The 51,975-nt window shown below is 61.7% G+C and carries 33 protein-coding genes and 1 pseudogene; 17 read left to right on the forward strand and 17 right to left on the reverse strand.

The features are described from left to right. The first annotated feature begins 212 nt into the window (after window positions 1–212). A complete protein-coding gene (locus tag HK28_RS07530; protein ID WP_233140416.1) occupies window positions 213–1,094 on the forward strand; it encodes a GyrI-like domain-containing protein in 882 nt (293 codons plus the stop codon). A 258-nt stretch (window positions 1,095–1,352) separates the two neighbouring features. Continuing rightward, entirely contained in the window at window positions 1,353–1,883 is a 531-nt protein-coding gene (locus HK28_RS07535; protein WP_086644016.1) for a DUF2501 domain-containing protein, read from the forward strand. Window positions 1,884–2,332: 449 nt separating this feature from the next. On the opposite strand, the gene HK28_RS13975 is transcribed toward HK28_RS07535, so the two are convergent. The 3 genes from HK28_RS13975 to HK28_RS14275 form a co-directional block, all read right to left on the reverse strand. Continuing rightward, window positions 2,333–2,506 carry a hypothetical protein gene (locus HK28_RS13975; RefSeq protein ID WP_158093418.1) on the reverse strand — a complete coding sequence of 58 codons (174 nt, stop codon included), beginning with the start codon at window positions 2,504–2,506 and terminating at the stop codon, window positions 2,333–2,335. 34 nt (window positions 2,507–2,540) lie between these two features. Continuing rightward, window positions 2,541–4,826: a ComEC/Rec2 family competence protein gene (locus HK28_RS07540; protein ID WP_233140417.1), complete on the reverse strand. Its 2,286-nt coding sequence runs from the start codon at window positions 4,824–4,826 to the stop codon at window positions 2,541–2,543. An 87-nt stretch (window positions 4,827–4,913) separates the two neighbouring features. Continuing rightward, window positions 4,914–5,357 carry a hypothetical protein gene (locus tag HK28_RS14275; RefSeq protein ID WP_233140418.1) on the reverse strand — a complete coding sequence of 148 codons (444 nt, stop codon included), beginning with the start codon at window positions 5,355–5,357 and terminating at the stop codon, window positions 4,914–4,916. 167 nt (window positions 5,358–5,524) lie between these two features. Here HK28_RS14275 and radA point away from each other — a divergent pair, with 167 nt between their 5' ends. Beyond that, window positions 5,525–6,925 carry a DNA repair protein RadA gene (gene radA / locus HK28_RS07550; protein WP_086643991.1) on the forward strand — a complete coding sequence of 467 codons (1,401 nt, stop codon included), beginning with the start codon at window positions 5,525–5,527 and terminating at the stop codon, window positions 6,923–6,925. A 470-nt stretch (window positions 6,926–7,395) separates the two neighbouring features. Here the strand turns inward: radA and HK28_RS07555 are convergent, their stop codons facing one another. Beyond that, window positions 7,396–8,307, reverse strand: a complete 912-nt coding sequence (locus HK28_RS07555; protein ID WP_086643992.1) for a bile acid:sodium symporter family protein — start codon at window positions 8,305–8,307, stop codon at window positions 7,396–7,398. Between the two features lie 51 nt (window positions 8,308–8,358). Continuing rightward, window positions 8,359–8,976 (reverse strand): glutathione S-transferase family protein, encoded by a 618-nt coding sequence (locus HK28_RS07560; protein ID WP_086644018.1) that lies wholly within the window; start codon window positions 8,974–8,976, stop codon window positions 8,359–8,361. 690 nt (window positions 8,977–9,666) lie between these two features. On the opposite strand from HK28_RS07560, the gene HK28_RS07565 reads away from it, so the two are divergent. Further along, entirely contained in the window at window positions 9,667–11,163 is a 1,497-nt protein-coding gene (locus tag HK28_RS07565; protein WP_158093419.1) for a diguanylate cyclase domain-containing protein, read from the forward strand. Between the two features lie 38 nt (window positions 11,164–11,201). Here the strand turns inward: HK28_RS07565 and metH are convergent, their stop codons facing one another. Beyond that, window positions 11,202–14,720 carry a methionine synthase gene (gene metH, locus HK28_RS07570; RefSeq protein ID WP_086643994.1) on the reverse strand — a complete coding sequence of 1,173 codons (3,519 nt, stop codon included), beginning with the start codon at window positions 14,718–14,720 and terminating at the stop codon, window positions 11,202–11,204. A gap of 162 nt (window positions 14,721–14,882) precedes the next feature. Here metH and HK28_RS07575 point away from each other — a divergent pair, with 162 nt between their 5' ends. From HK28_RS07575 to HK28_RS07605, 7 genes are all read left to right on the forward strand, one after another. Continuing rightward, window positions 14,883–15,317, forward strand: coding sequence for a hypothetical protein (locus HK28_RS07575; RefSeq protein WP_086643995.1), 435 nt, complete (start codon window positions 14,883–14,885; stop codon window positions 15,315–15,317). A 340-nt stretch (window positions 15,318–15,657) separates the two neighbouring features. Beyond that, complete coding sequence (locus tag HK28_RS07580; protein WP_086644019.1) at window positions 15,658–17,817, forward strand: peptidase domain-containing ABC transporter; 2,160 nt, start codon at window positions 15,658–15,660, stop codon at window positions 17,815–17,817. A 3-nt stretch (window positions 17,818–17,820) separates the two neighbouring features. Continuing rightward, window positions 17,821–19,269, forward strand: a complete 1,449-nt coding sequence (locus HK28_RS07585; RefSeq protein WP_086643996.1) for an HlyD family type I secretion periplasmic adaptor subunit — start codon at window positions 17,821–17,823, stop codon at window positions 19,267–19,269. 173 nt (window positions 19,270–19,442) lie between these two features. Next, window positions 19,443–21,299 carry a tetratricopeptide repeat protein gene (locus HK28_RS07590; protein WP_086643997.1) on the forward strand — a complete coding sequence of 619 codons (1,857 nt, stop codon included), beginning with the start codon at window positions 19,443–19,445 and terminating at the stop codon, window positions 21,297–21,299. A gap of 15 nt (window positions 21,300–21,314) precedes the next feature. Then, on the forward strand, window positions 21,315–24,629 hold the full coding sequence (locus HK28_RS07595; protein ID WP_086643998.1) for a glycosyltransferase: 3,315 nt from the start codon (window positions 21,315–21,317) through the stop codon (window positions 24,627–24,629). Between the two features lie 42 nt (window positions 24,630–24,671). Further along, a complete protein-coding gene (locus tag HK28_RS07600) occupies window positions 24,672–25,886 on the forward strand; it encodes a hypothetical protein (RefSeq protein WP_086643999.1) in 1,215 nt (404 codons plus the stop codon). A gap of 152 nt (window positions 25,887–26,038) precedes the next feature. Further along, on the forward strand, window positions 26,039–27,412 hold the full coding sequence (locus tag HK28_RS07605) for a glycosyltransferase family 4 protein (RefSeq protein WP_086644000.1): 1,374 nt from the start codon (window positions 26,039–26,041) through the stop codon (window positions 27,410–27,412). Between the two features lie 223 nt (window positions 27,413–27,635). Here the strand turns inward: HK28_RS07605 and HK28_RS07610 are convergent, their stop codons facing one another. Genes HK28_RS07610 through HK28_RS07620 form a run of 3 tightly spaced genes read right to left on the reverse strand, consistent with a single transcriptional unit; the run spans window position 27,636 to window position 29,714 of the window. Next, window positions 27,636–28,211, reverse strand: a complete 576-nt coding sequence (locus HK28_RS07610) for a carboxymuconolactone decarboxylase family protein (RefSeq protein WP_086644001.1) — start codon at window positions 28,209–28,211, stop codon at window positions 27,636–27,638. 56 nt (window positions 28,212–28,267) lie between these two features. Beyond that, window positions 28,268–28,984, reverse strand: a complete 717-nt coding sequence (locus HK28_RS07615; RefSeq protein WP_086644002.1) for an SDR family oxidoreductase — start codon at window positions 28,982–28,984, stop codon at window positions 28,268–28,270. A gap of 55 nt (window positions 28,985–29,039) precedes the next feature. Beyond that, entirely contained in the window at window positions 29,040–29,714 is a 675-nt protein-coding gene (locus HK28_RS07620) for a peroxiredoxin-like family protein (RefSeq protein ID WP_086644003.1), read from the reverse strand. 696 nt (window positions 29,715–30,410) lie between these two features. Here HK28_RS07620 and HK28_RS07625 point away from each other — a divergent pair. Further along, window positions 30,411–32,210 carry a tetratricopeptide repeat protein gene (locus HK28_RS07625; protein WP_086644004.1) on the forward strand — a complete coding sequence of 600 codons (1,800 nt, stop codon included), beginning with the start codon at window positions 30,411–30,413 and terminating at the stop codon, window positions 32,208–32,210. 43 nt (window positions 32,211–32,253) lie between these two features. On the opposite strand, the gene HK28_RS07630 is transcribed toward HK28_RS07625, so the two are convergent. From HK28_RS07630 to HK28_RS07645, 4 genes are all read right to left on the reverse strand, one after another. Beyond that, window positions 32,254–33,225, reverse strand: coding sequence for a mitochondrial fission ELM1 family protein (locus HK28_RS07630; protein ID WP_086644005.1), 972 nt, complete (start codon window positions 33,223–33,225; stop codon window positions 32,254–32,256). A 133-nt stretch (window positions 33,226–33,358) separates the two neighbouring features. Continuing rightward, on the reverse strand, window positions 33,359–33,742 hold the full coding sequence (locus tag HK28_RS07635) for a hypothetical protein (RefSeq protein ID WP_086644006.1): 384 nt from the start codon (window positions 33,740–33,742) through the stop codon (window positions 33,359–33,361). 147 nt (window positions 33,743–33,889) lie between these two features. Continuing rightward, window positions 33,890–34,363: a thioredoxin-dependent thiol peroxidase gene (bcp, locus tag HK28_RS07640; RefSeq protein WP_086644007.1), complete on the reverse strand. Its 474-nt coding sequence runs from the start codon at window positions 34,361–34,363 to the stop codon at window positions 33,890–33,892. Window positions 34,364–34,421: 58 nt separating this feature from the next. Further along, entirely contained in the window at window positions 34,422–37,586 is a 3,165-nt protein-coding gene (locus tag HK28_RS07645; protein WP_086644008.1) for a bifunctional [glutamine synthetase] adenylyltransferase/[glutamine synthetase]-adenylyl-L-tyrosine phosphorylase, read from the reverse strand. A 38-nt stretch (window positions 37,587–37,624) separates the two neighbouring features. Here HK28_RS07645 and HK28_RS07650 point away from each other — a divergent pair, with 38 nt between their 5' ends. The 5 genes and pseudogenes from HK28_RS07650 to HK28_RS14285 all read left to right on the forward strand — a co-directional run bounded on the left by HK28_RS07650 (window position 37,625) and on the right by HK28_RS14285 (window position 46,420). Continuing rightward, window positions 37,625–41,134, forward strand: a complete 3,510-nt coding sequence (locus HK28_RS07650; protein WP_143217360.1) for an AsmA-like C-terminal region-containing protein — start codon at window positions 37,625–37,627, stop codon at window positions 41,132–41,134. A 138-nt stretch (window positions 41,135–41,272) separates the two neighbouring features. Then, complete coding sequence (locus tag HK28_RS07655) at window positions 41,273–42,283, forward strand: GTP-binding protein (protein ID WP_086644020.1); 1,011 nt, start codon at window positions 41,273–41,275, stop codon at window positions 42,281–42,283. Between the two features lie 173 nt (window positions 42,284–42,456). Beyond that, the gene (locus HK28_RS07660; RefSeq protein WP_086644010.1) at window positions 42,457–43,521 is read left to right on the forward strand and encodes a WD40 repeat domain-containing protein; all 1,065 of its coding nucleotides are present in this window, start codon (window positions 42,457–42,459) and stop codon (window positions 43,519–43,521) included. 773 nt (window positions 43,522–44,294) lie between these two features. Then, window positions 44,295–44,747 (forward strand): annotated as a pseudogene (locus tag HK28_RS14280) (TonB-dependent receptor plug domain-containing protein); the annotation flags it as partial. Window positions 44,748–45,439: 692 nt separating this feature from the next. After that, window positions 45,440–46,420 (forward strand): TonB-dependent siderophore receptor, encoded by a 981-nt coding sequence (locus tag HK28_RS14285; protein ID WP_233140419.1) that lies wholly within the window; start codon window positions 45,440–45,442, stop codon window positions 46,418–46,420. A gap of 168 nt (window positions 46,421–46,588) precedes the next feature. Here the strand turns inward: HK28_RS14285 and HK28_RS07670 are convergent, their stop codons facing one another. The 4 genes from HK28_RS07670 to HK28_RS07685 all read right to left on the reverse strand — a co-directional run bounded on the left by HK28_RS07670 (window position 46,589) and on the right by HK28_RS07685 (window position 51,620). Then, entirely contained in the window at window positions 46,589–47,161 is a 573-nt protein-coding gene (locus tag HK28_RS07670; protein WP_086644011.1) for a YceI family protein, read from the reverse strand. Next, window positions 47,158–47,778: a cytochrome b gene (locus HK28_RS07675; protein ID WP_086644012.1), complete on the reverse strand. Its 621-nt coding sequence runs from the start codon at window positions 47,776–47,778 to the stop codon at window positions 47,158–47,160. Before HK28_RS07675 ends, HK28_RS07670 begins: the two co-directional genes overlap by 4 nt. A gap of 5 nt (window positions 47,779–47,783) precedes the next feature. After that, window positions 47,784–48,401, reverse strand: coding sequence for a YceI family protein (locus HK28_RS07680; RefSeq protein ID WP_086644013.1), 618 nt, complete (start codon window positions 48,399–48,401; stop codon window positions 47,784–47,786). A gap of 771 nt (window positions 48,402–49,172) precedes the next feature. Continuing rightward, window positions 49,173–51,620: a helicase-related protein gene (locus HK28_RS07685; protein ID WP_086644014.1), complete on the reverse strand. Its 2,448-nt coding sequence runs from the start codon at window positions 51,618–51,620 to the stop codon at window positions 49,173–49,175. Between the last annotated feature and the right edge of the window lie 355 nt (window positions 51,621–51,975).

Below are 51,975 nucleotides of genomic sequence, written 5' to 3' on the forward strand. Positions count from 1 at the left end.
GCGTTGGGCGTTGGGCGTTGGGCGTTGGGCGTTGGGCGTTGGGCGTTGAGGTGTCGCGAATGACCGGGGGCGTCAAGCGCCAACGAAGTTCATCCCATATAAGATTTTGGAGCGAGAGGCTCGTCGGACCGAAAGCCGGTCATGCTTATAGCAATATCTGCCGAGCGGATGGAACGCGGGCCTGCTTAACTGCCTTCGCCACGGAGGACCCCATGACCGAAGCCGCTCGCGGACAGTATCAGACAAGGATGCGGCGCGTGCTCGACCACATCGACCGTCATCTGGACGACGATCTGAGCCTTGATGCGCTGAGCGCTGTCGCCGCTTTCTCGAAACACCACTTCCACCGCCAGTTCGCGGCGACCTTCGGCCTCTCCACCCATCGCTACGTCCAACTCGCCCGAATGCGGCGGGCTTCGCACCATCTGGCGTTTCATACCGCGGCGAGCGTCACAGAAATCGCACTGGACGCCGGATATCAGACCCCGGATGCTTTCGCTCGCGCTTTCAGGCAGCGATTCAGCCAGTCGCCCACCGATTTTCGAAAAGCTCCGGACTGGAAAACGTGGCGTGCGGCCTTTGACCCATTCATCGACGCAAGGAGCCAGAATATGGCGAATTACACTCTGAGCGACGTCGTTATCCGCGATTTTCCTTCCACTGCAGTCGCCGTCATGACCCATCTGGGCGATCCCCACGGCATTCCCGACACGATCAGGCGGTTCGTCACGTGGCGCCGATCCGTGGGATTGGGAAAGGCGATGAGCGACACTTTTACGATATTCTATTGCGACCCTCAAAGAACGCCACCGAACCAGTTTCGCCTCGGCTTATGCGCCGCAACGACCGGGCCGATCCCGTCCAACGATGATCGTGTGACGTCGGCTCTGATTCCTGGAGGGCGTTGCGCCGTCTTGCGCGTCATCGGGAGCAGCGACGACCTAGAGAATCCGGCGACTTTTCTCTACCGGGACTGGCTACCCGGCAGTGGAGAAGAATTGCGCGACTTTCCCCTGTTTTGCCAACGCGTCACGTTTTATCCCGATGCGCCAGAAAATGAGACCGTGACGGACGTGTTCCTCCCTCTCGTTTGAAGGGTGGCGATTGGATGACGGGGTAATCAGGTCGCTATTCTCACGCGACACCAGTATTGCCTCTCCTGAAGACTACACGGCCACTGTAGTGAACTCCGCACATCGTCCGTGCAACGAACGCTCAGTCGGAAGAATTGAAACGATTTCGAAAAGAACTCCAGCTGTATCTTGCCGTTTCAGAAGCACGACGCCCCGCCGAGATCGCGGCCTTGCGCCGCATTCGTGCAGTGGTTCGATCGGATTTTGAAAGGCTTTCTTATGCTGAAGACTCAGTACATCGCCCTCGGCGCCGTCTGCGGACTCGCGTTTTCCGCCGTCGGAGCCGCACACGCGCAGAGCGCAGCTGCGCAGCTTCCAGCGGGCACAGTCCTCTCCACGCAGCCTGCGGGCAGCGTGCCCGTGACGGCTCCTACCGACCCTGCTTCCAATCTGGCGACGAAAGGAACGCAGATCGTGAAGGGGGTCACCGGCAGCACAACCAGCGCAACGCCTGGGGCTCTGGATGAAAACGGCCTCCCGTCCCTGTCTTCCGCGAGCACTGGCAACGTGACCGGTTTGCTCTCCTATTGCATCAGCAAAAAACTGGTGAACAGCACGACCGCACGCAGCACGGCGCGCAACCTTGCGAAGCGTGACGACGTAAAGAACGACCAGGGGTACTCGATCGGTGGCCAAGGTCTGCTGCAGAATGGTTCCAGCACGCCGTTCGACATCTCCACGCTCAACAAGTCGAAGCGCGTGGAGCTGTGCAGCGATCTGGTGAAGAAGGGCCAATCGCTCTCTGACTGACGCCTCCCGCCGGGGTAAAAGTCGCGCTCGCTGGCGCCAGGCCGCGCAAGAACGTGATGCAGCCGACTTAGACGCCCCAGCGTTCAACTCAGAAAAAGGTGACAACAGGGGGCGGTCTCGCAGAATGACCGCTCCCTGTTGTAACGCTATCAGGACATTTTATCAGCCAATGTCGTTCCGGGTGAGCATAACAAAAAAAGATATTGTTCGTTTTAGGGACGAAAATTGCGTTGAAACTCAAAACGATTTTTCCGAACCAGATGTGGATATACAGCCTCCGTCATGATGCTTTTGTGAAGCAAGTTTCCCGCGATGCGGCGAACCGCATGCCCCCAAACGTTTTTTCCGAAAACTTTATCCGCAGACAATGACTCAGGAACAGGCTTCATCTCGCTGTGATAGCAAGCTGTTCAATCTGAAAAAATTGATCCACCCGTCACGATGCAGTTCTACGCAATTCGCGCCGCCACGCCGAAATCCCGATGACGAGCGCCCCATCCCTGCAAACCGAGCGCCATGTCGCCGCTGTAAAAATTCCGTTCGCACTTCTCAAACAACGCAAAGCCGCCATACGCCTTCATCGCCACTACGCTACCAGACGTAGTCGCTCGCGAATTTGCCACCCTGCGTTCCCATCCCGCAGCAAGCCCAAACCCGCTATTCCTCCTCCGCCATCGGCAAATTCGGCGTCCCGTGCCCTCCGGGGCGCATCGTCCATAACCGCCGCCCGGTCCACGCAGAATCCGAAAGAACGCGCATATGCGCTCCCTCCAGCCACACGGCCTGCGCCCCCTCCCGCCAAACCGTGAAACGGTCGATGGCGCGCACGCCGGGACAGGATGCGCGCGCAGGGCTGACCGTGACGAACAGATCCATGCCGACGCACAGCGACGCAGGCAATGTGACGGCGCCATCGCTGTTGTCCTCAACGCGTAGCAGGACCGAGCGCCCGCCCCGTGTGAAAACGCAGACGCCCGACGCGCCGTCCTCTCCGCATGTCGCCGCTCCATCCTGCGTTTGCCCTCCTGCCTGCGGCAGGTCGCCCAGAGGCAGCGCGAAAGCCTGTTTCCACGCTTCGCGTTCGACCCACGCGTCTCGCGAACGGCCTGCGACATAAAGTCTGCCGCCGTCGCGCACGCCAATCACACCGCCATCCGCCGCCACAACGATGTCGGGTGGCACGACCAGAAAAGGCGACAGACACCCGACCAGCATCGGCGCCAGCCCCAACAGGCGCCAGCGGCGCGACCAAAGACACAGCCAGCACAACCCCAGCAGAAATGCGGCGAGCCCCCACGCAGGCGTCAGTGGCGTCGCAATACGTGCGGCGGGCCACGCTGCGACCATACGAGCGAACCAGAGAATGACCGAGAGTCCCTCTCCCATAAAATGCAACGGCGCCGCCTCCAGATGCAGCGGCATGATTACGACCGCGATCAATCCGGCAGGCATTACCCACAGTGCTGTCAGCGGCACGGCGATCAGGTTCGCCAAAACGAAAAATGGCTGAATTTCACCGAAATGCGCCACCGACACCGGCAAAGTCGTCAATCCGGCCAGCAAACTGGTCAGGCCGAGCATCACGACGTGAACGAGCAGACGCCGTCCCAATCCACCATCGCCGTACAACCGCAGAAGCGGTTTGCGGAGTGTTTCATATCCCGCGATCAGAGCCATGACCGCCGCAATCGACATCTGAAACGGCGCGTTCAACAGCTCAGCAGGACCGGTAAGCAAAAGCACCGCCGCCGCCGTGGCCAAGCCGCGCATTGAGGCGGCGCGCCTGCCGGTCAGAAGCGCCAGCACGACCAAACCCGCCATCACGAGACTGCGCAGCGCAGGCAAATGCATTCCTGTGAGAGCAACGTAAATCGCGCCGCCAAGCAATCCCGCTACTGCGGCGATCTCTTTGCATGGCAGACGGAGCGCGGCCCACTCCCACAAAGCCAGACCGGTTCGGACCGCCGCCATGATCAGACCGATAACGATTCCAAGATGAAGCCCCGCCACCGCCAAAAGATGCGCAAGCCCCGACGCAGCGAACGCCCCCCGATCAGCGGCGGGTATAGCGCTGGAAAGCCCCACAAGCACCGTCGCCGCGATTGCGCCTCGCGCGTCTGGCAGCACGGCACGTATCCGAGCGGCGATGATCTCTCGCACGGTTTCCAGGGACGACGCCGCCGAAACGCCCTCACCAGAGAGAGACAACCGCCCGATGGCCGCGTCCGTCGTTTTGCGGTCCATCGCGCCGCCGCCTGCGGTCACCGTATGCGCTGCGCGGCTCTCTACGGACGGGTCATCTGAAAACCCTGTGTCCTCTGCAACGCCTTTCTCCACCGGACCCAGGGCTCGCCCTCCCCCTGCAAGGCCGGAGAACCAGGCCTCCCGCTGCTGATCGCGCATACCAGGAAGCGCCGGAAACGGCGGCGGACGCAAAAGCGCCCGCACCCTTATCTGATCTCCGGGAGCGAGGACCGCCACGTCGTCGCCCCGCAATCGTATCCGTAACGAGCGCCGCAAGGGGAGCATCCCTTCATCTTGCGGAGTCTCGAACAGCGCGCGCCCAAGCGTAACTCGGCGTAGAGACGGGTCGGCTGAATCTCCAGAACGCGGGGCCAGCGTGTCCACAGCGTCCACTCGCCCGGTCACATAAACTGCCCGGCGAGGCAATTCCGGCACAGGCGGCTGGCGATGCGCACTTGACCATGCCGCGAGAAAACCGATCGAAATCGACAGCGCCGCCGCCCCCGGCAACCGCGCCTCCAGCCGCCTCCAACCCGCCGCAAGCAGCGCGACGCCCATTGCCGCCGCCACCAGAGCCGCCCAAGGCGTAGGCTCCTCGCGCGGCCCCAAATAGAGCAACACCCCAATGGCCATGCCAACGGGAAGCCAGAGCGGCAACCTGTGTCGTTCCGAGAGGAGAAAAAGAAAAAGGCGGCTCAACGACGCCGCCTCACTTGCAGTAGAGCGGCGCCTCGAGCGCCACATCGCACTTTTTTTTAGAACGGCACAGCGGCAGGCTACGAGGACTCAGGAGAGTGGCCGCCCCTCCGCCGCCCCAAAAAACACGTAGTGCATGAAGGGATCGTTTTCATACCCGGCGAGGTCCGGGTTGGCGGCGATGTACGCCTTGCCGTTGAAAGCCGCGTTCGGCTGACGCCCTTCCCGAAATCCACTCTCCCTGTAGTGGGACGCCGGGTCGACCCCCGCCTGATTTACGTCGGGATAAGCATCAAGGTACCACTGCGCATCGAAATACAGGGCCTCACGCACTGCAGGGACACGAGCGGCAACCTCAACAGCCACCACTTCTTCAATTGTCTTCGCCCTGACTGGCGAGGATTTCCGTTTCGAAAACGCACTAATCTTCTTCGCAGGCGCTGCAACGACACGAGCTTTCGGCGTCGAGCGCGTGGGAGTTGCTTTGACTGCAGCGGCCTTGCCGGAAGACGTGCTCGCTTTAACTCGGATCACGCCTCAATCTCCCTGATAGTTTCCTGAACATCCGCGCCCGAATATCCTAGAGACTGATCGGAAATACAATGCCACAAAACCGCATCGCGCCCTAAAAATTTGCCTCGCGACGATGATCGACTAACAAAAGGGACTGCCGCCGCTTTTGGCCCAGAGGATGTATCTTTTTGTCCAAACGACCCACCCAACGTTTCGTCTGCCAGTCATGCGGCGCCGTCTATCCAAAGTGGTCAGGCAGGTGCGACGCCTGTGGCGAGTGGAACACCATCGTCGAGGAGACGGTGGAGCCCACCGCTGCCGCATCCAGAAGACGCGCCACAAAAACCGGGATCAGCCTTGAGGGGCTGACGGGCTCCGCATCGCCGCCTCCAAGACGGGCGACGGGCATCGACGAACTGGACCGGGTTCTGGGCGGCGGTCTTGTCGCCGCGTCCGTCGTGCTCGTCGGAGGCGATCCCGGCATCGGCAAATCGACTCTGCTGTTACAAACGGCGTGCCGCCTCGCGCTCGGCGGACAACGCGTCATCTACATCTCGGGCGAAGAAGCAATCGACCAGATCCGCATGCGCGCGCAACGGCTGGAGCTTGAGGCGCCCGCCCTGCAACTTGCCGCCTCCATCAACGTGTCGGACATCGTCTCAACACTCGAAAATGAATCGGACGTCGCGCTTGTCGTCATAGATTCGATTCAGACGATGTGGCTGGACACCGTCGACAGCGCGCCCGGCTCGGTCGCGCAGGTCCGCGCCTGTTCGTTCGAACTGATACGCCTCGCCAAAAAGCGTGGCTTCAGCCTTGTGCTCGTCGGCCACGTCACGAAGGACGGCGCGCTGGCGGGACCACGCGTGATGGAGCACATGGTCGACGCAGTCATGTATTTCGAAGGCGACCGCGGGCATCAGTTCCGCATCCTGCGCGCAGCCAAGAACCGTTTTGGCGCCACGGACGAAATCGGCGTGTTCGCGATGACGGATCGAGGGCTGGTTGAAGTTCCCAACCCCTCTGCCCTGTTTCTTGCCGAACGACGCGGTAATATCGCAGGCTCCGCTGTTTTCGCCGGACTGGAGGGCACGCGTCCCGTATTGCTGGAGGTTCAGGCTCTGCTCTCGCCAAAGGCTGGCGACAACGCCCCACGCCGGGCAGTGATCGGCTGGGATACGGGACGTCTCGCCATGCTGCTCGCGGTGCTTGAGACTCGATGCGGGCTCAAACTTTCGACAATGGACGTTTACCTCAACTTCGCGGGCGGTCTGCGCGTCACGGAACCTGCCGCTGATCTCGCGGTCGCCGCCGCGTTGATATCTGCAGCGACCGGGCAGCCAACGAGCGCCGGGTCGGTTTATTTCGGCGAGGTCGGCCTGTCAGGTGAAATCCGGCAGGTGCCGCAGGCTGACGCAAGACTGAAGGAAGCCCAGAAACTCGGGTTTGAACTGGCGGTGCTGCCTCGTCGCGTCGCGCGCGCCACGAGCGCGCGCGCCCGGCCGCCTGCAGGTCTTACGCTGAACGAACTCGGGCATTTGTCGGATTTGGTGGCTGAAATGGGGGCGAATGGAGCGGAGGCGGAGTAAGCGGGCTTTCGCCGACAATAATTCGCGACGGTATAAGCCGCGGTTGCATCAAAATCCTTAGAGCTGACGTCGGCCAGATGGTGATTTCAGATCGGCTCGGGCAACGCGGTGTATCAGTAGACGACGAGGAAAATACCTTCGACAGCCACGGCGATTGGAAACGATGCGGTTTCAAAACATAATTTAAAAAATCGGTCTATCGAAAAATTCAATCTCTTTGAGACGCCACTTAATAGTTTAGATCTATCGCAAGTGGAAAACATAATGCTCTGCAAGCGCTCTCCAATTGGGCATTCACAAGCAGAAAAAATTACAAAATCCATCTTTAATGCAAACACGCGCAATAAAAATCAAACGAGATGACGGCTACGACAAGGCGACCTTCAGTTTCTCTTCACCTTTTCCTTCGACAAAAAATTGCATTTCTCGCGAAACATCTATCATCGGCGGGTAAATATCCTCTGGAGTAGTCACTTACGCAGTTTCGGCGGCCGCCCTGACCAGAACGACGCCAACAACGACCCCGAAATATTGTGCCAGATTGAAAATACCGCGCCCGGCAACGCCGCGAGCGGAGAAAAATACAAGCGCCCCAGCGTCGCCGCCAGCCCGGAATTCTGCATCCCGACTTCCAGCGCCAGTGTTCGACAGACTGATTCGTCGAAGCCCAACAACCGCCCGCCCCAATAGCCGCCCAGAAGGCCAATGGCGTTGTGCGCGATCACGCCGACCAGAATGATCGGTCCCACAGACACAAGGGCAGGCCGCGTCAACGCAACGATGCAAGCGATGATAATCAGGATCGACGCCATCGCCACCAGCGGCAACGCAGGCTCGACGACACGCACGAGTTTCGGAGCCGCACGGTTCAGCACCAGCCCAAGCATGATCGGCGCAGCGACTATCGTCACGATGCTGCGGAACAAGCCCCAGCTATCCACAGCCACGTCGGCGGAGACATACAGCCGCGTCAATAGAGGCGTGGCGACAATTCCGACGAGCGTGGAAGCTGTGCTGATGCTGACAGAAAGCGCGACATCGCCCTTTGACAGATAGATCATCACATTCGACGCAGTGCCGCTGGCGACGCAACCGACAAGCACCATTCCCGCAGCCAACGCAGGCGGCATCGAGAGAATGTGCGCGATCCCCCACGCCGCCAAGGGCATGACGAGGTAATGCAGCCCCACGCCTGCCAGAACCGGCCACGGGCGGCGGGCGACGCGTGCAAAATCGGCAGGCGTCAGCGTCACCCCCATGGCGAACATGATGAACGCAAGCAGCGGCGTCACCGCCGGCGCCATCACAACGAAGGGACCTGACCACGTAATGGCGGCAAACGAAACCAGACAGGCCCAGACCGGAAAAAGACGCGTCAGCATCGACCGACGCCCATGGCGTTCATTGACTGCAACAGGCGCACCCCCAATCCCTCAGACAGGCGGCCAGGCGCGGAACGCTGGCGTTTGTTCGGCGCGGGCGGCAAGGCGCGCAACCGCTGGAAAAGACGCCGCCTGCACATACTCCGCTGCGACGTCCTGCGTAAAGCGCCAGGCGACGCCAACCGTGACGTCCGCCTGAGTGAAGCGTTCGCCCAGCGCCCAGCCCTCTCCCGCAGACCTCAGAGCTTTATCAAGGCCCGCATACGCCGCGAGCAACTGTCGCGTCACCCGATCGAGCCACGGCCTTGAACGCTCGGTTTCGGCGCGCAGATGCACCTCGTAGACGATCTGCACCGTCTTCTCGCAGGCCGCGAGGGCCAGACCCATCAGGTGAAGGCAACGGAGCCGTTCGGGCGCCGTGACAGGCAGCAGGCGTCGCTCCTCCGTTACAAGCGCCTCTCCATAATCAAGGATCAGCGACGATTCCATCAGCGTCGTTCCATCGTCGAGGATGAGCGTCGGCGCCTTCACGACCGGATTGATCTGACTGAATGCGTCGAAAGTCCGAATAACGGACACGGCTTCATGGTCAAACGATAGCCCCATCAGTTCGAACGAAATCGCCACCCGGCGCACGAACGGCGAGTCCAGCATACCGACAAGACGCATAAAAAGGCTCCGCTCCTGAAACGCCGCGATCCTTCCATTTTTGGGCGCCGCTGCAAAGTCCGGCGCCGGGATCACAGACACGCCTGCGGCGACTGAGAGTGGAGCGCACCGCATGCCTTCACTAAAGCGGAAGCGCTTCGGTTCGTGTCCACAAGAGCTGCTCTCAGCGAACCAAATCCTCACACCAGCACTCTCATGCGGGGCGACGTGAAGCTCGCCTTCGATGACGTTGTAGCACGCCACAGTTCTCTCAGAGCCGCCATCCAGGACGAGTAACGCGACGCGCGGCCGAGCCGAAGCGCTTAGCACGTAGTATTTAAGGAAATTTTCGTAATACGTCGGCGCGCATATCGAATTCCTGACGTAACGTCACACAAGCGCCATCTCGCGTATCAATGATGACAATATTTGTTTATTTCGAAATAATTCTAAATAATTTCACATACCCTCGACGCCGCGATAACAAGAAAATTTTCTCAACGTTGAGCTTATCGAAATTTCTATTCAAAAAAACAACCATTCAGTAATATACAAAGTAAATCAATCCCACACCACGTCGCCAAAGAGGTCCCCCGTCTAACGAATTTTAAATTTCGAAATCAAATCGAATCATGCGAATTTCTAATATCCTTTGAACCAATGTGCGTTATAAACGCGGCCGCCATTATGGCCGCCCGGAGACATCATTCCTTGGTCTGGAAACCCTGCCGACCAGCCGAAGCCAGACGCGGAGTTCGTGCAGGTGTTTTGCTGGTCATCATGTTCGCGGCCAGCGCCATCGTCACACGCTTTCTGTGCACTGACGACTCCGGCTATTCATCATTCTGGCCCGCCAACGCCGCGATGCTGGCCGCGATGCTGACGCTGCCCGCGCGACAAGCGGCCGCCGTTACCGTCGCGTGCGCCGCGATCAACTATTTCATCAACACTTACAGCGCTTACACCCCAGGCGAAGCTCTCCTGACCTGCCTGCTCAACATCGCCCAACCCATCGCAGCCGCGCCATTGACCCGCCGTTTTTGCGGAGCACGGACCGATCTGACGCACCCCCGACGCTTCGCGGCGTTCGCCGGGGTAGCCCTGTTTACCTCCGGGCTTGAGGCCGGTATCGGCGTCACGATCGAAACCTTGTTCCTGGATGATCCGGCAGCGCCTTTCGCCGAGTGGGCGCAGTGGACCTTCTGCGATGCTCTGGGCCTCACTCTCGCCACGTCGCCGCTGCTGCAACTGGCGCGTTCGTGCTCATCGAGGGGCGCTGCTTACCGGATGACGACCAACGCCTTGACGGGGCTGCTGCCATGTCTGGCGCTGACTATCCTCAGTTTTGTCTGGGCGCACTCACCCCTGTTCCTGTTTCTTTATCCGGCGCTCGCATGGCTGGCGTTTCGCGCCAGTCCCGCCGCAGTGCTGACCTCGATTTTTTTCGTCGCAATTCTGGCCTCTGCGTTCACCGCCCATGGCTTCGGCCCCATCGCCCGGCTGTCCCCGGATGGGCGCCTCATGCGGGAAGACATGCTTCAGCCATTCCTGTTCTCGCTCTTGCTGGCTGCAGTCCCTGTCAATAACGCCGTAAAGAGAATTCGTGAAAATACTCGTCGACTTTTGAGAATGAAGGAGCACCTTGAGTACATCGCGTCGCACGACGCCCTAACATCCACGATGAACCGAAAAACGTTCGAAACCGCCCTCAGACTGATGGTGACGAGCCGTATCCACGGCGTCCTTCTGTTCATCGACGTTGATAACTTCAAGGCCGTGAACGACAACCTTGGTCATCACGCTGGCGACGAGTTTCTCAGAGCGTTTTGCTCCAGAATTTCAAGGCTCACGCGAGACCGGCAAGGACGCGCCGGGCGCTTCGGAGGCGACGAATTCGCCCTGGTCGTGCCCGGAGAATTCTCCACGCAGCAACTCGACGCATTTTGCGAAACCATCTGCCAGGCGCTTCGGGAACCTTACAACATCGCTGGGGCCCTGCACGTCGTGACGGCGAGCATCGGCGCGGTGACGATGAGACCCGGAGGGCATTCGGCCGAGGTGTTGATGCGCAAGGCCGACACCGCCCTTTACACGACCAAGGCGTCCGGCCGGGACGGTTATACGCTGTTCGAGAAAATGATCGCGGCCGGGGAAGCGCCACCAGCCCTACAATACAGACGCGCGAGTGACCGGAACATCACCGCCTGAACGATCGCAGTCGTTTCCAGCCAGACGCGCAAAAATCCTCAAATCGTAAAATACTTCGCTTTTGGATTGAGGATCACCAACGCTGATGTCGATTGCTCAGGATGGAGTTGATACCCATCCGACAAAGAGACCCCGATGCGATCGGCGTTCAGCAGCTTGAGGATCGGCTCCTGATCCTCAAGTCTCGGGCAGGCCGGATATCCGAAAGAGTACCGCGACCCGCGATACCCCTGCCCCAGCAAAGCATCCATCTCACGCGCATCTTCGCCTGAGAACCCAAGTTCTGCGCGAATGCGTTTGTGCGTGTACTCCGCCATCGCCTCGGCGATCTCGACCGAAAGACCGTGCAGATACAGATAGTCCTGATAACGGTTTTTCTCGAACCAGTCGCGCGCCATATCGGACGCCTTCTGACCGACGGTCACGACCTGAAGGCCGATCACATCGCGCTCAGCATCGTCCACGTCGCGCACGAAATCGGCGATGCATTCACCGTCCGCGCGAGGCTGCCGCGGCATCAGGAATCGCGCGACTTCCGTCGCTCCGTCCTCCTCAAACAGGATCAGATCATTGCCTTGCCCGGCAGCTTTCCAATACCCGTAGGACGCGCGCGGACGAAGAATGTCGTCAGCCTCCGCCAAAGCCAACATCCGGCGAAGCACCGGGCGCAGTTCCTGCCGCGCCCACCCCAGAAACTCCTCCAAAGATCGGCCCTGTTTTCGGAACCCCCATTGGAACTGATACAGCGACCGTTCATTCAGGAACGGCAGAACCGCGTTCGTCTCGGCCTCGATAACCCGCGCGCCCCAGAACGGCGGCGTCACAACCGGTTCGCCCCGCGTTATGCCATGCCGGCGCTCCTGCGCCGCAGCAACGTCAACCGGGCCGAACCCGCGGGTCTCTGCGCTTTCCGGCGTTCGCTCGGTCCGGCGCGTGGACTTGCCCTCGCGTCGACGCGCAATCGCGGCGAGGTAATCGTCGAATTTGTCCTGCGCGATGTGATCCATCAGCGCCAGTCCGTCGAATGCGTCCCGCGCGTAGGCCACGCGCCCGCTCGTCCCGTAGGCGGCGACGCAATCTTCCTCGACATAGTTGCGCGTCAGCGCCGCGCCGCCGAGAATCACCGGAAGATCGAGGCCCTGACGGGATATCTCTTCGAGATTTTCCCTCATGATGACAGTCGATTTCACTAGAAGCCCGGACATGCCTATGGCGTTCGCACGCTCGGCGCGCGCTGATTCGATCATGTCGGCCACAGGCACCTTGATGCCCAGATTGATCACCCGGTACCCGTTGTTCGTCAGGATAATATCGACAAGGTTCTTGCCGATGTCATGCACGTCGCCCTTCACCGTCGCCAGCACGATGGTCCCGCGCGCTTGCCCCTCTAGCCGCTCCATATGCGGCTCCAGATAGGCGACCGCCGCTTTCATCGTCTCTGCAGACTGCAGCACGAACGGAAGCTGCATCTTGCCGGAGCCGAACAGCTCTCCGACCACTTTCATGCCGTCGAGCAGGACGGTGTTGATGATGTCCAGCGGCGGCATCTCGCGCATCGCCTCGGCCAGATCGTCCTCCAGGCCTTTGCGGTCGCCATCCACAATGCGGTCGCGAAGACGCTCCGGCGCGGTCTCCGCACGCTGCTTCTTGACGGCGTCCGCCGCTTTGCGTCCCGCGAATAGCTCCAGCAGGCGCTGAAGCGGGTCGTACCCCTCGGAGCGACGGTCGAATATCAGGTCTTCGGCGACCCGCACTTCTTCTTCCGCGATCATATGCAGCGGTCGGATTTTGGACACGTGCACGATCGCGCCAGTCATCCCCGCACGAACCGCGTGATCGAGGAACACGGAGTTCAGAACCGCGCGCGCCGCCGGATTCAGACCAAACGAAATGTTCGACAAACCCAGCACGATCTGGATGTCCGGAAACCGCTCGCGGATCAGACGGATGCCTTCCAGCGTCCACTGACCCAGTTTGCGATCGTCCTCCACACCCGTGGCGATGGTGAAGGTCAGCGGATCTATCAACAGGTCCGACTGCGGCAGACCGTATTTGTCGCACGCGAATTCGACGAGCCGCGTCGCGATACGCAGCTTGTCCTCCGGCGTCTTCGCCATACCCACTTCGTCGATGGTCAGCGCGACCACGGCGGCGCCGAATTTCTTGGCAAGCTTCATGCGCTCATGCGCAATGTGCTCGCCGTCCTCGAAGTTGATCGAGTTGATGATCGGCTTGCCGCCATGCAGCTTCAGCGCCGCCTCGATGACCGGCGTTTCGGTGGAATCGATCACAAGCGGTGCGTTCACCGACGACGTGAAACGCCGGATGACCTCGTTCATCTCCGCCTGCTCGTCACGCCCTACGAAGGCGGTGCAAACGTCGAGAGAGTTGGAGCCCTCCGCGACCTGCTCACGGCCGATCGCGACGCAGCCGTCCCAGTCGTGCGCTTCCTGAAGCTCGCGCCACTTCTTCGACCCGTTGGCGTTGCAGCGCTCGCCAATCGAAAAATACGCATTCTCCTGACGCAACGGCGTCTGGCTGTAGAGGCTGGCGACGGATGGCGTCCAGATCGGCTTACGCGGCGTGGGTGCGGGCCGATGACGTCCGGTTCCCTCAGCCCGGCGCCGGAGCATGGCGTCCAGTCCCGCGATGTGCGGCGTCGATGTGCCGCAGCATCCGCCAACGATGTTGAGGCCGTCCTCGACGACGAACCGTTCAACCCAGCTCGCCATCTCGTCTGGACCGAGGGGATAATGCGTCTTCCCGTCGACCAGTTCCGGCAGACCGGCGTTCGGCTGCACCGACAGCATGCCCGGCCAGTTCTGCGACAGCCATTTGACGTGTTCCGCCATCTCCTGCGGGCCGGTGGCGCAGTTAAGCCCGACCAGATCAACATCCAGGCTGTGGATGACAGTCGCCGCGGCGGCGATGTCGGGACCGACCAGCAGGGTCCCGGTCGTCTCGACCGTCACCTGCACGAAGATTGGCGTATCCGCGCCAAGCTCCGCCCGCGCAATCTTCATGCCGTTGACCGCCGCCTTGATCTGCAACGTGTCCTGACAGGTTTCGATCAGAACGGCGTCTACGCCACCCTCGATCAGCCCGCGTCCCTGCTCGGCAAGGCCGGCTTCCAGCGTGTCGTAATCGATATTGCCCAGCGAGGGCAGCTTGGTGCCCGGCCCGACGGAACCGATCACGTAACGATGACGATCATCGTCAAAGCTGTCCGCCGCCTCGCGCGCGAGCGTCGCGGCGATACGGTTGATCTCTCTCGCGCGGTCCTGCAATCCGAATTCGGCCAGCGTTATGGGCGAGCCACCAAAACTGTTGGTCTCGACCATGTCAGCGCCAGCTTCGTAGTATCCGCGATGAATCTCGCGAATCAGCTCCGGGCGAGACAGGTTCAAGATCTCGGTGCAGTTCTCCTGCCCCCAGTAGTCGCGCTCGGTGTCGAGATCGAGGACCTGCACGCGCGACCCCATGCCGCCATCACAAAGCAGCACCTGCTCGCGAAGGGCGTCCATCAGGCGGGGGCGTGGGGGTTTTGCCGCTGTCATTGGTCTCTATATAATACAGCCACGACGGTGTCGTCGCTTGGACGAAAGCGCGGGCGGCCCCGAACGGGCGGCCCGACGCCGGGGAGGCGGTTATCACAGAGGCCATCGACGCTGTCCAGAAAGAACGGCTCGGCGGGACGGAAGCACCGAAGGCGGCGCACCATGACTGAGTCTGATCGCAGATTGCCGCTGGATGTGATCGACGCCAACGACGTGGCGCAGATAGCGACCGGCCTACGCCGAGACATTGCTCTGGTCCACACAGCCGCCGAGACGCTGACAGGCGCAGGGACGGACTGGGCGGCGGCGCGACCATTGGGCGCAGTCGGGAGCAACCTTCGCTTCGCGGCGACCGACACGCATGGTGACGTTTCTGCTAACCAGCACGCCCCTGCATGCGTCTGTTGCAGCCCGCGGCGCGAAGCGACCAGAACGCTGCTCGCGCTGATCCAGGATCGCGCGCGAGGGCGTTGTGGTTTTTTTCGCCGCGTCGTCGTTGCTGTGCCAAATGACGCAGTCGAAACCGTCGCAAATGCTCTTCGCGCCGAGTCCGCTTTGCCGACGTTATTCGCGATTCGAACAGAGTCACGACCGTGAATGCGACGATATTCACGCCTCTGTGACGCACCGGCTGCGGGCACGACTGTCTCTTTACGCAATCTAAGTATCGAAACGTTATTGTTCATAACCTGCGCGCTTCGAAGCTGCGCCATCATAATATAAAGCGAGGCGAGTTCACGCTTTGTGTGGTAGAGGCAGTTGGTCCTCCGTTACGACGCGAAGGGCGAAGAGCAGTTTATGAGGACACTCCGTGGATCCAGTCGATCATGACTCCGGCGCATCAGACCGTGACCCCGCAGGTTCTGACGCTGGCGGCCACGCGGAGACCGGTCGCGAAGAACGACATCCCCCCGCATTCATTCGCCTCCGCGCCGTAATTGCCGCCGCCCATTTCCATGGGCTGGAACTGGACGTCCGCGATTTTGCGGCTGAACCAGGAGAGGCCAGCCCGTCGCCCGCTACGTTATGCCGTTGGCTCAACGAGCAGGGAGCCGTCGCCAAAGGCATGCGGCTGAAGTGGCGTTATCTGATCAAGATGACCAACTCGCCGCCCATCGTGCTTCTGTTCCGCGACGGATCCGCAGCGCTCATGATCAACGCGAGCGCCGATCAGGGCGTCGTCTGGCTGCGCGACCCGCTGCGTGGCGAAGGCGACCTGCCGGTTCCCGTCGACGAATTACGCCTGTCGCAAATCTGGACAGGCGACGCCTTGCTGATCAAGCGACGGCGCGATCAAAGCGAAGCCGACGCGCCGATCAACGCCTCGTGGCTGGCCAAGATGGTCCTGCGCGAAAAAAAATCGCTTCGCGACATCGCCATTGCGTCGATGACGCTCAGCATTCTCCAGATTTTCCCGCCGCTGATCGTCATGCAGGTTATCGACCGCGTGGTGAACAACCGCTCCATGGCGACGCTGGTGTCGATCACGGCGATTGTTCTGGTCCTGTCGTTCTACGAAGTTCTGTTGTCTTACGGACGCCGCGAACTGACGCTGGTTCTCACGACGCGCATCGATACAAGATTGTCCCTGCACCTGTTCAGCCGCCTGCTTGCTCTTCCGCTTGAATATTTCGAAAGACAACAAGCTGGCAACGTGATCGGGCGCGTTATGGCCATATATAAAGTCCGCGACTTTATGACCGGCAAGCTGATGAGCACATTCCTCGACATGTTTACGCTTGTCGTCATCCTGCCGTTTCTTTTCTACCTCAGTTCGACGCTGGCCTGGATGACCGTAGCCGCAGCCGGCTTGGTCGGCCTTCTGGTGGTGGTGTTCATGGGTCCCATCTCGCGGATCTACCAACATGTTGTGCGTTCGGAGATGGAGCGGTCGTCCGTAATGTATGAGACAGTGGCCGGCATCCGCACAATCAAAACATTGGCGCTGGAACCATCGCGCAAGCAGGAATGGGACGAAAAGACCGCCGACGTTGTGCGCTGGAAACTTGCCGCAGGGAGGATGTCGAACTGGCCCGCAACCCTGTCCATGCCGTTAGACATGTTTATCAACCGCGGCATCATTTTGGTCGGCGCCTACCTCATTCTCACAGGCTCCAGCACTGTCGGCGTCGGCGCGCTTGTCGCGTTCATGATGCTGGGTGGACGTGTCGCGTCGCCGCTGGTCGGTCTTGCGAAGCTTCTCGAAGACCTGAACGAAGTACGCACGTCGCTTGGCGAGGCCGGGTCAGTGCTGAATCAACCGACCGAAACCAAGGCTCTCACCACTGGCATGCGGCCTCGGATAAAGGGCGCATTGTCATTCGTGGACGTGAATTTCAGCTATCCCGGCTCTACCGGAAAAGCGCTCGACGACGTAAATTTCGAAGTCCCCGCTGGCACCATGCTTGGTTTGGTAGGGCGCTCCGGCTCCGGAAAATCCACGATCACCCGCCTTCTGCAAGGCGTGAGCCGTTCGTATAACGGCTACCTCAAGCTCGACGGCGTCGATCTGCGCGAGATCAATCTGACCCATCTTCGCCGCTCCTTCGGCGTTGTGCTGCAAGACAATTTTCTGTTCCGCGGCACCATCCGCGAGAATATAACGGCCGGGCGGCCTGGCCTGACTATTGACGACGTCGTCCGCGCAGCTCGTCTGGCCGGCGCGGAAGAATTCATTGAGCGTATGCCTGCAGGCTACGAGACGTGGATCGAGGAAGGGTCGACCAACATCTCGGGCGGCCAGCGTCAGCGGCTTGCGATCGCGCGTGCGGTTATCTGCGACCCCAAGCTGCTCATCCTCGACGAGGCCACCTCGGCTCTCGATCCGGAAAGCGAGGCGTTGGTGAACGCCAACCTCGAACGCATCGGCGAGGGGCGCACTATGGTGATCGTCTCTCACCGTCTGTCCTCGCTTGTGAACTGCGACCAGATTCTGGTCATGGATCGCGGGCAGGTGATGGATATAGGGCCGCACGAGGTGCTGCTTGAGCGGTGCGCCATCTATCGCACGCTGTGGATGCAACAGAATCGCCACACGACCGGAAAACAGGGAGCGGATCGGACAGGACCCGCCCCGCTCATCGCCGAGGGAGACTGAAACATGTCCTCGCACGATATCGCCAAGACAGATCAGGACGGGACCCAGTCGCGCGACTTTCTGCCCCAGGTCAACGATCCTTATGCTCCCGGCGATCTGCCAGCAGCTCTGCTCGAATTCCACTCACCCAGCGCTGCGCTGGTCAACCTGCCGCCGACCGCGTCGGCTCAGTACCTAACCTGGATCATCGGCGCCCTCACCCTTTCTACCGTGCTGGTCATGGCCATCTTCCCGCTAGACCGGGTGGTGTCGTCACCAGGTCGTATTGCCTCAACGCAGCGCACGCTCGTGGTGCAGCCTTTGGAAACCTCCATCATTCGCAGTATCGAGGTACATGAAGGAGATTTTGTTCACAAAGGACAGGTTCTCGCCCGTCTTGACCCGACCATCAGCGACGCCGACATTCAGAATCTGCTCATCCAGACGCAAAGTTATAGCGCAGAAGTCGACCGGTTAACTGCCGAGTCACAAGGACGAACCTACGCGGTCGATCCGTCCAACCCATCCTCGACGCAGCAAGAAGCGACCTTCCTGCGCCGTAAGGCTGAGTTCGACGCCAAGACCCATGACTATGACGAACAGATCGCATCCGAAACCAGCGAACTGCAGGGATATGTCGCCAGTTCGGCGATGTACGCCGCACGAGCGAAGGTTGCGGCCGACGTGCATAACATGCGGGCGCGGCTGCAGGCCGATCAGGTCGGCAGCCGCCTGTCTACCCTCGGGGCGCAGAACGACCTGATGGAGATCGAGCGCTCCCAGATTTCTGCCCAGCAGCAGGCAGCGAGCACCCGGGGCAAGTTGAACGCGCTCGCCTCCGAGCGGGACGCCTATGTCGAAAACTGGAAAGCGTCCGTCTATCACGACCTCAGCGACGCGCAGCGTCACTTCGCGACCGCGCAGAGCGACTACGAAAAAGCCAAGCTGCGCAAGAATCTGACCACTTTGAAAAGCGGCGAGGACGCAATCGTTCTCACCATCGCCAAACTCTCTATCGGTTCGATCATGACCACCGGAACGGAGTTGATGACTCTGGTGCCGGTCGGAAGCGGGCTGGAGGTCGAAGCGACGCTGCGCGGTTCGGACGCCGGATTTGTCAGGCTGGGCGATAAGGCCCTGTTGAAATTCACGACCTTTCCCTACGCCCAGTATGGCGGAGCCGAAGCGACCGTTCGGGAAATCAGCGCGGATTCATTCTCGGCGCAGGACAAGCCATCGTCGAACGCCGGCGCCTCAGCCGCCGCACCGCCTGACCCTACCGGCTCGAGCCAGTCGTTCTACCGCGTAAGGCTACGGATCGACCGGTACACTCTGCACGGCGTGCCGACATTCTTCCACCCGCAACCTGGTATGCCCGTCACGGCCGACATTCAGGTCGGCAAGAGGACGATCATGCAGTTCCTGCTCAACAGCATCATGCCGCTGGTCTCCGACGGCATGCGCGAGCCCTGATCTTGTCGCGCCCCTCACCGGCCAACGCCCGGCGGGAGCGGCTGCGGCGCAATCCGCTGCGGGCTGCCCGCAACGCAGGACTCAAGGATCGCACCGTTTACGGTTTGGTTCGTCATCGCCTATGATTGCGGCGTTACCATCATCGTCTTCCGCCCCAACCCGGGAGGGCACGCTTGGGTTTTGTTGAGCGCCTTTTTGCCCGCCGCTCCAATAAAGCGCGGCTGGCTTATGGCCTTCGTCTTCTTGAAGACGGAGAGGCTGTCGACGGCGTGGCGGAGATCTCCGCCGTCGCGAGAGCGGGCGTTCCGGAAGCGCAGTTTCGGCTGGGACGAGCCTATCTCGAAGGCGTAGGCGCGACACGCGATCTGGTGGAGGGCGCTCGGTGGATGCGCCGCGCCTCCGAGGCCGGGTGGCTCGAGGCTCAGCTCATACTCGCGAATCTGTATCTGGCTGGGCTCCCGGACGCCGTAGAGACGGATGATTTCGGCCTCTCGGACGTATCGCGCGCCACCACCCGTAAGCCCGACTACGTCAAGGCGGCCCATTGGGCGCGGGAGGCCGCTGAAGCAGGCTCGACAGACGCGCAGGCGCTCTATGGCTATGTGCTGAGCACAGGTCCGGAGGGCTTACGCGATGTAGAAGCCGGACTCGACTGGTATCGCCGCGCGGCTGAAAACAATAGTCCGCAAGCCCACCTGGGTCTCGGCCTTGCCGGCATGCAAACTGCCGGAACGCCCGATGAACTTGCCGAGGTGATCGGCCATCTGCGTAAAGCCGCCGAAGCCGGACTTGGTTCCGCCCTGTATCTTATGGGCGTCTTCTCAGAACGCGGTTCCGGCGTGTCTCAAAATCTCGAGGCTGCCGCCGTTTATATGGAGAAAGCCGCCGAGCAGAATATCCGCTCGGCTCAGGCGCGCTTCGGCCTCATGCTGATCGCGGGTCAGGGCGTGAAGAAGAACCTGGCGCGCGGCGAAACGTGGCTGCGTCGTGCGGCTCTGGCGGGAGATATCGAAGCAGCCGCCCTGCTCGGTGATATGTACGCAAGAGGCGGCGAACTTCCGCCGAATTATCTTGAGGCGGCGAACTGGTACCATATGGCCGCGGCCGCGGGACATGCCGCGGCGGCTCGAGCGCTCGGACTATTGCATCTGACCGGCGCCGGCGTCCCGCGCGATCAGGAAGAAGCAGCCCGATGGTTCCGGATCGCCTCGGAGAGTGGCGACCAATCAAGCAGCGCTGACCTTGGCAATCTCATCCTGTCCGGTGTGGGTACGGAAGATGATCGTCTCGCAATGCGGGCGCGTTACGAGCAGGCCGCGTTGAATGGTGATCTTGTCGCCGCTTTCAATTTTGGCGTCTGCCTCGCGGAAGGCGTAGGGGCCGAACGAAACGATCGTGAAGCCGCAACGTGGATGCGCAAAGCAGCAGAAGGCGTCGTCAACGCACAATACTGGTACGGTCGCATGCTCCTTGAAGGACGGGGCGGCGTCACCGATCCGGTCGAAGGACGCGAATGGCTGCGCAAAGCTGCTGAAGCCGGTATGGTCGACGCAGAAGTCGCCTACGCACAGGTGCTTCTCGAAGGCCGGGGCGGACCGAGCGATCACGCCGCAGCCGCGCAGATGTTCGAACGCGCTGCCAAACGGCAGAACGTGCATTCGATGTTCGCACTCGGCGCAATTCTGGGCGGTGGTCACAACGTGCCGGAAGATCGGACGACGGCATATGAATGGTTCAGGAAAGCAGCCGAGCGAGGCCACCCGACCGCGCAACTTATGATGGGCCGCTATCTGGCTTTTGGCCTCGCCGGACGCTCAAACATCGCGGAAGCCCGCCGTTGGTATCGCAAGGCTGAAGCGCAGGGCGTCGTGCAGGCGAGCGCGGAACTGTCGCGCCTCGCCAATCTCTCGAACGCCAATTCCGCAACGCACGACAATGCGGCGGAGAAAGATTCGGCTGAGCAGGGCAGCGAAACCACGCCAGAGGGATCGGATGCTGCGTCGACCGGTCCCGCCCGCGTTCTGGGCTAAGCCCCCGCCGTCCTCTTGCCAAAATCGCCGCGCGCTCGCGCTTCCCGCCCTTTCGAACGGTCGAGCCAATCGACCGGCAGTCCCGACCCTGACCAAAGCGGCACAGTTGGCCTGATCAGCGCCGAGGATCGCGAAACATGGACGCGCTGGGCCAACGAGCAGGCGCAAGATTCGTTTCGACGCGGCGAGTCCAGCTGGCGTGCGGGGGATTACTTCACCGCGTTGAGTTGGCTCGAACGTGCGCACCGAATGGCGCCAGACAGTCCGAACGTCGCCTTTCTGCTCGCTGCCGCCCGACAAGCCAACGGATTGCCGGACGGCGCCGTCGACCTGCTGCGACGTCTGCTGGAAAAATTCGACTTCCGGGAAGGCTGGTCTCTCCTCAGCACAATATTGCTTGCCGCGGGGCGACCTGAGGACGCTGCGACGTCCCTATCCCGCGGGCTCTCGTCGCACGCCTGCGACGATCAGATGGCCTCTCTCGCCAATCGGGTAGCCAACGCGACCGCATCCATCGGCTGGTGCGGCCTGAACAGCGACGGTTCCATCCGATTGGGAGGAGACGCGCGCTCATACCTTGAGTCATCGCCCCCTCGAGGCTCGCGCGGGCGGACCAGAGGGACGACCGCCTCTCTGGAACGGCTGGCCGTGCGTATTGACGGCGAACCCGCACAGATAACGTCGCAAGGCGGCAAGATCACTCTTCGAAGTGCTTCCGAGAGCGTCATCTCCGCGCGCAAAATCACTGTTTATCTCGATGGGGCCCCGCTTCTAGGCTCGCCCCTCCGCCCCTCCGCCATCAACCGTGTTGAAGGACTGGTCCGGAGCGGCCCCGACGGCCTTCAGGGGTGGGCGTGGCTGCCGCACGATCTTGACAGACCACCAACGTTGAGCCTTCTGGACGCACGAAACGACAGGCTTCTATCGGTCTTCAGCCCGGACGTTTTTTCGACGGACGTCAGTTCGGACATCCCTCTGGCCCGATATCGGGAAATCCTGATTCCCTGGGACCAATGCCCCGACCATCCAGTTCGTGTGACGGGTCCCGATGGTCGAGATCTGGCGGGAAGCCCGCTCGATCCGGGTCTTGAACGCCGAGCCGCACGATGGGCGGCCAGGCAAGCGGCGCTCTGGAGTCCAGAAAAAGACGGAGTGACCGCCGATCTTCCCCCGCCTTTCCTGCCGATCCCGGTCGAAATGCGCCCCGCGGCGCAACGCCTGAAGCCCGCCCCTCTTCTGTCGGACAAGCCTCCGGCGGGGGAAACTCTCATCGTCGTCCCCGTTTACGGCGACGCCAAACGCACGAGAGCCTGCCTCGACAGTCTCATCGCCACGCTGCCCACGGCTCAGGGGAAAAATGCCGCCGTCCGCGTCGCGATCATCGAGGACGCATCCCCGGACGCGGAACTCGTCGCGATGTTGAATGAATTCGTCGCAGACCCACGTGTGACGGTCCTGCATAATTCGATCAATCTGGGCTTTCCGGGAAGCGCCAATGTCGGGTTGCGTCTGGCCCTGACACAACGCCCTGCCGGGCGCAGGCGCGCCACGGTCGGAGGCGGCGCCGACGTCGTTCTGCTCAACAGCGACACGCTAGTCACGGACGGGTGGCTTGAGGAACTGCGTCGCGTCGCACATTCGGCGCCGGACATTGGAACAGTGACGCCGCTTTCCAACGACGCGACGATCCTGTCCTACCCTACGCTTGCAGGCAGCCGTTCGCCGACCCTCGTCCAGACACGCTGGATGGCCGGACTGGCGCGGCAAGCGAACGGCGGCGACGCGGTCGATCTGCCCACGGCGCATGGTTTCTGCATGCTCATCCGCCACGACTGTCTGGCGGCGACAGGGCTGCTCCGCGCCGACCTGTTTGCACAGGGTTACGGCGAGGAAAACGATTTCTCGCTGAGAGCGCGCGCGCTCGGCTGGCGCAACGTCGCCGCCCCCGGTGCCTATGTCGCCCATGTCGGATCGGCGTCGTTCGGCGCGACGCGCGACGCTCTCCTACGCCGGAACCTCGCTTTGCTGAACCGGCTGCATCCGGGATACGAGGCGCTGGTTCGCACCCATGTCGCGCAGGATCCACTTTTCGGTGTCCGCCGCCGGATCGACTTACTGCGCTGGCGGCGGGGCTGGCGGACTGAATTTCCGCACCACAGAAAAAGGGACAGCGACGCGTCGCATCGCGCAGTCGTGTTCATCACCCACGATCATGGCGGAGGCGTCGAAAGGGTCGTCTCACAGCGGGCCCGGCGCATGCTGCGACAGGGCGTTCGGCCGATGATTGTCAAACCCGTCGAAGGCGGTTGTCGAGTCGAAGGGGTTTCCCCTGACGCTGAGGACCGACATCGCGCTCTGGATCCCGAAGCCGGGGTTTATCCAAATTTGCGGTTCCGTCTGCCGGAAGAGTGGACGAGCCTCCTGAATCTACTCGGCGGCGGCGAGATCGACCATGTCGAATGGCATCACGGCAGCGGTCATCACCCGCAGATGGAAACCCTGGCGGCTTCGATCGGGGCGCCCCAGGATGTGTTCGTGCATGATTATATCTGGTTTTGCCCCAGAATTTCTCTACTTGGACAAAACGGTCGTTACTGCGGCGAACCAGATGTCGCGGAATGCGAAAGCTGCGTGGCGCGTCTCGGCCGCAAAACGCCGGGCGACGAGACCGTGGCGGAGTATGTCTCCCACTCCTCCAAGCGCCTGTCGGCAGCGCGGCGTGTGTCGGCGCCCTCCGGTGACGCCGCCCAGCGAATGCTGCGCCACTTTCCCGCCCTGAAGATCGACGTCGATCCCCCCGAGGACGATGACGCAGAAGAACCCGCAGTGGCACACTCGCCGTCAGCTGTGGTCGGGTTGCCTCGCACCAGTCGCGCGCGGGTCTGTATCGTCGGCGCTATTGGTCGCGAAAAAGGATACGACGTAATTCTGGCGGCGGCGGAAGACGCGCGCCGACGGAACCTGCCTATCGAATACGTGATTGTCGGGCATACGCCGGACGATACGAAATTGATCGAGACGGGCCATGTCTACGTGACCGGCGCCTACGAGGACTCCGAAGCCGCCGCACTCGTTCGCGCGCAAAACGCCGATTACGCCTTCATACCCTCGATCTGGCCGGAAACCTGGTGTCTGGCGCTCGGCGTCGCATGGCGAGCGGGCCTCGACGTCGCGGCTTTCGATCTTGGCGCTGTGGCGGACCGGATACGTGCGAAGAAAAGGGGAAGTATTCTTCCTCTCGGTGTATCGGCCAATCGACTTAACGTGATATTGACCTCACTGTGTCAGCGTCGGAATGAGACTCTGACGGGTATTCGTCAGACTCCGTAGTTACCGACGGCGTCCCAGTGCAACCAGCAGAATGAGTTCTCAATGTCCCAGAGCGGCCAGACACCACCGCAAAACCGTATCACCGACCTCAAGGTGTCGGGACATCTCATGACTTTGGACCAGGGACTGTTCTGCGTGTTTCACGCCCCTGCGCAACAGCCTCCCGGCGCCAGCGGTCTGCCCGGCGTGCGCCTGACCGTCGGCCCGCTGGCGAACGACGACGTCGCCATCGCCACATTCGATTCCACCGGCTGGCTCGGCGGAGTCAACAACGGCGCGTTGGTGCGCGTAAGCCGCGGACCGGCGCAGGTTCTTGTCACCATCTATCAGGATCAAAACACGGTTCACGAGGCGCCGCGCCTTCAGGTGCTGCGCCTGAGCGACGCAGGCGTGCCTGCGTCGCCCGTAGCAGCGCGTGTGGAAGCCGCTCAGCCGCATGCGTCCTCCATAGCCGCGCCGACGCCGATCCAGACGACGCCTGCGCCCAAAGGCCAGGCCCCCGAAGTTGCAGCACACATCCAGCGACGCGGCGACGTCAGCGCACGACTTGGCGAGTGGATGGGCAAGCCCGGCAGCCGGTCCTGGATCGAAGGTTTCGGCATTTCCCCCGACCATACGATTACCCCCGCAGACATCGAATATCAGGCTGTTCTTGGCAAAGGCTGGCTCTCCCCTTGGGCGCAGGGCGGTCAATACTGCGGCAGCCGGGGAATGGCCCTGCCAATTCTGGGACTGAAAGTCAGACTCAAGGGCGAAGCGGCGGAAGCTTACTCCTGCCTTCTGGAAGCCAGCTTTACCGACGGCACCAAGATCGGCCCGATCGACGGCGCCATCGCCGCCGAAGCGGAAAGCCTCGCGCCGCTCGAAGCTTTCCGGATCGCCATCGCCCCGCGCGACGATCAAGACGACGTTGAAATTATCGACGAACTTGAAGACGAACTCGAAGAGGACCTGGCCCTGCTGGAATCTGCGACAACCGCCCCCAGCCGAGCCCAGACGCGCCAACGTCCCGGACGCCCGCAGAGCGAAACAGCCAAGCCCGCACGCGCCGTGGCCACCTCGGCCACACGCGTAGCGCCGCCGAGCAGTGCGAAAAAGAAGACGATAACCACTACAAATGCGGCTGCTCCGATGCTCACGCCCAAGCAACCCAAAACAGCGCCCGTCAAAGCGACCGTCGCCGTTAAAACAACCAAAAAGTCTCCCCCGGCGCAGCCCGCAACGTCTGCGCCACGCGGGCGCAAGCCGCGACGCTGAGCATGACGCTGCTGGCGCACGTCGGGAGCAATCCCACGACGCGGCGCCCGTGACGACGTGACGATCTTCGCCTTTAGCGGCCATGGCCGCCAAAGGGGGCATGACCGGTACGGTCGGACAAGCGCACGGCTTCCGAGAACTGGACCTTCGATTTGAAATTCCTTTTTGTACATCAAAATTTTCCGGGACAGTTCCTGCATCTTGTCCGTCACCTCGTTCGTTCCGGAAAACACGAAGTCGTTTTCATCAGCGAAGGAAATGAAAACGTCATCGGCGGTGTGCGTCGGGTGATCTATCGAATGCCCCGCACTCCATCCAACCAGACCCATCCGGGAGCGCGGGAATTCGACGCCGGTCTGACCCGTGCGGAAGCAGTTGCAAAAGCCGCCCTGACTTTACGTGATCTGGGCTTCGCCCCTGACATCATTATCGGTCATCACGGTTGGGGCGAACTGCTCAACATGAGCGACGTTTTCCCAAGCGCGCCCATATTGGGCTACTTTGAGTTCTTTTATCACACCGACAAATTCGATGTCGGCTTCGATCCGGAATTTCCTCTGACCCCGGACATGCCCGCCAAAATCCGCGCAAAGAACGCGATAAATCTGCAGGCGTTGAATAATCCGGGTTGGGGGCAAACGCCAACGGCGTTCCAGCATTCAACCTACCCTGAGTGGGCCCGTTCGCGCATCTTCCTGTTGCGCGAAGGCGTCAATCTGGATCAATGCTGCCCGGATCCACTGGCCGCAAAAAAGGAATTTACGATCAAAGGTCTTTCATTTTCTCCGAAAGAGCAATTGATCACCTACGTTGCACGAGATTTGGAGCCTTACCGCGGCTTTCACGTGTTCATGCGTTCGTTGCCGCGCATTCTCAAGGAATGTCCGCACGCCCGCGTCGTTCTGGTAGGCGGCGACGGCGTGAGTTACGGCGCGCGCCTGCCACACGGCACATGGCGCGAACGTATGCTGTCGGAACTGCACGGGCGCATTCCGCTCGATCGCGTCCATTTCGTCGGCAAGGTCAGTTACGACGATTTTCGGCGCATGCTGCAACGTTCGGATGCGCATGTGTATCTGACCTACCCTTTCGTCGCCTCCTGGTCGCTACGCGAGGCGATGGCCTCCGGCTGCGCTATTGTGGGAAGCGCTACGGCCCCGGTTGAGGAGTTCCTTCAAGACCGCAAGACCGCGTTGCTGACCACATTCACCGATCCCGATGCGATCGCAGAAAGCGTCGTCGAGATTCTAAAAAACAAGCGCCTCGCCAAAACGCTTCGCGGCGCCGCGCGCGCCGAAGCCGAGCGGACCTTATCGATGCAAGGCTATCTCTCGCAGTACGAGGCCATCATCGAACAGCTCGCCGGGAAAAGGCTTTCAGCCGAGGAGACGACTGCCCCTGCGCGTGTCAAACGAAAAGCGATAAAGGCCCCCTTAATTGTCCCGCCGACCAAACGTCCGGCGACGAAGGCCTCCACCCCCGTGGTTGCGCCGAAAAAAGCCGGACGCCCCAAAAAAACGATTTGAAACGAAGTTTCAGTTCGGACTGGACGCTTTGGGCGGTGGGATGGTCGGCAAAGCAGACGCTTGGTGTTTGTAAATGCGACCGCTTTTGCCTCCCTTCCATGACACTCAACCGTCAATTGTCCGCTCCACAAAGCGTGGCATAGGGCGTCGAACAACCACCAATCACATGATTCGGTAAAGATGGAGCCGCGCGAATGCGTAGCTCCATCTGGGATCTCTTTGCTTACTGAACGGTGCGGAGCTTGCCAGGCGCGGTCCATTCCGCGCCTTTCATAAAGGCGTCGTTTGGCGTCTCCGCCAAATGGTTGGCATAATTGGAAAGTAGCTTCGTCGCGGACAGAACCAACAGATCCAGCACAGATTGATTGGTAAACCCGGCAGCTTTGAAGGCCCCAACATCGGTTTCGGTCATAACACCTCGCTGGCGGGTGAGTTTCGCGGCGAAGCTGCGGAGCGCTTCCAGCCTGGCATCCGCGATCGGCGTATTGTTCCGGATGGCGCTGATCACCACATCATCCACATGCGCCATGCGGGACAGGTTGGTGTGTCCTGCCATGCAATAGGTGCACTCATTCTCATAGATGATAGCGAGATAGGCGACATTGCGCTCCTGCGCCGTGAAGCTGGTCTTTTCGGCGATGGTCCAGAGCGCGGCATAGGCTTCCAGCGCCGCCGGGCTTTCCGCCAGCACGCGGCGCAGGTTGGGCACGAAGCCCCAAGCGGCCTGAACCCCGTCCAGGATCGTGGCGGAAGCGGCGGGAGCGTTGCCGCTGTCGAGCAGGTTGAAATCGTTAATCATGATTCAGATCCTTACAGGTTTGAAAAACAGGTGTGAAATTTTGCACCAAGCCGAATTTAGAACGAGGTCCGGCCGATGGACGCGCCGCCGTCGACATGCAGGGTCTGACCGGTCATGAAACCGGCTTCCGAAGAGAGCAAGAAGGCGATGGTGGCGGCGATTTCATCAGGCGCGCCAAAGCGCTTCATCGGCACCGCCGCGAGATAACGGGCTTCGCCCGCACTGCCGGGCGGATTGTTCTCCCGGAAGAGTTCGGTCTCGGTCGGGCCGGGCGCCACCGCGTTGACGGTGATGCCGGTTTCAGCCAGTTCCAGCGCCCAGTTACGGGTAAAACTGGTCAGCGCAGCTTTGGCGGCGGCATAGGCGGTGCGCTGCAGGCTGCCGAGGACCGTCAGGCTGGTGATATTGACGATACGCCCCCAACCGCGCGCCTTCATGCCGGGAAGGAAGGCCTGCGCGGCCTGCACCGCCGGGTGCAGATTTACCCGCAGCACGTCGTCGAGTGTCGCAAGATCAATCTCGCCCAGCCATTGCGGACGCACCAGCCCGACATTGTTGATCACGCCGTCGATCGCGAAATTTGAGTTGATCTCGGCCAACGCGGCCTCCGTTCTGCCGCGGTCACCGAGATCCGCCGTGACGAAGGCGCTTGGAAAATCGGCGGGCATGGCGCGTGCGACGCCAATGACATGATGGCCGGATTGCGCCAGACGGCGGGACAAGGCGAGGCCAATACCCTTGCTGGCGCCGGTGACAAGAAAGCTGCTGGACATTCTCGGGGTCCTTGAAAAGGTGTCCATCGGCTCTTGGAAAGCCAAAGGCTTGGGATCAGGCCGTAATGTTTTCCGCGTGGCGCAGCGCGGGCAACATGGCCTCGGGCTCCGGGCGGCGCGTGTAATCAGGATTCACCTCGGCATAGAGAATGACGCCATCCTGACCGATGACGAAGCGGGCAGGCATGGGCAGTGTCCAACTCGGGTCATCATTGAAAGCGGGCAGATCGTTCTTGAGACTCTTGTAGAGTTCCACTAGGTAATCCGGCAACGCGAAGCGCAGGCCGAAGGCTGCGGCGACGTTATTCTCCGTGTCTGACAGGATGGGGAAAGAGAGGCTGTTCTGGCGCACGGACTTGCGGCTGTTCACCGGTGTCTGGGGCGAGATCGCAATCAGGCTGGCGCCACGTGCCGTGAAGTCTGGCAGGACCGCTTCCAGCGCCTGCAGCTCCATATTGCAATAGGGACACCAGACGCCGCGATAGAAGCTGACGACGAGCGGGCCATGAGCCAGCAGATCGCGGGACGACATGGGCTTGCCATCGGGATCTTCCAGAGTGAAGACCGGTGCTTTGTCACCGGCCTTAAGCGCGCGGCCAGCGGCTCCCGAAGCGATCAACTCGGCAGTAGCGCGGCGCATGGTCTCGATCACCGAATGGGGCACGTTATAGGGGGGCTTTCCAGCCTCGAAATCGGCTTTGAAGGCATCGAGCCTGTCTTGCAGGGTCATTGGTTTGTCTTTCGATTGATGGCGACGGAGGCAGAATGATTGGAAATGACACTGGGGAGCAGTGCGCTCGTCCGACTAGCGTTTATTCCGCGTCGGAATGCGCTGACGCGGCAGCCTGGTAGACCGGGCAATCGGTGAATCCGTCCATTTGCGCAGCGTCTCGAGCGGAAGGTGAAGCCCTTTGCGTTCCACCAACTTTTCCGAGGCGAAGGTCGGGTCAAATCCTGCGTGCGCAGGAGCGCGAGCATACCTTCGTGCAGGCCGTCTGACGTGCCGCTATTCGGCGTCCATCCGCGCGGCCGATGCACCAGCGCCGTCACTGCGCATCCGCTCGAGAAGGCGGCGGGTCTGACGGTCTGAGCCCCCAGGACTGCGCGACGCAGCCAGCCTCGCCATGGAACCCTTAAGCACTGCCGACGGCACGCCCGGCCGACGCAGATCGTGCTCGTTCTCACCACTCGGGCACCAAACTGATTAGAGACTCGCGCAAAGGAGACGGGCTGGCTTCGTCCGCAAAGCCGCCGTGTCTGCAAACAGCACAGCGGGCAAAGTGCCCCACATGTTGGAATTAGCGCCTCCGCGAGGCCAACCTATGCCGATTTGGAAACCGGTCCTCCGTCGCCTCATCCCCCCACCCGAAAGCAAACCTTAAGACTTCTCACCCCATACTGACCCGCTCCACCCGGAGCCGGTCAGATGAACGCAGCCTTTCCACCCGTCGCGCGCGCAACGAACGACGCTGCCGACATCTCGAACGTTCCGAAAGACCAGTGGATATCCCGCGCCATGGACTGCGAGCGCGCGGGCGATCTGCCTGCCGCACGTCGCCACGCCCTCCGATCAATCGGCACAGACGCGCGAAATATTACAAGCCTGATGTTCCTGGCCCGCGTGGAGCTTGCGCTCGGCTGTGCCCCGCGGGCAGTCGCACCGCTCAAACGCGCGGCCCGGTTACATCCGGTCTTCGCCATTCGGCTGATCTACGCCCGCTGCCTGCGAAAAGTCGGACAAATAGCGAAGGCTCAAGAGGAGCTCGACGCCGCCGTCGCCGACATGCCGCAAACAGCGGCAACCTACACCGTTCTGGGCCTGACTTTCGAAAATATTCACGAACCCGCTCAGGCCGCGGTTTTCTATCGTCGTGGATTGGCGATCGCCTCTGACGATGGCGTCATCTGTCATCGCCTTGGCCGTCTTCTAAACGAAGCAGGCTCTATGGAGGAAGGATGCGCGTTGCTTGAACGTGCGCAGGCGTCCCGTCCTGCGTCTTCGGATCTTCATCTTGATCACAGTGTTTCTCTGGCGAACATGGGCAGGTTTCACGAGGCGCTCGATGCGATAGATCGCGCAGTCGGCATCGATCCCGCCAATTATCGCGCCCGGCATAACAGAGGGCATATTCTTCTGAATTTAAATCGTTCGCACGAAGCCATCGCCGAATTCGACAGAGTCCTGCAGACCCGCCCGGAGTTCGCCCAGTCCCGCTTTTCGCGCGCTTCCGCACTATTAAAAACCGGCGCGTATGAAGAAGGTTGGCGGGAATATGAATGGCGATGGAAAGATTGCCAGACCATGCCTGAGAATCTGCCCGGCCTGCCGTGGCAGGGGGAGAGCCTTGCCGGGCGCAATCTGTTGCTGTTCACGGAACAGGGTTTCGGCGACAGCCTTCAGTTCATCCGGTTCGCGCCGGAACTGGCTGCGCGTGGCGCGCAGGTCACGGTGCTCGCGCCGCCGTCGCTGGCGCGCCTGCTTGGGTCAGTTGAGAGCGTCCGGGCGGTTATCTCGGAGCCGCCGCCCCGCGACGCGTTCGCGTTTCACTGTCCTTTGGCAAGCCTGCCTTACCGTCTGGGCATTACGCTGCGCTCCGTGCCCGCTGCGCCATATCTAAGCGTCGCGCCCGCTCTCGCCAACGAGGGAGCGAACGCGGTCCGGGCTCTCTTCCCGGCACATCTGGATCGGCCGGAACCTGTGATAGGCCTCGTCTGGTCCGGGGCGCCGCGTCCATTCCAGATCAGCGCCAACCTCATCGACCGCCGACGTTCGATGCACGTTGGGGAACTGGCCCCCCTCACCTCCCTGCCCGGTGTCCGTTTCGCTTCATTTCAATTCGGCACGGCACGGCAGGAACTGCATGATGCGAAACTGCCCATCATCGACGTGATGCAGGGCGTATCCGATTTCGCGGACACGGCGGCGCGATTGCTGGCTGTCGATCTGCTGCTCGCCGTCGACACCTCGATCGTGCATCTGGCGGGCGGACTGGGCGCGCCAGTCTGGACGCTGTCACGTTTCGACGGATGCTGGCGCTGGCTGGAAGAGCGGCCAGACACGCCGTGGTATCCGTCGATGACGTTGATCCGCCAGCCGCGTCCCGGCGACTGGGCCGCGACGATAGCCGTTGCGCGGGATAAGCTTGAAATTTGGCGCGATGAATGGCTCGTAGCCGAAAAAGCCAATGCACAAAAACAGCGCGTCTGGGAAACAGAAAAACGTTGACACGCTTTTTTAGTGCGCGCCACGCGTAAGAACGACGCTTCAGTCAGGCATTTTCTGGCGTTGGCAGCCCAAGTCGAGCACGAATTTCCCGCGCGATTGCAGGCGCGTCGTCCAAAGGTTCGACCAGCCAGCCCTCGACCTCTCCCTCGAACCGGCGTGCACGTCCACATTTCAGCAACGTCTCGACAAAGATACCGATCCGGCGGGAAGACCCGGGCAAGTCATGGATGTAGAGCGGGGCGGAACTTGCTGCCGCTTCCGACATCATTGAAATGCTGTCCGTTGTGACCACAAGAAAATCCGCGCAGGCCACGAGCCCAAGGTATGGGTTGTCCGCTCCATCGCTCCAGACGGTCCCGCCCACGGAAGCGGCGGCCTCCCGTAACGCCGCCACGCCCTCTGCGCCTGTCCTACGGGAGGTGGTGATGAAGAGATGAGCGCCAGAAACGCGCGCCGCCCTTGCCAGCGACGCGCCCAATTGCTCCGCCTCGGCGCGTCCGAAACGGAAGCGGCCGTTGGCTCCGCCGACCAGCGCCGCGAGAAGCGGCTGACCGGAGCGCACAAGTCTGGCGCTCCAATCGGCGCGCGCCTGTTCCAGTCGCCCCGGAGTCAGCCCGTGCAGGGCCGTTCGGCCCAGGAGCACGTTTGGCCCTTCTATTTCATCGTGAACGTTGGCGACGACCAGATCGAACCGGTCTAGCTTCATGCGCGGGTGCTGGATCTGTACGACGGTATAGCCCTTGCGGCGCAAAGCAGCGCCAATGGCCGCCCCTTTGCCCGCCACGGTCAGAACAGGACCAATAATCGAGGAGTCGGAGCCGCGAGTTGCAAACGCCCCAGCCTCAACGGCCGCGAGGGGGTTCGGCCACATCCGGGCCGGAAACACGCGCATCAGGCCAGTCGGTCTGATCGGCGTCAGTTTCGCCGGGAAGCCAAGACGTTCAGCCAACCCGAAAGCCTGAGAACGCATTCCGGCGAAATCTTCGGCGACCACGGACAGGGCACGCCGCTGCATGGTTCCTGTATCTGGATTCGTATGGGGTTCGGCTTTCACGATGGACGTGTTTCTGGCGCCGCCGGGTCACCCCCGCAAGCGGGAAGCGCCGTCAAAGCCACGCCTGGCGGTTGCAAGGCGTGACGATGGAGGCTCACCAGCCGGGATAGCTCGGGTATGCGGTGTAAGCTGGCGCGACCGGCACGTAGGCCACCGGCGGGGGCGGCGCATAGACGACGCGCGGCGGAGGAGGCGCATAGGCTACCGGCGGCGGAGCCGCGACGGCGCTACCCAGAACCGCGCCGACCGCAAGACCGCCGAGCACGCCACCGACGACGGCGCCCGGCCCCCAACCGTGACGGTAATAGGGACGCGGCCCACCGCCCCAGCGCGGACCACCACCCCAACCGGGTCCACCCCAACGCGGTCCACCGCCCCAACCCGGGTGGGCGTCAGCCGAAACCGGAAGAAGCGTCGAACCGGCGAGAACGCCAAGCAACGCCGGAACGGCCACGAACAAACGAAGCGACTTGCGCATATCGTAATCTCCTGAACAGAGGCGAAGCGCCAGGCGCCTCACCCTAGAATCCAAATAGACACCCCGTTCATGGCGAATTCTTGACCGCGTTTGCGGCAAATCATGGCATGGCGACAGAGGGCCCGAAGATCACCGCCGCCGTGACCGTCACAGACCGGCGGCGGCTTCCTTGACCAGCGCCACATGTTCAGCGGGCTTCACCTTGCGCCAGATCGCCTTGATCCGCCCGTCAGCGCCGACGAGAAACGAACTGCGCTCCATCCCCCAGTAAGTGCGGCCATACATCGATTTCTCGACCCATGTTCCATACAGGTCCGCAAGCAGATGCTCCGGGTCGCTGGCGAGTGGAAACTCGAGCCCGAATTTCTCCGCGAATTTATCGATTTTCGAAACAGGGTCCGGGCTGACGCCGATGATGGTCAGGTCCAGCTTGCCCAAGGCAGGCAGCGCTTCCTGAATGTCGCAGGCCTGCGTGGTGCAACCCGGAGTGTCCGCCTTCGGATAAAAATACAGCAGGTACGGCTTTGCGGCGAGCGCAGCGCTGGACACGGTCCGCCCGGCGCTCGCAGAGAGGGAGAAATCGGGGGCCTTGTCGCCCACTGCAATCGGTTCGGTCGTCATGGCTCGGAGCCTGCATCACTCTCCGGTGGCGCGCAACGACAATGCCGAACCCGCGACGTCACATTTCTCCCACAGGCCCGACCAGACGCACGAAAGCCGCCCGCACCGCCAACGCGACCTCTTCCATGCGCGCGACAAGACGCGCGACGTCGCTTTCGCCCATCGCGCGTAACAACGCCTGTAGTGTCGCCGGCGGCAGCGATTCCAGGGCGCCATGCGGTGGCTTCGGCCCGCACAGCAGCCTCAGCGCACCCTGCAGCGTCCGCCAGAACTGGTCAGCGGAGACGAGGAAGCGCGCGTCCTCCCGCCCCAACACCCCCGTACGACCCAGTCGCTGAAGCGCCGTCGCAGTCACGGGCGAGCGCGCCTCAGTAGAGTCCGCCAGAAGCTGCAGCGCCTGCGCGATGAAATCCACCTCCATCAGCCCTCCGGCCCGCAGCTTCACGTCGCACGGACCTGACGATGGACGATCCCGCTCCAGACGCGCGCGCATCGCGGCGGCGTCGCCCAGAACGTCGTTTCCGCCCGCGTCGCTACGCCCCAGAGCGGCGGCGAACGCATCCTGCATGTTCTTGCGCAACGGCGCGCGGGCGCCATCTTCACCCGCCACGGCGACGACGCGCGCCCGCGTCAACGCCATGCGTTCCCAGGTCCACGCCGAGTCCTCGTGATAACGGCGGAACGCAGTCAGCGAGACCGCCACCGGCCCCGCAGCGCCGGACGGCCTCAAACGCATATCCACCGCATAGAGCGGCCCCTCCGCATCCGGGGCCGTCAACGCGCCGACGAAGCTGTGCGCGAGGCGGAGATAATATTGCGACGCCGTGACCGCGCGCCCGGTCTTTCCCGCCGCGACGACGCTGTGCGCCGACTCTTCCGGATGGTCGAAGACCAGCATCAGGTCGAGATCAGACCCCGACATCATCTCCCGCGATCCCGCCTTGCCCAGCGCGACCAGCGCTGCGGCGCCGCCGGGAACGCGACCGTGACGCAGACGATGTTCGCGGAGCACGGCGTCCAGCAGCACGGCGATCACCGCATCGGCCATCGCCGTGCGATCCCGCGCCGTACGATCTTCGTCGAGCCTACCCTCCAGCCGCGCCACGGACAGACGGAACTCCTCCGCCCGCACCACCGGCCGCAAACGTCCGATCAGCAGGTCCAGAGGAGGTCGCTCGTCGGCAAGCGAGCGTATGCGTGCGGGAGCCGCCGCCTCACCGCCCGACATGTCTTCCGGCTCCAGAAGCCCCTCCAGCGCGGACGGCGTGTCCGCCAGATGGTCCGCCAGAAACGGAGAGGCGTCGAAAATCGCGGCGATGCGTGCGATCAGCGCCGGATTGCGCTCCAGCAGCGACAGAAGCTGCACGCCCGCCCGCTGCCGTGAAAGCAGCGTGTCAAAATGTCTGAGACAGGCGAGCGGGTTGCGCCGCGCGATGAAACTGGTCAGCAACGACGGCGCCAGGGCACGCAGGAGGCTGTGAGCGCGCTCCGACTGAAGCGCGCGGCGGCTGTTGCCCGCCCAGTGGCGCAGCAGCGCCGCCGCCGTCTCGCAGTCGGCCTCAGGGAAGCCTGCCGCCGCCAGACGTTCCGGCAGATCTTCCGCGGACAGATCGGACAGGGAGGCGCTGGCGCGTGGCCCACGTGTGGGCGTCGTGAAGTGGCGTTCGAAGATTCTGCGCGCCGCACGCATCTGCGGCAGCAGATCCAGAGCCAGATCACCGCCACTGGCGTAACCCAGAAAGATGGCGAGCGCTTCGAACCCTTCCCGGTTCGCGGGGATGTCGTGCGTCTGCTGATCGGCGCGCATCTGGATTCGATGCTCGACCTCACGAAGCAGGCGATACGCGCGTGACAGCGTCGCCGCCTCCTCCGCCGGGAGATGCCCGGAACGCGTCAGCCCTCGCAACGCCTGCAGGGTGCGGCGCTCCCGCAGGCCCGGCGTCTTGCCGCCCCAGACAAGCTGCATCGCCTGCGTGACGAATTCGATCTCTCGTATGCCGCCCTCGCCGAGCTTGACGTTATGGCCCAGCAGCCATTGCGCCCCGGCCTCAGGGTCCGTCAGCGTCGCGTCCGGCAATCGCGCCAACCCCGCGCGACCGGGTTTTCGGTGGCGGTCGATCTTCGACTTCATGTCATGAATGTCGTCGATCAGCGCAAAATCGAGATTCCGTCGCCATACGAACGGGTGGATGGCGCGCAGAAAATCGCGCCCCAGCGGAATGTTTCCCGCTACGGGCCGCGCTTTGGTCATCGCCGCGCGCTCCCATGTCTGGCCGAGGCTTTCGTAGTAGGCGATGGCGGCCGGCAGCGACACGGCGAGCGGCGTCGCTGACGGGTCCGGGCGCAGGCGCAGATCGGTGCGAAACACGTATCCGTCCGCGTCCCGCGCTTCCATGAGGCGAACAAGGTCGCTAGTGATACGGATGAACGTCTGGCGCGCAGTGTCCGGATCGGCGTGGAGATCGGCGTCGAAGAGCGCCACGAGATCTATGTCCGAGGAGAAGTTCAGTTCCCGCGCGCCCAGCTTTCCCATCGCCAGCACGACGTAGCCGCTGCCTCGCGCGGGCTGATCGGGGTTCTTCAGCGACAGGCGTCCTGCCTCATACGCGGCGCGAAGCAGATGATTGACGGACGCGTCGAGCGCAGCTTCGGCCAACCTGCTCAGCGCCAGCGTGACCGATTCCAACGACCAGAAACCGCCGATATCAGCCAAAGCCGCGCCAAGGGCGACGCGCCCCTTGGCGACACGCAGGGCGTGCGCGAGATCCTCTCGCGGCGTCGTGCAGGACAACGCAGACAGCGCTTCCAGCGCCTCCTCGACGAATCGGTCCGGTCCGTTTTCCAGCAGACGCGCGAAATCGACCGGGCTTCTGAGCGCGAGATCGGCGAGATAAGGACTCGAGCCGCCGACGCACGCGAGCAGGGACGACGCTCCCGGCGAAGCCAGCATTTCCGGCGGCAATCCTTCTTCCAGCCACAATGCCCGGATATCGACCGCAAAACGCTCTGCCGCCGCCTCATCAACTGGCAGCGTCCAGCGTCCGGCGGGCCAGTCGACGCCCGCGACGCTGCGTTGGCCAACCGCGTGCGGCGCATCGCGTTGATGGTCCAGAAGCTCGTCGTGCCCGGCATGGGACGCGGGAGCGTGATCCGGCGCGCGGCGGGCGCGAGCGGAAGACCGGGGAGGCCCGCCGCGCGGGGTAAGGGGAGTGTTTCCAGGCATGCGCTTTATGGATCAGTGAGACCGGCAGGGATGCGGGCGTGAGCGCTTCTGGTCAAGCCTCGTCGACAACCTCCTCCCCCCGGATCGGCAAACGTCGGTCGCGCGTGTGGTGCCGCCTGCGCTGCTGCGGCGTGCTGACGGCGCTGCTGGTTGTCCTTCCGGCTCTGGGGTTCGTGGCTCTCCTCGTCACCATGATGTTCCGGCCGCTGAATGTAACGCCGCTGGTTCGCCCCTTCACGCCGATCGTCATCGCCAGGGGTGCAGCGGGCGCGCCACCGCGCGGGCGCCTTGCCATCGGCCATGCCGAACTGCAGTGGATGGGACTGCGGGACGGTTTTGGCTCGCCTGTCCTTCTGCGGTTGCACGACGTAACGATCCTCGACGCCCGTGGAAACACGGTGGACCGCATCAGGGACGGAGCCGTCGCGCTCGACGCTTTCCCTTTGTTTCGCGGTCGCATCGCGATCACCAACCTTCAGGTCGGCGGCGCCAGGCTGACGCTCCGGCGTGACGAGGGCGGCGACGTAGATCTGGATTATGGCGACGACGGGTCGAGCCGCCACGGCGGCGGCCTGCAGGTCGAGTTGAATCATCTGCATCATCTCGCGTTGTCAGACGCTCATGTGGAGGTAAACGACCGCGCGCTTCACGCTCGCTGGATCGTAGACCCGGTCGACGCTACGTTGACCCCGGTGCTGGTGCGTTGGCGGCGTGGGCTGGTCGGCTCTCTGACCATCGGCGTCGCAGCGCGGCCAGATGGTTCAAGCAACGCAATCCCCGCGCCCTTCCAGGTCAACCTGAACGCGCATGGCGACCGCGCGCCGGGCGACCTGCTCTCGTGGCATGTCTCCGTCGCGCCAACAACGCCCGCCGGACTGGCGCCAGTCGTTCCCGCCCTCGCGGCTATGAAATTGCCGCTCGGCCTGACGGCGGACGTCACCCTCCACGCAGGGCGTTGGCTCGGCATGGTCACGCCGCGCGACGCAACCGTGACCGTGACCGGCGGTGAAGGCGAGGTCGACGCTGCCGGATCGACTTTGTTCACTCAGGACGTGGAGGCGCGTCTACGCCTCGAATTTCCTGAACCGCCGACTCACCTGCTCAGACGGGAGGCCATGCCCGCACGTCTGGATGTGACAGAACTCCGCGCGCGCTTGCGTCCGCCGCCGTCTCCTCTCGCAGACTCATCGGCGATTCCTCTGGCAGAAACCCGAACGGAGAATGCGCCTGCGACCACCGACGGGACGGTCGCCACCCCGACGCAGGCTGACAAAACCAAACCCTCCGAACCAGCAATTCCAAAGGGCGCGACGCAGGTAAGCGACACGCAGGCCGCAGACGCCGCCGAGGCCGGAAGCACGGCCCCAACCGCTCAGCAGGACGACCCCGGCCTGACGGCGACTGCAAGCGGCACGCTTTCATGGGCGGACATACACAAACCCACAGTTTTGTCCGGCGACCTGTCGGCGGCGCTGACCGATATTCCGTTCGTTTACGTCGCCCGTTACTGGCCCGCTCTCGCCGGTAAAGGGGCGCGGAAGTGGGTGACCCAGAACATCACCACGGGCATGTTGCGCAACACGCATGTCTCCGTCAGCCTCGTTCCCGGTCCGGACGGGCGCAAGCCCGTCATGTCACGTATCAGCGGCGGGCTGGACGGAGAGGGACTGGACGTTCACTGGCTTCGTCCCATCGCGCCGCTGCACGGCGTCGACGCACATCTCAGCTTCGTCGATCCGAAGACGATCATGATCCGCTTCGACCATGGCTATCAGCTTGTCGAACGTGCGGGCCGACGCGTGGATTCGAACGCGACCGGCAAGCTCGCGCTGGGGGCGGGCAGCATGGAAATTCACGATCTGGACAAGAAGGATCAGACCGGCGTTCTCGACATCACACTTGCAGGGGACCTGCGGGACCATATCGCGGTGCTGAGCGAGCCGCGCCTGCATATCCTGTCGAAGCACCCGCTGCCGTTTACACATCCGAGCGGCTGGGCTGTCGCGCGTAGCAAACTCGAACTGCCTCTGGAATCACATATTACGACCGATGACATGAGGCTGGACGGTCATGCTCAGCTCACCCACGTTCATCTCGGCGACGCGGCGATCGGACGCGACATGGACGACGCCACCATCGCCATGAACGTCACGATGAAGGGGCTGACGCTAACTGGCTCCGGCCTTTTCGCGCATATTCCCACAGACGTTCAGGGCAGCGTGGATTTCGACGCCGCGCCGCCGCGCCATGTCGTCGACAAAGTCGACGCGCAGATGCACATGACGCCCGAGAACGCCGTCCTTGCCGGAATTCCCGTGGACGGACGCTTCGACGGCGTGGCTGACATGAACGCGAAATATGCGTCCATGAGCGACGGAACGGCGACTCTTGGCTTGAATCTCGACCTGACGCGGGCGGCGGTTCACATCCCCATGTGGAGCAAGCCCGCGGACGTTCCAGCCAATGCGAGCGTGCAGCTGACGATCGACCACGGCTCCCTGTCGACGGTCACTGACATACGCGCCACCGGCCCCGATCTGACATTGAGCGGGGAAGCAAAACTCCATGACGGAGCGCCGCCAGAGCTGATCGTGCCTGAGTTCCACGTCGGTCGCTCCAACGGATCGGCCAGTTTCACTGCCCCCATGACGGCGACGCAGCCGATTTCCGTTCATGTGAAGGCTTCCACGCTCGACCTCACGCCGCTGGTGCAGGGCCCGGACGAGAAAATGCCTGCGAAGAAGCCGACGACCTACCATGTCCCGCAGGCGGCCAGCGGCAAGGTGGAAGGCCCACCGGGGCGGCCGTGGTTCATCGATGTCGACGCGGACACGCTGTATTACAGCAAGACGGGAGCGCTCGGCGGCGTATCCGCGCATATCGAACACAATGGCGTCCGGCTGCAGCGCCTTCGGTTCTCAATGGCCTCTCCCTCAACCGCCACTGCCGTGTTGGAGCCTGTTGGCGCGACACGGCGCCTGACAGCCGACGTCACCAATTTCGGCATGCTCGCCGCGCGTACCGGTATGGTCAGCACAATGTCCGGCGGAAATGCGCGGTTGGAGGGACACTTTGACGATTCTCGCGAGAACGCCCCGTTCCACGGGCGTCTGAACATCTCTCCGTTCGTAATTACGAAAGCGCCGGACGCGCTGCTGATGGCGCGCAGCTTGTCGATTTACGGCTGGTTCAACGCCCGTAAAAACGGAGAATTCGAAGTCGACCGGTTCAGCATGCCGGTCTCTTTCGCCGACGGCGTGCTGCATATCGAAGACGGGCGCGCGGGCAATGGCGCACTCGGAGCCACGATCGAGGGGCCTATCGACCTCGATCACGGCACGATGAATCTTGCGGGCACCATCGTGCCCGCGTTCGCCGTCAATGCGCTGCCCGGCAAGTTGCCCGGCGTCGGCAAGCTGTTTTCTCCCGAAAAAGACGGCGGCCTTCTCGCCGTCAAATTCGCGGTGAACGGCAAGCTGGACGATCCGGCGTTCTCCGTCAGTCCTTTCACGATCTTCCTGCCCGGCGTCCTGCGCGACATGTTCTGAAGGTCATTCGCGTATACGGACGGGCCCGATTTCGTCCACGGGCGCTAGTCTGACAGGAAGGCCGCGCCTATATCTCTTCCGCAACCCGACGCCTGACGGCGACCTTCCGGGCGAAGTAGAGTGACGGAGACGACGACCATGTCCGCGACGCAAGACGCAACCGCAACGCCCGCAAACGCGACATCATCCTCCGGCGCGCTTGCGCCCGTGACCGTGCTGACCGGATTTCTCGGCGCGGGGAAGACTACGCTGCTCAACCACATTCTAACCGCTCAGCACGGCCGCAACTACGCCGTCATCATCAACGAGTTCGGCGAACTCGGCGTGGACAACGACCTGGTCGTCGACGCCGACGAGGAAGTGTTCGAGATGAACAACGGGTGCATCTGCTGCACCGTGCGCGGCGACCTGATCCGCATCCTTGGCAGCCTGATGAAGCGCCGGCAGAAATTCGACGGGATCATCGTCGAGACGACGGGCCTCGCCGATCCCGCCCCGGTGGCGCAGACCTTTTTCGTGGACGCAGACGTGCGCGCGAAGACTCGACTGGACGCGGTCGTGACGGTCGTGGACGCCTACAACGTGCTCCAGACTCTGGAAGAAAGCCCCGAGGCGACCAACCAGATCGCCTTCGCGGACGTCATCATCCTGAACAAGGTCGATCTGGTGGACGCCGCGAAGATCGCAGAGATCGAAGCGCGCATCCGCACAATCAACGCTTTCGTGCGCATCCATCACGCAACGCGCGGCGACGTGGCGTTGACCGACGTTCTGGATCAGGGCGGTTTCGACCTGCAGCGCGCGCTCGCCGCTCACCCCGATTTCCTCGAAAACTCCGAACATTCGCATGAGGAGAACGTGACCAGCATGTCCTTCACGCTCCCCGGCCCAGCGGACGAGCCGCGTTTTCAGGCATGGATCGGCGCCCTCCTGCAGGAACAGGGCGCAGACATCCTCCGCGCCAAGGGCATACTGGACTTCAAGGGTCGGGACGAACGTTTCGCGTTTCAGGCGGTGCATATGATGGCGGATGGCGACTTCATCGGTCCGTGGAGAGCGGGTGAAAAACGTGAATCCCGGCTGGTGCTGATCGGACGCAACCTCAACCGCCCGCGTCTGCGCCGTGGTTTCGAGAGCTGCCTGGCCTGAGGCGATCGCTCTCTACGCGCCGCCCGTCAGTGAGGGTGGCGTATGCGCGAACGCAGATCGTGAAAGTCCCTGATTACGTCCCTACCCCGACCATCTGACAATGCGCCCCACGCCAAACATCCCGCCCAGCATCGCGGGTCTCCCCTTTTTATGACGGAGCCAGAAAGACCGGAATGAGCAGCACGATTTCGCCCCCCAACTTTCCCGGCCTCGTGGATTCACGAGGCGCCGAACGGCGTTTCGACGCCCATATCACCGGGTGCTGCACCTCTCGCGACAACAGTCTCCTCGCCTTCTCGACGGGAGAGGGCGACGTGATCCTTGCTCCACGTTCCGGGCTGAAAACCCCGGATTCGTGGACGGTCTCGCAGGTCCATGACGGCCCTGCCCTCACGATCGCCCCCGATGTCAGCAGCGACGCGTTCCTGACCGGTGGCGAAGACTGCCATTTGAAACGCACCTCTTCTTCCGGAACCGTTGAGACCGTCGCCCGATCGAGGCGCTGGATCGAGCATGTTACGACGTTCAGCCAGGGCAAGACCGCGCTGATCGCCTTCGCTTCCGGCAAGGAGGCGCAACTCTGGGCGGGAGGCGGCTCAGAGGCACTGCGAACGTTCGAACACGCGTCCACCGTCTCGGGGCTCGCATTCGACGGCAAGGGCAAGCGTCTGGCGGCGTCGCACTACAACGGCCTGTCCTTGTGGTTCGTGCAATCGAAGGACGGCAAGCCGCGTCTTCTGGAGTGGAAGGGCAGCCATCTTGGCGTCGCGATCCATCCTGCGGGCGAGGCCGTTGTCACCGCTATGCAGGAAAACGAATTGCACGGCTGGCGTCTGTCAGACGGGCATAACATGCGTATGAGCGGTTATCCCTCGAAAATCGGCTCCATGGCGTTTACCCGCAACGGGAAATGGCTGGCCACGAGCGGCGCCGATTGCGTCGTGATGTGGCCGTTCTTCGGTGGCGGCCCGATTGGAAAGCCGCCCATGGAGACGCCCGGCATTCCGGGAGTCAACTGCACGCGGGTCGCCACTCATCCGACGCAGGATATCGTGGCGGCCGGTTTCGCCGATGGCGCGGTGCTGATGGTCGATTACACCTCGCACCGGGTGCTGCCGGTCTGCGCAGCGGCGGGAGGGCCGGTTTCGGCGCTGGCATTCAGCAGCGACGGCTGCATTTTGGGATATGGAACCGAAGACGGGCGTATAGGCGCTCTCGACCTGACGGCTCCAGACTGACCGTTTTCCGCGGCAGTACCGCCGATGTCGCTCTGTTGAGCGAGACACATGTTTCGCCCGCAGGGTGGCGTATGGTCCTGTCCGTCCGTGTACTCGGCGCGGTAGCGGTCTGCACGCCCAACATCACGAAAATTGAAGAGTTGGATTTTTCGAATAAACTTTCAAAGTGAGCGTTTTTCTCTGGAAATTTTCTTCTATGTCGCTTGCCTGACTTCAATACGGCAGCGGCCTAGCTTTGCACTTTGCACTTACCGAGTAACGCCGGATTTAGCCTGCGTGCTCGGCGATGCCGCGTTACGATGTGACAAAATCCGCATCGCTCAACTGTGGCTGAGGCGCTCGGCTCACATCCCTGACTTTGATTGACAGATCCCCATGAACCGCCCAGCTCGAGAGTTGCGCAGACTGAGCCTTCATGCGCGTTGTTCCCGAAAAAATCATAGAAGATTGCATATGTCATACAGCATTGACGCCTGAAACATGAACAAATCAAATGCGTGTATTTTACACTATTTATAATAGTTATATATAGATATTACTAATTTAACATGTATTTTTGAAGCTGCTTCAACACAGCTACGGACCATTCCTATGACGCCGCCGGTCAATATCTATACGAGCCCCCATCCACCATCCATACGGCTTCCGGCTGCGGTGAATGTGCCTACGACAACCTCCGATCGAGCGCCTACATATGCAGCGACCGAGTCAGCGGAAACTGCCCCGGCTGCCCTCTTCTCATGACTTTTTCAAATCGATCCAAATCCGCCTCCATGGTCGTTGCACTCTCTCTGGGCGCGGCAAGTCATGCTGCTACGCCAAAGCCTGATCCGGGCGACAACACAGCAACATCCCGAAAACATAAAGAGGCGTCAAAAACCTACGCAAACAACACTGAGAGCATCACGGTCAAGGCGGATGCGCGTCGCCCTCATCTCGCAGCCCACACGCCGTTGGGTGCACTGGGAAACAGATCCGAATTCGACACGCCATTTTCTCTGAGCGTTGTCTCGGCAGCCAAGGTGGAGCAGATTCAGGCCGTCGACATCGCTGACGTTTTTCGCTCCGAACCTGGCGTGCAGCAGAACTCCAACGGCGGCTCCACCGCTTCGGGCGCAAGTTTTCGCGTCCGCGGCCTCAATCTCGACTGGACCAACGGCTACAAGATCGACGGCTTCGCCATTCCTTACTGGTATATCGATCTTCCCATGGCCAATTTCGGCCAATTCCAGCTTTTCAAAGGGGCTTCGGGTTTTCTCTATGGCTTCGGTTCCCCCGGCGCCGTCATGGATTTTCAACTCAAAAAACCGGTAGACGCACCCAAGCTCGCACTGGAGGCCGGATATCGTTCGGATGCGGTTTTCCGTCAGAGCCTGGACGCTGGCGGACCACTGGATCACGCCGGGCGCGTGACGACGAGGCTGGCCATCGGCAACGAAGTCGGCAATCAGTACAATGGAAGTTTTCTTCGCAGCACATCCGTTTCCGGAAGCATCCACGTTCGCTTGACCGATACCCTCGATTGGCACGGCGACGCGTTCTATCTCAATACGCTTCAAAAAGGCATGGTCAATGGCGTGAGCGTCAGCAGTTCGCTGCATTACCTGAGCCCGATCAGCGGACGCGCTGAACTGGGGGCTCCTGACTCATGGAAAACGAACGATTTCAAGCATTTCAACACCGGGTTCGACTGGCGGTTTGCGCCAAACTGGACTGCGCGTCTGACCTACGCCTACACGCATCTGGATGAGAGGTTTCCCTCCAATGCAATCACTTTCCTTGATAACAAGGGAGATTATCTGAACCGTCCGTTCCAGATGACACGCGTCTTCACATATCCCAGGCTCAGGAGACAACCGAAGGAACGTTCAAAACCGGGCCACTGCGCCACGATGTCGTCGCCGGAATCACCTGGCTGCTGCAGGATTTCGATGCTGACGCCAATGCCGCCTATTATCCGCCAAATCAGTACGGCAATATCTACACGACGCGTCCAACCGCGACCAATGGCACCGCCTATAATCCCCGCCTCTATCGTTACGTCGACTACACGCAAGTTTCCCCATTCTGGAGCGACACGGTGACCTGGGGAAAATGGTCGTTGCTCGCGGGCGCACGCTACACCGATTATATTGAAAACGACTACGCGACCGACGGCAGCGGCCGTCGGACTGCGGCGCGCCAGAACAATCCTGTCACCCCTGTCGTCTCGCTATCCTATAAACCGGACGCAGGGATCAATCTGTATTTCAGCTGGGTCCAGGCCATGCAATCCGGAACGCAGGCGGCTGCGACGACGAAGAATGCTTACGCCGTATTCGCCCCAATGCGCAGCGACCAGTATGAAGTCGGCGCCAAGTTCCAGCGTAACAAATGGAGCGGCACGATCGCTCTATATCGCATGGACACAATCGCATCATACGTCGATTCAAATAATGTCCAGCAACAGGGCGGACTTGTCCGCTATCAAGGCGTTGAAGCCGCCGTAAATGTTGAGGCGACACGCGATCTGCAACTCTCGGCGAGTTTGACCTATCTTGACGCCCGATACGGCTCAGGAACGCCATACAAGGGCAAGCAGGCAGAATCCACATCGCCTTTCGAGGCCAATTTCTCGGCAATTTATACGCTGCGCTGGGTGAAGGGGTTAAGCGTCAACGGCGGCCTGAACTACGTATCGGCGGCATGGCTCAATCCCGACAACAACTTCCGTATGCCGTCTTACATTATCGGCAATGTCGGGGCGCAATACATAACCCAGGTACAGAACCACCGCCTGACGTTCAGGGCTTCCGTTCAGAACATAGGCAATGAACGCTACTGGGTCAGTCGCGGCTCGTTGCAGCTTTTTCCGGGTGCGCCACGCACCGCCACAGTCAGCGCCCGCATCGATTTCTGACATCGAACGTCAGCAAGTCGCAGAACAACCATCTTCAGCGCTGCGAACATAAACAAGCCCAGCGCGACAAGACAGGGGCTGTGTAGCGATCACATCGCTACACAGCGATCCAGACTTTTTCGAGAAAGTTTGGCTGCTTCAGAAGGCCGCAGAGAAAAATCCCGTTCGTCAGCCCCCGTGCGCAGTAACATCGACGTCCACGCCCACTTCAAGCGCCACCCACTGCCCTGATGCCCAGGGACCAGTTCCAACACTGAACGTCGAACGGACAAGCTGGAGATGTCCTTTGGCGTGCAGGGCGTCGCCGCTGATGTCGATGGTGAGGGGTAGAACGACAGCCTTGCTGACGCCCTTTATCGTCAACGTGCCTTCCGCATCATACGCGTCGCCGCCTTTGGCCTTGAAGTCCTTCACGTCGAACACCGCCGTCGGGAACGCCTTTACGTCGAACCAGTCGTGACCAGGCAGCGCGCCATCTCGCTGACTGTCGCCCGTTGTGGCGCTCGTCATGTCCACCGTAATTTTTGCGCGCCCTGCCTCAGGGTGAGCCGGATCGAACGTTATCGACCCATCGTATTTCCCAAAATGCCCTGAAAACGCCTTGCCGGTTTGAGTGCCGGAAAACCCGAGTGCGCCATCTCCGGCTTTGACTTTCCAGTCAGCTGCAAACGCCGGAGCCGAAAGCGCGAGCGCGCCCACGATGGCGACGGCGACGGGAAGAAACTTATGAGCGACCTTCATCGGACTTTTCCCTTTTGGCGTAGTGAATAAGATGCGCCGAAGGCTGGCAGCATCTGACGAAGAACGTTATCGCGCAAAACGAAATGGTGGCGCAGGGCTGCCGTCACATGCACGACGATCAATGCGAGAAGACCCCATGAGGCCCAGTGATGAACAATCTTGAGGGCGTCCTCGACAGGCGCCTTGTCCGACAGAGTTGAGAGAACCGGAAGATCAGGCCAGGGGATTGTCCCGAACAGCACGGTTGGAATACCAAGTACGGAGACGGACACCATCGCCCATCCACTCAGCGGCAGCAGCACCTGCAAACCATACAGGAGGGCGTGCCCGAGGTGCGCAGCTTTTTTCTCAAGCGGCGGCATGCTCGCTGGCAATGCTGGCGCCCGGTGACCGAAACGCCAGCCAATGCGCAGAACAATCAGAAGCATTACGGTAATGCCGATAGATTTATGCAGCTGATAGAGCTGGAACACGCGCATCGTATCGAGGTGGAGATGGTCCATGACCAACCCCATTGCGATCAGGGTCAGAATCCCCAGAGCGATCATCCAGTGAAGGACAATCGCTACCGTGGTGTACCGCGTGTTCCCGCCAACTGCGCTCGCGGGCGTGGTCATGAAGATCAGTCCTGACGCTCGAAGGCGCCAGCAATGCGCAGGTGCACGTCGTCAGAGACGTAAGGCACATACATCTTCACGCCGAAGTCGCTGCGCTTGATGACGCCCGTGGCCTCAAAACCAGCCGTGTATTTCTTGTCCAGCGCATTCACGCCAGCGCCGATGAAGTGAACCTTCAGGGTTTCGGGCTTCGTCACGCCGTGCAGGGTCAGGTTGCCAGTCACAACGGCGTCATTCTTGCCGTTGAGCCGAACAGAGGTGGACTCAAACGTGGCGTTCGGGAACTTCGCAGCGTCGAACCATTGATCGCCCTTGAGTTCGTCATTGAGTTTCGCGCTGGTGGTCTGCACCGAGTCCACCGGGATTGTCACAGACAGCTTAGAAGCGGACGGGTTCTTCGGATCAAGGTTAAGCGTCCCAGACACGTTCGAAAACACGCCGAGATAGTTGGTGAAACCGAAATGCAGCACCTCAAAGCTGACCTGCGTGTGACCAGGCTCTACATCATAAGCGCCGGACTGAATCTGCGAGGCGCTGGTGACGACCTGCGCAGACGCCGGATTGCCGGCCAACAGGCCGATCGCAAGGGTGGCAGCAGGAAATGAAAAAAGGCTGTACTTCATGGCGAGACGCTCCGCTCGGTAAAACTCAGGCACAAGAGATCATGGTTTCATGCAAGGCCGGAACGGCCTCGTTCTCTTCTGGCCCCTTCATTACAGCGGCGTCGTGACGCAATAAATAGCAACAATGGAAAATCAAAGTTTCCCTATTTTGCATTCACTGCGCCTCTGGGCAGCATGCGCACACAGGACGATGCTCTTCACGTCTTCACCCTCCCCTCTCTACATGGGCCTCATCTCATGGCTGTTCGTCGGCTTGTCGCAGGAATTGGCGGATAGTGGCGGCTACTCGGCATATGTCAGGCGACATACACGCGTCTCGCCTCCCTGAGTGGAGCCTCTCATCGTGTGGAGTCGTGTTCCAGGACTCTGCCGACATAGAAGCCACGATCGTTTATTGATTGGCTACCCATCGCCGCAAAGGCGCCGCGTCCGATCAGGTCCGGCTGCGTCATTCTTCTACGAGATTACGCCTCACGCAGACACTACCTCATCGATTACAGGGGAACCTCACTGGGCAGCACATGTAAGGCCGAGACTCAAAGCGCCACCTTCGCGACGCTCCAAAACCGACCGCGAGAAGCTTTTTCAAGTTACCAGAATGAATGCCATTTCCTTGCAAGCTTATTCTAAAATGCAGCCACGGCGTCACCATTAAACGAGCGCATACGCAGCTTTCCGAAGTCGACAAGCAGCCAAAGTCCCAGCGTTGTCCTGTGTCAACACAATCAAACGCGCTACAGCCGCACGACCTCTCGCATTTTCAAGCGGCTTTCATCGACGCGTGCGGGCGCGGCTGTGTTGACGCAACACGCTTTCAATCCAGTCGTTGAGTTCAGCGGTCGCACGTTCTGCATCTTCCCGGTTGGGGTAGCTGTCAGGAAACCGGAGCGCCAGCCAGCGCCACGCCACCAGACGTTTATGCCGTTTCTCCGCGCGCTCAAGCTCCTCGCGACCAGCGCGATCCGGCGGCGGCAGGCGACCTGTCCCCGGCGGAGGAACCGCTCGGCCCGACGCGTGTTCCGCCGCCCAACCTACGAGACGCCGAATCCCGTTGTCGCGATCGTCGACCGGACACATCGCGTAGGTCCAGCGCTGTGTCAGGTCGAGCCCTTCCACCCCCTCCAGAGCGGACGCGATGGCGAATGGCTGCTCCATGTCGGCCAGACGGTAATTCGGATCGTCGACGCGCAGCACCGCACGCTTGATACGGGCGAGCACGCCGTAAAGGCTGTCCGACCCGATCTCGGCGGCGATCGCGCGAACGATATCCGCATCCGGCTGCACCAGCGGACGCAGTTCCTCCGGCGGTTCCGGCGCGGCCGCGAGACGATCCCGGATGAAACGCGGACTACCGGCGTCAGCGAGAACCGCGACGACGCCATCTTCGTGCTTGCCATACCGTCCGGCGCGACCGCCGATCTGCTTGACCTCCTGCACCGACAGGTCGCGTGTCTGGCGCCCGTCGAACTTGCGCAAGGATGCAAAGACAACGCGCTTGATCGACAGATTCAGTCCCATGCCGATAGCGTCGGTAGCAATCAGGATATCAGCCGCGCCAGAATTGAAGCGTTGCGCCTCAGCCCGACGCACCTCGGGACTCAACGCGCCGTATACGACCGCCACCCGTCGCCCGCGTTCCATCAACGCTGCGCGCAGGTCGAGCACTTCACGACGGGAAAACGCGATCAAAGCGTCGCCAGTGCGGAGGTCGTTAAGACGCACGCCTGAGGGAGCCGCGCGAAGCGGACTTTTACGATGGAGGGTGATCTCATCCAGCGGATCGCCACAAAGCTCAGCTATCCGTCGCACCATTGGAATACAATCCGGCGCGCCAAGAACGAACAGATGCCTTGCCGGGGCGCCCATGATCGCAGCCGTCCAGGCCGCGCCGCGATCCGGATCGAAGAGCATCTGCGCTTCATCAATCACCGCGACATCGACGGGGTTGGAGAACGGACACATCTCGACAGTCGCCGCCAGATGCCGACTGCCCGGCGCGGCAATCCGTTCCTCGCCTGTGGCCAATGCCGCGTCCACACCGCGCGACGCCAGCGCTTCGCGAAACTCATGCGCTAAAAGACGAAGCGGGGCCAACGCCAGACCGCTCTCCGCACGGGCGAGCGCGTCGAGAGCGGTGTGCGACTTGCCGCTGTTTGTCGGGCCGGTAACCAGAGTGATCCGCCGCGTCAGCGCCCTGGCCGTGCGAAAATGCGCGGCGTATCTATCCAGCGCCGCCACGCGGGCGATGACCGCGTTGGCCACATGCTTTCCAACGGCGGGCGGTTCCGGCAGCGCGGTATCGTGACGGCCGCGCGCATCGCGCCCCCCTTCCCGCCTGGGAACTGCGCTATCGTCCTGCCCGCCACGACGCCACTCCTGCAGGTCGCCACGAAGCGCGACGAGCTCGGCCGGATCAAATTCCCATAGTTCGAATCCGTCCGGTTGCCGCACGCGCCGAGCGACCGGAAGACGGTTTTCCGCGACCCAGCGCAACGCCTCCCGCTGCGAACAATGCAGAATGCGCGGCACTTCGCGGAACGGGACAAGGCTTTGTTCCCACTCTTCAAGGCGCAATTCTTCCCTACGCCGACGCGCCTGAGCGGCGCGCTCTATCGCCGCTTCGTTTTCCGCACGCTCCTCATCTTCGCGCTGTGCCCCGCCAGCGAAACGGTCGCTATCCGCGAGGCCGAAAGCACTCGCAATGGACGCTGCGACGCGAGCGACCTGTGCGCTGGACAGCACCCGCCCGGTGTCCAGCATATCCGCCCGCAACGCCTCCAACGCCGCCTTCGGCGTATCGCCGAGTTCACGATAACGCGCGGCCAAGACGGGCTCGAGAGCGTTGAGTAGTATCGGATCGTTCGCCGCCGGATCATCGACGTTCGCCGCCGCCTGCTCCATATCCTCGCGGGAAATCCATATCCGCCCCTCGCGCCGGGTCAGATCCATCATCCGAGACGCCCAGCGCTTGCGACGTACCGCGCATAGCGCGGCGATGAACGTATCGTCGGGAATCTCGCGCGCACCCGGCGCCAGGGCCCGGCCAATGCGGCGCAGCAGCGCGGACTCCTCTCGCGGCTCAACCGCGAGGCCGGTACGCGACAACGCTGTTTCCAGCGCCGCGCGGGCCGGGGACGAAGAATCATGAGACCCGACCGAATTTATACGGTCAGGATCTGGTGCGACCAGCGTGGGGCGAGGACCTATCGGCGCGTTCATTGGGTCCAGTGTGCGCGATACACGGCAACGGAACAATCCCCACCAGTACGGCTATGCAGGCGCGCCTCAAAGCAGCAGGTCGAGCCGCTTGACGCCACAGAGTCACCCCCTTCGTCACAAGCAACCCAATTTTGTAAGCTGGACGGCGTTACCGTATGCAAAGACAGCCTATCGTTGACGCATCCGGCGACGAGTGGATGAGGGGGGCGTGGCCACGCCATTACGGGATACCTCGCGTCGCATTTTCAGCGATCCGTCGCCTTAATTGTTAGCCTATCAGAAATCTCGGCCCTAGATGGAACTGATCACGTGGAGGGATCGAAGAACCGTCAATTGATAAGCTTGGCCCATGATT

Source organism: Acetobacter sp. DsW_063 (assembly GCF_002153745.1).
GTDB lineage: Bacteria > Pseudomonadota > Alphaproteobacteria > Acetobacterales > Acetobacteraceae > Acetobacter.

Coding starts and splice junctions, on each gene's coding strand:
- HK28_RS07555 (WP_086643992.1), bottom strand. CDS start 8,307: ATGCTGACGCGTCTTTTTCCGGTCTGGGCCTGTCTGGTTTCGTTTGCC.
- HK28_RS07635 (WP_086644006.1), bottom strand. CDS start 33,742: ATGCGCAAGTCGCTTCGTTTGTTCGTGGCCGTTCCGGCGTTGCTTGGC.
- HK28_RS07670 (WP_086644011.1), bottom strand. CDS start 47,161: ATGAAGGTCGCTCATAAGTTTCTTCCCGTCGCCGTCGCCATCGTGGGC.
- HK28_RS07535 (WP_086644016.1), top strand. CDS start 1,353: ATGCTGAAGACTCAGTACATCGCCCTCGGCGCCGTCTGCGGACTCGCG.
- HK28_RS07625 (WP_086644004.1), top strand. CDS start 30,411: ATGAACGCAGCCTTTCCACCCGTCGCGCGCGCAACGAACGACGCTGCC.
- HK28_RS07600 (WP_086643999.1), top strand. CDS start 24,672: ATGTCCCAGAGCGGCCAGACACCACCGCAAAACCGTATCACCGACCTC.
- HK28_RS07680 (WP_086644013.1), bottom strand. CDS start 48,401: ATGAAGTACAGCCTTTTTTCATTTCCTGCTGCCACCCTTGCGATCGGC.
- HK28_RS07685 (WP_086644014.1), bottom strand. CDS start 51,620: ATGAACGCGCCGATAGGTCCTCGCCCCACGCTGGTCGCACCAGATCCT.
- bcp (WP_086644007.1), bottom strand. CDS start 34,363: ATGACGACCGAACCGATTGCAGTGGGCGACAAGGCCCCCGATTTCTCC.
- HK28_RS07530 (WP_233140416.1), top strand. CDS start 213: ATGACCGAAGCCGCTCGCGGACAGTATCAGACAAGGATGCGGCGCGTG.
- HK28_RS07630 (WP_086644005.1), bottom strand. CDS start 33,225: ATGCAGCGGCGTGCCCTGTCCGTGGTCGCCGAAGATTTCGCCGGAATG.
- HK28_RS07675 (WP_086644012.1), bottom strand. CDS start 47,778: ATGACCACGCCCGCGAGCGCAGTTGGCGGGAACACGCGGTACACCACG.
- HK28_RS07660 (WP_086644010.1), top strand. CDS start 42,457: ATGAGCAGCACGATTTCGCCCCCCAACTTTCCCGGCCTCGTGGATTCA.
- HK28_RS07615 (WP_086644002.1), bottom strand. CDS start 28,984: ATGTCCAGCAGCTTTCTTGTCACCGGCGCCAGCAAGGGTATTGGCCTC.
- HK28_RS07610 (WP_086644001.1), bottom strand. CDS start 28,211: ATGATTAACGATTTCAACCTGCTCGACAGCGGCAACGCTCCCGCCGCT.
- HK28_RS07620 (WP_086644003.1), bottom strand. CDS start 29,714: ATGACCCTGCAAGACAGGCTCGATGCCTTCAAAGCCGATTTCGAGGCT.
- HK28_RS07655 (WP_086644020.1), top strand. CDS start 41,273: ATGTCCGCGACGCAAGACGCAACCGCAACGCCCGCAAACGCGACATCA.
- HK28_RS07575 (WP_086643995.1), top strand. CDS start 14,883: ATGACTGAGTCTGATCGCAGATTGCCGCTGGATGTGATCGACGCCAAC.
- HK28_RS07585 (WP_086643996.1), top strand. CDS start 17,821: ATGTCCTCGCACGATATCGCCAAGACAGATCAGGACGGGACCCAGTCG.
- HK28_RS07560 (WP_086644018.1), bottom strand. CDS start 8,976: ATGCGTCTTGTCGGTATGCTGGACTCGCCGTTCGTGCGCCGGGTGGCG.
- HK28_RS07645 (WP_086644008.1), bottom strand. CDS start 37,586: ATGCCTGGAAACACTCCCCTTACCCCGCGCGGCGGGCCTCCCCGGTCT.
- metH (WP_086643994.1), bottom strand. CDS start 14,720: ATGACAGCGGCAAAACCCCCACGCCCCCGCCTGATGGACGCCCTTCGC.